The organism is Streptomyces sp. GbtcB6 (assembly GCF_019091475.1).
In the GTDB taxonomy this organism is placed as follows: Bacteria; Actinomycetota; Actinomycetes; order Streptomycetales; family Streptomycetaceae; genus Streptomyces; species Streptomyces hyaluromycini.
This window is the reverse complement of the sequence record NZ_JAGXJL010000047.1, coordinates 1-56,929: the sequence shown is the minus strand read 5'-3', so window position 1 is coordinate 56,929 and position 56,929 is coordinate 1. Positions and strand designations below refer to the sequence as shown.

General features: G+C 69.9%; 49 protein-coding genes and 3 pseudogenes (1 of these 52 cut by a window edge). 28 read left to right on the top strand and 24 right to left on the bottom strand.

Annotation, left to right across the window (positions count from 1 at the left end; genetic code table 11):
• Both KVT45_RS44075 and KVT45_RS44070 read right to left on the bottom strand, forming a co-directional pair.
• Nucleotides 1-954, bottom strand: partial view of a cellulose binding domain-containing protein gene (locus KVT45_RS44075; RefSeq protein WP_217555191.1) — the beginning only. 1,710 nt of this gene lie to the left of the window's left edge; only the first 954 of its 2,664 coding nucleotides appear in the window; its start codon is at nt 952-954; its stop codon lies beyond the left edge, outside the window.
• A gap of 139 nt (nt 955-1,093) precedes the next feature.
• Entirely contained in the window at nt 1,094-4,012 is a 2,919-nt protein-coding gene (locus tag KVT45_RS44070) for a glycoside hydrolase family 48 protein (protein ID WP_217555204.1), read from the bottom strand.
• A gap of 279 nt (nt 4,013-4,291) precedes the next feature.
• Between KVT45_RS44070 and KVT45_RS44065 the strand changes: the two genes are divergently transcribed.
• Both KVT45_RS44065 and KVT45_RS44060 read left to right on the top strand, forming a co-directional pair.
• On the top strand, nt 4,292-5,779 hold the full coding sequence (locus KVT45_RS44065) for a cellulase family glycosylhydrolase (RefSeq protein ID WP_217555189.1): 1,488 nt from the start codon (nt 4,292-4,294) through the stop codon (nt 5,777-5,779).
• A gap of 33 nt (nt 5,780-5,812) precedes the next feature.
• Nucleotides 5,813-7,528 (top strand): glycoside hydrolase family 6 protein, encoded by a 1,716-nt coding sequence (locus tag KVT45_RS44060; protein ID WP_217555187.1) that lies wholly within the window; start codon nt 5,813-5,815, stop codon nt 7,526-7,528.
• 117 nt (nt 7,529-7,645) lie between these two features.
• On the opposite strand, the gene KVT45_RS44055 is transcribed toward KVT45_RS44060, so the two are convergent.
• Nucleotides 7,646-8,458 carry a phytanoyl-CoA dioxygenase family protein gene (locus KVT45_RS44055; protein WP_217555186.1) on the bottom strand — a complete coding sequence of 271 codons (813 nt, stop codon included), beginning with the start codon at nt 8,456-8,458 and terminating at the stop codon, nt 7,646-7,648.
• 87 nt (nt 8,459-8,545) lie between these two features.
• On the opposite strand from KVT45_RS44055, the gene KVT45_RS44050 reads away from it, so the two are divergent.
• Nucleotides 8,546-9,451, top strand: coding sequence for a trans-aconitate 2-methyltransferase (locus KVT45_RS44050; RefSeq protein ID WP_217555185.1), 906 nt, complete (start codon nt 8,546-8,548; stop codon nt 9,449-9,451).
• 119 nt (nt 9,452-9,570) lie between these two features.
• On the opposite strand, the gene KVT45_RS44045 is transcribed toward KVT45_RS44050, so the two are convergent.
• Nucleotides 9,571-10,845 carry a glycosyltransferase family 39 protein gene (locus tag KVT45_RS44045; protein ID WP_217555184.1) on the bottom strand — a complete coding sequence of 425 codons (1,275 nt, stop codon included), beginning with the start codon at nt 10,843-10,845 and terminating at the stop codon, nt 9,571-9,573.
• Nucleotides 10,846-11,167: 322 nt separating this feature from the next.
• Between KVT45_RS44045 and KVT45_RS44040 the strand changes: the two genes are divergently transcribed.
• Complete coding sequence (locus KVT45_RS44040) at nt 11,168-14,548, top strand: WD40 repeat domain-containing protein (RefSeq protein ID WP_217555183.1); 3,381 nt, start codon at nt 11,168-11,170, stop codon at nt 14,546-14,548.
• Nucleotides 14,549-14,651: 103 nt separating this feature from the next.
• On the opposite strand, the gene KVT45_RS44035 is transcribed toward KVT45_RS44040, so the two are convergent.
• Nucleotides 14,652-15,347, bottom strand: coding sequence for a glycoside hydrolase family 75 protein (locus tag KVT45_RS44035; protein WP_217555181.1), 696 nt, complete (start codon nt 15,345-15,347; stop codon nt 14,652-14,654).
• A gap of 227 nt (nt 15,348-15,574) precedes the next feature.
• Between KVT45_RS44035 and KVT45_RS44030 the strand changes: the two genes are divergently transcribed.
• Nucleotides 15,575-16,186 (top strand): hypothetical protein, encoded by a 612-nt coding sequence (locus tag KVT45_RS44030; protein WP_217555179.1) that lies wholly within the window; start codon nt 15,575-15,577, stop codon nt 16,184-16,186.
• Between the two features lie 126 nt (nt 16,187-16,312).
• Here KVT45_RS44030 and KVT45_RS44025 read toward each other — a convergent pair whose 3' ends face one another.
• Nucleotides 16,313-17,149 carry an aldo/keto reductase gene (locus KVT45_RS44025; RefSeq protein WP_308311045.1) on the bottom strand — a complete coding sequence of 279 codons (837 nt, stop codon included), beginning with the start codon at nt 17,147-17,149 and terminating at the stop codon, nt 16,313-16,315.
• A gap of 332 nt (nt 17,150-17,481) precedes the next feature.
• Between KVT45_RS44025 and KVT45_RS44020 the strand changes: the two genes are divergently transcribed.
• The 5 genes from KVT45_RS44020 to KVT45_RS44000 all read left to right on the top strand — a co-directional run bounded on the left by KVT45_RS44020 (nt 17,482) and on the right by KVT45_RS44000 (nt 25,718).
• Nucleotides 17,482-17,622 carry a pyrroloquinoline quinone precursor peptide PqqA gene (locus KVT45_RS44020; protein WP_217555177.1) on the top strand — a complete coding sequence of 47 codons (141 nt, stop codon included), beginning with the start codon at nt 17,482-17,484 and terminating at the stop codon, nt 17,620-17,622.
• 243 nt (nt 17,623-17,865) lie between these two features.
• Nucleotides 17,866-19,074 carry a glycoside hydrolase family 105 protein gene (locus KVT45_RS44015; RefSeq protein ID WP_217555175.1) on the top strand — a complete coding sequence of 403 codons (1,209 nt, stop codon included), beginning with the start codon at nt 17,866-17,868 and terminating at the stop codon, nt 19,072-19,074.
• A gap of 25 nt (nt 19,075-19,099) precedes the next feature.
• Nucleotides 19,100-22,336 (top strand): glycosyl hydrolase family 28 protein, encoded by a 3,237-nt coding sequence (locus KVT45_RS44010; RefSeq protein ID WP_217555173.1) that lies wholly within the window; start codon nt 19,100-19,102, stop codon nt 22,334-22,336.
• Complete coding sequence (locus KVT45_RS44005; protein ID WP_217555171.1) at nt 22,333-23,676, top strand: glycoside hydrolase family 27 protein; 1,344 nt, start codon at nt 22,333-22,335, stop codon at nt 23,674-23,676. Before KVT45_RS44010 ends, KVT45_RS44005 begins: the two co-directional genes overlap by 4 nt.
• An 11-nt stretch (nt 23,677-23,687) precedes the next feature.
• Nucleotides 23,688-25,718, top strand: a complete 2,031-nt coding sequence (locus tag KVT45_RS44000; protein ID WP_217555170.1) for a PQQ-dependent sugar dehydrogenase — start codon at nt 23,688-23,690, stop codon at nt 25,716-25,718.
• Between the two features lie 7 nt (nt 25,719-25,725).
• Here the strand turns inward: KVT45_RS44000 and KVT45_RS43995 are convergent, their stop codons facing one another.
• Entirely contained in the window at nt 25,726-27,552 is a 1,827-nt protein-coding gene (locus KVT45_RS43995; protein WP_217555168.1) for a long-chain fatty acid--CoA ligase, read from the bottom strand.
• 354 nt (nt 27,553-27,906) lie between these two features.
• On the opposite strand from KVT45_RS43995, the gene KVT45_RS43990 reads away from it, so the two are divergent.
• Complete coding sequence (locus KVT45_RS43990) at nt 27,907-28,887, top strand: Lrp/AsnC family transcriptional regulator (RefSeq protein WP_217555166.1); 981 nt, start codon at nt 27,907-27,909, stop codon at nt 28,885-28,887.
• Between the two features lie 89 nt (nt 28,888-28,976).
• On the opposite strand, the gene KVT45_RS43985 is transcribed toward KVT45_RS43990, so the two are convergent.
• Complete coding sequence (locus tag KVT45_RS43985) at nt 28,977-29,840, bottom strand: LysR substrate-binding domain-containing protein (RefSeq protein ID WP_089104052.1); 864 nt, start codon at nt 29,838-29,840, stop codon at nt 28,977-28,979.
• A gap of 186 nt (nt 29,841-30,026) precedes the next feature.
• On the opposite strand from KVT45_RS43985, the gene KVT45_RS43980 reads away from it, so the two are divergent.
• Together KVT45_RS43980 and KVT45_RS43975 are read left to right on the top strand one after the other, a co-directional pair.
• Entirely contained in the window at nt 30,027-31,049 is a 1,023-nt protein-coding gene (locus tag KVT45_RS43980; protein WP_217555201.1) for a bile acid:sodium symporter family protein, read from the top strand.
• 92 nt (nt 31,050-31,141) lie between these two features.
• The gene (locus tag KVT45_RS43975; protein WP_217555164.1) at nt 31,142-31,669 is read left to right on the top strand and encodes an isochorismatase family protein; all 528 of its coding nucleotides are present in this window, start codon (nt 31,142-31,144) and stop codon (nt 31,667-31,669) included.
• 12 nt (nt 31,670-31,681) lie between these two features.
• Here the strand turns inward: KVT45_RS43975 and KVT45_RS43970 are convergent, their stop codons facing one another.
• The gene (locus KVT45_RS43970) at nt 31,682-32,401 is read right to left on the bottom strand and encodes an SDR family oxidoreductase (RefSeq protein WP_217555162.1); all 720 of its coding nucleotides are present in this window, start codon (nt 32,399-32,401) and stop codon (nt 31,682-31,684) included.
• Between the two features lie 138 nt (nt 32,402-32,539).
• Here KVT45_RS43970 and KVT45_RS43965 point away from each other — a divergent pair, with 138 nt between their 5' ends.
• Nucleotides 32,540-33,370 (top strand): LysR family transcriptional regulator, encoded by an 831-nt coding sequence (locus tag KVT45_RS43965; protein WP_217555161.1) that lies wholly within the window; start codon nt 32,540-32,542, stop codon nt 33,368-33,370.
• A gap of 71 nt (nt 33,371-33,441) precedes the next feature.
• Here the strand turns inward: KVT45_RS43965 and fdhD are convergent, their stop codons facing one another.
• From fdhD to KVT45_RS43940, 5 genes are read right to left on the bottom strand one after another with little or no spacing between them, the layout of a single operon-like run.
• On the bottom strand, nt 33,442-34,290 hold the full coding sequence (gene fdhD / locus KVT45_RS43960; protein WP_217555159.1) for a formate dehydrogenase accessory sulfurtransferase FdhD: 849 nt from the start codon (nt 34,288-34,290) through the stop codon (nt 33,442-33,444).
• Nucleotides 34,291-34,297: 7 nt separating this feature from the next.
• Complete coding sequence (locus KVT45_RS43955; protein ID WP_217555157.1) at nt 34,298-35,158, bottom strand: 2Fe-2S iron-sulfur cluster-binding protein; 861 nt, start codon at nt 35,156-35,158, stop codon at nt 34,298-34,300.
• Nucleotides 35,155-36,972 carry an NADH-ubiquinone oxidoreductase-F iron-sulfur binding region domain-containing protein gene (locus KVT45_RS43950; RefSeq protein WP_217555199.1) on the bottom strand — a complete coding sequence of 606 codons (1,818 nt, stop codon included), beginning with the start codon at nt 36,970-36,972 and terminating at the stop codon, nt 35,155-35,157. The genes KVT45_RS43955 and KVT45_RS43950 overlap by 4 nt, the downstream gene beginning before the upstream one ends.
• Nucleotides 36,973-36,977: 5 nt before the next feature.
• Nucleotides 36,978-38,897 (bottom strand): molybdopterin oxidoreductase family protein, encoded by a 1,920-nt coding sequence (locus KVT45_RS43945; protein ID WP_217555156.1) that lies wholly within the window; start codon nt 38,895-38,897, stop codon nt 36,978-36,980.
• On the bottom strand, nt 38,894-39,865 hold the full coding sequence (locus tag KVT45_RS43940) for a 2-dehydropantoate 2-reductase (RefSeq protein WP_217555154.1): 972 nt from the start codon (nt 39,863-39,865) through the stop codon (nt 38,894-38,896). The genes KVT45_RS43945 and KVT45_RS43940 overlap by 4 nt, the downstream gene beginning before the upstream one ends.
• A 198-nt stretch (nt 39,866-40,063) precedes the next feature.
• On the opposite strand from KVT45_RS43940, the gene KVT45_RS43935 reads away from it, so the two are divergent.
• From KVT45_RS43935 to KVT45_RS43925, 4 genes are all read left to right on the top strand, one after another.
• The gene (locus KVT45_RS43935) at nt 40,064-41,392 is read left to right on the top strand and encodes an OFA family MFS transporter (RefSeq protein ID WP_217555152.1); all 1,329 of its coding nucleotides are present in this window, start codon (nt 40,064-40,066) and stop codon (nt 41,390-41,392) included.
• Nucleotides 41,367-41,501: a hypothetical protein gene (locus KVT45_RS57875; RefSeq protein ID WP_302832638.1), complete on the top strand. Its 135-nt coding sequence runs from the start codon at nt 41,367-41,369 to the stop codon at nt 41,499-41,501. Before KVT45_RS43935 ends, KVT45_RS57875 begins: the two co-directional genes overlap by 26 nt.
• Nucleotides 41,502-41,648: 147 nt before the next feature.
• Entirely contained in the window at nt 41,649-42,596 is a 948-nt protein-coding gene (locus KVT45_RS43930; protein ID WP_217555150.1) for a beta-ketoacyl-ACP synthase III, read from the top strand.
• 128 nt (nt 42,597-42,724) lie between these two features.
• Entirely contained in the window at nt 42,725-43,402 is a 678-nt protein-coding gene (locus tag KVT45_RS43925) for a GntR family transcriptional regulator (protein ID WP_217555148.1), read from the top strand.
• A 52-nt stretch (nt 43,403-43,454) separates the two neighbouring features.
• Here KVT45_RS43925 and KVT45_RS43920 read toward each other — a convergent pair whose 3' ends face one another.
• Entirely contained in the window at nt 43,455-44,441 is a 987-nt protein-coding gene (locus tag KVT45_RS43920) for a hypothetical protein (RefSeq protein WP_217555146.1), read from the bottom strand.
• A 98-nt stretch (nt 44,442-44,539) separates the two neighbouring features.
• On the bottom strand, nt 44,540-44,923 hold the full coding sequence (locus tag KVT45_RS43915; RefSeq protein WP_254648233.1) for a VOC family protein: 384 nt from the start codon (nt 44,921-44,923) through the stop codon (nt 44,540-44,542).
• Between the two features lie 242 nt (nt 44,924-45,165).
• On the opposite strand from KVT45_RS43915, the gene KVT45_RS43910 reads away from it, so the two are divergent.
• Together KVT45_RS43910 and KVT45_RS56975 are read left to right on the top strand one after the other, a co-directional pair.
• On the top strand, nt 45,166-45,663 hold the full coding sequence (locus KVT45_RS43910) for a VOC family protein (protein WP_217555144.1): 498 nt from the start codon (nt 45,166-45,168) through the stop codon (nt 45,661-45,663).
• Between the two features lie 57 nt (nt 45,664-45,720).
• Nucleotides 45,721-45,942: pseudogene (locus KVT45_RS56975) on the top strand (IS982 family transposase); the annotation flags it as partial.
• Between the two features lie 223 nt (nt 45,943-46,165).
• Here KVT45_RS56975 and KVT45_RS43900 read toward each other — a convergent pair.
• A complete protein-coding gene (locus KVT45_RS43900) occupies nt 46,166-46,348 on the bottom strand; it encodes a hypothetical protein (protein WP_217555142.1) in 183 nt (60 codons plus the stop codon).
• A gap of 338 nt (nt 46,349-46,686) precedes the next feature.
• The gene (locus KVT45_RS43895) at nt 46,687-47,100 is read right to left on the bottom strand and encodes a hypothetical protein (RefSeq protein ID WP_368857566.1); all 414 of its coding nucleotides are present in this window, start codon (nt 47,098-47,100) and stop codon (nt 46,687-46,689) included.
• A 258-nt stretch (nt 47,101-47,358) separates the two neighbouring features.
• On the opposite strand from KVT45_RS43895, the gene KVT45_RS56970 reads away from it, so the two are divergent.
• The 4 genes and pseudogenes from KVT45_RS56970 (at nt 47,359) to KVT45_RS56960 (ending at nt 50,123) form a co-directional block, all read left to right on the top strand.
• Entirely contained in the window at nt 47,359-47,757 is a 399-nt protein-coding gene (locus KVT45_RS56970) for a hypothetical protein (protein ID WP_254648231.1), read from the top strand.
• Nucleotides 47,654-48,022, top strand: a pseudogene (locus KVT45_RS58535) (recombinase family protein); the annotation flags it as partial. The gene KVT45_RS56970 and the pseudogene KVT45_RS58535, both read left to right, overlap by 104 nt.
• Nucleotides 48,023-48,890: 868 nt before the next feature.
• Nucleotides 48,891-48,965, top strand: a pseudogene (locus KVT45_RS58530) (transposase); the annotation flags it as partial.
• 429 nt (nt 48,966-49,394) lie between these two features.
• The gene (locus KVT45_RS56960) at nt 49,395-50,123 is read left to right on the top strand and encodes a hypothetical protein (protein ID WP_254648230.1); all 729 of its coding nucleotides are present in this window, start codon (nt 49,395-49,397) and stop codon (nt 50,121-50,123) included.
• A 128-nt stretch (nt 50,124-50,251) separates the two neighbouring features.
• Here the strand turns inward: KVT45_RS56960 and KVT45_RS43880 are convergent, their stop codons facing one another.
• The 4 genes from KVT45_RS43880 to KVT45_RS43865 form a co-directional block, all read right to left on the bottom strand.
• Complete coding sequence (locus tag KVT45_RS43880; protein WP_217555136.1) at nt 50,252-50,494, bottom strand: hypothetical protein; 243 nt, start codon at nt 50,492-50,494, stop codon at nt 50,252-50,254.
• 388 nt (nt 50,495-50,882) lie between these two features.
• Nucleotides 50,883-51,068, bottom strand: a complete 186-nt coding sequence (locus tag KVT45_RS43875) for a hypothetical protein (protein ID WP_217555206.1) — start codon at nt 51,066-51,068, stop codon at nt 50,883-50,885.
• Nucleotides 51,065-51,298, bottom strand: a complete 234-nt coding sequence (locus KVT45_RS43870) for a hypothetical protein (protein ID WP_217555134.1) — start codon at nt 51,296-51,298, stop codon at nt 51,065-51,067. The genes KVT45_RS43875 and KVT45_RS43870 overlap by 4 nt, the downstream gene beginning before the upstream one ends.
• Nucleotides 51,291-51,497, bottom strand: coding sequence for a hypothetical protein (locus KVT45_RS43865; RefSeq protein ID WP_217555132.1), 207 nt, complete (start codon nt 51,495-51,497; stop codon nt 51,291-51,293). Before KVT45_RS43865 ends, KVT45_RS43870 begins: the two co-directional genes overlap by 8 nt.
• Nucleotides 51,498-51,670: 173 nt before the next feature.
• Here KVT45_RS43865 and KVT45_RS43860 point away from each other — a divergent pair, with 173 nt between their 5' ends.
• Both KVT45_RS43860 and KVT45_RS43855 read left to right on the top strand, forming a co-directional pair.
• The gene (locus KVT45_RS43860) at nt 51,671-52,423 is read left to right on the top strand and encodes a DUF6879 family protein (protein ID WP_217555130.1); all 753 of its coding nucleotides are present in this window, start codon (nt 51,671-51,673) and stop codon (nt 52,421-52,423) included.
• 15 nt (nt 52,424-52,438) lie between these two features.
• A complete protein-coding gene (locus KVT45_RS43855; protein WP_217555128.1) occupies nt 52,439-53,296 on the top strand; it encodes a helix-turn-helix transcriptional regulator in 858 nt (285 codons plus the stop codon).
• Nucleotides 53,297-53,727: 431 nt separating this feature from the next.
• Here KVT45_RS43855 and KVT45_RS43850 read toward each other — a convergent pair whose 3' ends face one another.
• Complete coding sequence (locus tag KVT45_RS43850; RefSeq protein WP_217555127.1) at nt 53,728-53,940, bottom strand: hypothetical protein; 213 nt, start codon at nt 53,938-53,940, stop codon at nt 53,728-53,730.
• A gap of 821 nt (nt 53,941-54,761) precedes the next feature.
• Between KVT45_RS43850 and KVT45_RS43845 the strand changes: the two genes are divergently transcribed.
• A complete protein-coding gene (locus tag KVT45_RS43845; RefSeq protein ID WP_217555126.1) occupies nt 54,762-54,986 on the top strand; it encodes a helix-turn-helix domain-containing protein in 225 nt (74 codons plus the stop codon).
• A 344-nt stretch (nt 54,987-55,330) separates the two neighbouring features.
• Nucleotides 55,331-56,554 carry a bifunctional DNA primase/polymerase gene (locus KVT45_RS43840; protein ID WP_217555125.1) on the top strand — a complete coding sequence of 408 codons (1,224 nt, stop codon included), beginning with the start codon at nt 55,331-55,333 and terminating at the stop codon, nt 56,552-56,554.
• Here the strand turns inward: KVT45_RS43840 and KVT45_RS43835 are convergent.
• Nucleotides 56,544-56,929 (bottom strand): transposase (locus KVT45_RS43835; RefSeq protein ID WP_217555124.1); only part of this gene is annotated, 386 nt, incomplete at its 5' end. The two genes, KVT45_RS43840 and KVT45_RS43835, sit on opposite strands and share 11 nt — an antisense overlap.

Genomic DNA, 56,929 nt, shown 5'->3' with positions numbered 1-56,929 from the left:
GTCCGTCCAGGTACCGGTCGCCGTCGCGTACCGCCACAGCCGGCCCTTGCCGCCGTCGTACGGACCGCCCTTGTCGCTGTAGGCGAGGTAGAGATAGCCGTTCTTCGCGTCGAGTACGCCCTTGTGGGCGAGGTACCCGGTCGGCTGGCCGGCGAGCCTCGTCCAGGTCGCGCCCGCGTCCGTCGAGCGGTACACCGCGTTGTCCTTGTCGGCGACCCCGACGTAGACCGTCTTCGTCGCCGTACCGGCCGTGCCGGTCGACTCGTCGAAGGTGACCCACACGATGCCCTGGTTGTCCGAGGTGTAGCCGGTGGTGTCGGTCGGGTCCTGCACGTAGTTGCCGACGTCGGGGAAGTTCGTCACCTGTGACCAGGTCACGCCCGAGTCAGTCGACCGCCACAACCCCTTGCCGCTGGGCGCGCCCAGATACAGCACGCTGTCCTTGTTCGGGTCGACGGCCAGCCGCTCGCCCATGCCCCGGCCGGGCATGTTGCCGCCCAGCTTGAACGGCAGGTCGGTCTTCTGCCAGCTGGCGCCCCGGTCGGCGGAGCGCAGCACGGCACCGTTGGTCGGGTCCCAGCTGTTGGTGTACGTCCCGACGGCCGCGTACACCTTGTCCGGGTCGACGGAGTCGGAGGCCAGGCTGACCACGCCCGTGTGCCCCCACTCGTCCCAGCCGACCGAGTCCAGCAACGGCGTCCAGGTCTGCGTCGACTCCGACCAGCGGTAGGCACCGCCGATGTCGGTACGGGCGTAGGCGAGGTTCTTCTCGGTACGGTTGAAGACGATCCCGGGGACGAAGCCGCCGCCGTCGATCCGGGCGTTGTGCCAGGTGTACGTGTCGGCGGCGAGCGTGACTTTCGCGGCCTCGTGGGCGGCGAGCGCGGGCGGGGTACCTGCGAGCAGGCCGGCGGCGAGGGCCATGACGGCGGTGAGGATGCGGGTTCTTCGCACGGGAGAAGTCCTCTCCAGAGGGGGGAAGGGCGGCCCCTAGTGCGGGTAGGGGCCGCCCACTGGAGCGCCCCGTAAGGGGCGCGGGGAACTGCGCGACCAGCCACGACGAACCCGCAGCCGACCACCGCAATCACCGGAGCTACTCAAGAAGCTCCGCATACGACCCCATGGCCAGCGCGATGTCCGCCTGAGCCCAGAACCGGTGATACGTGAACACGGGCGCGGCCCCGCCCGCCAGATAGCTCTGGATCTTCGACCACGCCGGGTCGTTCTGGTAGAAGGACCGCAGCGAGGCGAACGTCGACGACGAGTTGACCGCGTCGCCGTTCGGCATCTTCCCGCTCCACCCGCTCGGGACGTACACGCCGTCGTCGAAGCGGTTGTAGTCGGCCCGCGTCTCCGGCACCGCGATCCCCAGGCTGTCCTGGTAGTTGCTCCACATGCCGTCGAGCAGCGCCTTGGCCGTGGACTTCGCCGTCGCGTCACCGGACTTGGCGGCGTAGTACGTCAACGTCTTGGCGAACGCGGCGGCCACGCCCACGTCGTTCGTGTAGTCGGCGACCGTGACGTGAAGTCCGCTGTTGGAGCCAGGACTCGACGCGTTCCAGGTGTCGGGCTGCCCCGACCACTGGAGGGTCGACGGGATCAGGTACGTGCCGTCCGGGTTGATCGTGGTCTTGGACAGCGCCCACGCCACCCACTTGTCGAGGATCGTCTTCGCGGTGGCGTTGCCGGTCTGCTGGTAGTACTCGGCGACCCGCTCCATCGACCAGGCCTGGAAGCCGAACCACTGGTTGGACGGCGGGTCGTGGTAGACCGGCTCCCAGTCGTAGTACATGCCGTAGAAGGTCGACGTACCGGACGGCGGACTCGCGTACCGCCCCTGCCAGCTGTTGGTCGCACCGCCCGCGATGGCACCCTCGGACGACTGCAGCCAGCGGTAGAACTCCAGTTGCCGGGTCAGGGACGTGCCCCAGTCCGTCGCGCCCGTGGCCGACTTGGGCTTCAGATCGGCGTACGAACTCAACGCGTAGGCGGCCAGCGGGTTCTGATAGCCGCCGTGCACATGGCTGGAGCCGATCCGCCACGCCCATCCGGCACTGCTGTCGGTCGCCCCGCCCCACGCGTAGTACCAGGAGAGCAGGTAGTCCGAGGCGTCCTTGCCGGTGCCGGCCGCACAGGTCGTCGGGCCCACGCAGTTGCCGATCTTCTTGAAGTACTTGTCGTACATCGCGTAGCGCAGGTAGTCGCCCATCTTCGCCGCCTTGCCCACGGTGGCGGAGACGTCACTGCCCTTGCCCTGCTCCTTCGCCCACACGTCCGCCCAGTACGCGGCCTGCACCGCACGCGCGTCGGCGTCCGGGGCGTCCGTGTACTTCCACTGCTTGGCGTAGGACGAGTCGCCGGTGAAGAGGTCCAGGTAGCCGTTGGTGCCGCCGTACTTGAAGGCGTCACAGGTCGGCTGCGGAACCGTCTCCCACACCGACTCCTGCGGACCGCGCTGGAAGGTGTTGATGTACGACGGCCCGTCCGCGGTCGGACCCGCCTCGCACCCGCCGCCCGGCGTGTCACCGTAGCCGTAGACGTTGTCGACGTCCTCCAGCCAGTGCATGCCGTACACGTCGTCGGTGCCGTAGGCGGTCTTCAGCTCACCGGCGATCGGATCCGTGCCCACCGACACCGAGGTGTCCAGCTTCGCCGGGTACTCGTTCGGGGTGTCCAGCTCGGGCGCGTACGTCGCCGGTTTCGACGCGTTGTAGAAGGAGTTGGTCGGCTGGTCGGCGTGGGTCGGGATCATGTACTTCTCCATGAGGGCCCACGCGCCGTTGAACTTGGACCAGTCACCGGTGACCTTGCCGTACATGGCCTGCAGCCAGAGAAGGTAGCTGTACGCCTCCGACGTGGTCTCGTGCCCCTGGTCGGGGGCCTCGACGATCAGCGTCTCGACCGAGTGGTAGGGGATGCCCTCGGGGGAGAAGTAGCCGTTCGCCGGGTTGGTGATCTTCCCGTAGAGGTCCAGGAAGCGCGCGTCGTACGCCTTCGACGCGGCCAGTTCGGTCACGGTGACCGTGGCGCCCGTGTAGCCGGTCGCCGAGGCCGTGAAGGTCGCGGTGCCGGTGCCGGCGGAGTCCGCGGCCACCGTCACGTTCTGCGCGGTGCTCCAGTTGGACGGCGTGAACGTGAGCGACGATCCGGCGCTCACCGACAGCCCGGTGTTGCCGGCCGTGCGGGCCACGGACACCGTCACACTGGCGCTCGGCTGCTTCGAGAGGCTCACCCCGAACTTGCCCGTCGCGCCCTGCTGGATGCCCAGCTGGGTCGGCGAGACCACGACCGCGGGGCCCGAGGCGACCGTGATGCCGACCGGCGTCGAGGACGCGGACGCGCCCAGACTGTCGTACGCCTTCGCCACCAGAGAATGGCTGCCCACGGTCAGACTTGAGACGGAGAGCGAGTACGGCGCCGACGTGTCGGTCCCCAGCAGCGTGGTGTCGTCGTAGAACTCCATCTTGCTGATCGTCGCGCCGTCGGCCGCCGCCGCGGTCGCCGCCAGCGGGATCGCGTCGCCCTGCGTGTAGACCGCGCCCGCGCTCGGGCTGGTCAGCACGGCGACCGGCGGCTGGTGCGCGCCGGCGCAGGTGGTGCCGTTGACCGCGAAGGCGGTCGGCGCCGCGTTGGTCCCGGTGTACGAGAACTGGGCGCCCGTCGACACCGCCGCGCCCGCCGCGATCGTGCCGTTGTACGACGCGTTCTGCACGGTGACCGAGGTGCCCGACTGGGACCAGGTGCCGTTCCAGCCGCTCACCAGCTTCTGGTTGCCGGCGTACGCGTAGGTCAGCGTCCAGCCGTTGATCGCGTCGGTGCCGCGGTTGGTGAGGGTCAGGGCCGCGGTGAAGCCGGAGCCCCAGTCGTTGGTCGTGTAGTCGACGCTGCACTGGACCGTCGCCGCCTGTGCGGGAGTCGTGCCGGTCGCGAGCATCGACAGCGGCAGGGCGAGGGCCGCGACGACGGCCGTCCACAACCGTCGCACGGCTCTGCGCCTCCGCCCGGGGTGCATGGTATATCCGGGTCGCATGTGCTGGTTCCTCCTTGCGCTTGCGGCTCGGGGAGAAGTCAAGGCTTGAACCAGTGGGAGCGCTCCCATAGTGGAGACGTGGCATGGTGCGGTCAAGGCCGTTGAAGAGTCGAAAAGATTCGACGGACGCCACTGCGGAAAAGTCAAGCAACTCCCCTGTTCTTTGCCCGCACTTGGCGCTACCTTCCTTCGCACCAGTGGGAGCGATTCCGTTCAGTCGACGCGTCCGTCACGACGCGCCCGAGCTGCAAGGAGTCGCTCATGCGACACCCCCCGCGTTCAGTTCTTTTAGCCGTCGCCGGTGCGGCCGCCCTCATAGGGTCCGCACTGGTGCCGGTCGTGTCGGCGTCCGGGGCGGCGCCGGCCTGCACGGTGGTGTATGCGGTCACCAGCCAGTGGGACACCGGTTTCCAGGGCTCCGTGACCGTCACCAACAACATGGCTGCCATGAGCAGTTGGAGCCTGGGCTTCGACTTCGCCAGTGGCCAGAAGGTCACCCAGGGCTGGAGCGCCAAGTGGTCCCAGTCCGGTACGACGGTCACCGCGGTCAACGAGAGCTGGAACGGCTCCCTCGGCACCGGCGCGAGCGTCAGCGCCGGGTTCCTCGGCTCCTGGTCGGGGAGCAACGCCGTACCGACGGCGTTCAGGCTCAACGGCACCACGTGCAACGTCGATGCGCAGCCCACGCCGACACCGACACCCACTCCGACGCCGACCGAGCCGCCGGCCGGCGGGACCGCACCGGCCCTGCACGTCTCCGGCACCAAGCTCGTGGACGCGGGCGGCACGGCCCGCCGCCTGCTCGGGGTGAACCGCTCCGGCGGCGAGTTCATGTGCGTGCAGGGCTACGGCATCTGGGACGGCCCGGTCGACGACGCGGCGATCAAGGCGATCGCCGACTGGAAGGCCAACGCCGTCCGCATCCCGCTCAACGAGGAGTGCTGGCTCGGCCTGTCCAACGTCAAACCCGAGTACGCGGGCGCCAATTACATCAACGCCGTCAAGGAGCTGGTGGCGCGCGTCGAGTCGTACGGTCTGACGCCGATCCTCGAACTCCACTGGTCCTACGGCCAGTACACCGGCAACTCGGCCGGCTGCTCCGACGTGCACGCCACCTGCCAGAAGCCGATGCCGGACGCCCAGTACACCCCGTCCTTCTGGTCGTCGGTGGCCGGCACCTTCAAGGACGACCAGGCGGCCGTCTTCGACCTGTTCAACGAGCCCTACCCGGACCGGGCGACCTCGACGGTCACCCAGGCCTGGCAGTGCTGGCGGGACGGCGGCACCTGCCCGGGGATCGGTTATGAAGTCGCCGGAATGCAGGACCTGGTCGACAGCATCCGGGGCGCCGGTGCCCGCAACGTCATCATGATCGGCGGGCTCGCCTACTCCAACGACCTCAGCCAGTGGCTGACGTACAAGCCCACCGACCCGGCCGGCAATCTCGTCGCCGCCTACCACGTCTACAACTTCAACACCTGCGCCAGTGAGAGCTGCTGGAACTCCACCCTGGCACCGGTCGCGGCCCAGGTGCCGCTGGTCGCCGGGGAGATCGGCGAGAACACCTGCTCGCACGCCTTCGTCGACCAGGTCATGAAGTGGTTCGACGACCGCGGCCTCTCCTACCTGGGCTGGACCTGGAACACCTGGGACTGCTCCGCCGGCCCGTCCCTGATCTCCGACTACAGCGGTACGCCCACGGCGTACGGCGTCGGGCTGCGCGACCACCTACAGGCCATCAACCCCTAAGCACGCCCACCGAAGAAGAAGGAACCCGCACTCATGAGTCGTACCAGAACAGCGGTGTTCGCCGCCCTGGCGCTCGTCGCCGGGGTATCGGGTCCGGCGGTCGCCGCGACCCCCTCCTCCCAGGCGGCGATCTCCGCGATTCCCTGTACCGTCGACTACAAGATCCAGAGCGACTGGGGCGCCGGCTTCACCGCCGCCGTCACCGTCACCAACAACTCGGCGGCGAAGTCGAGTTGGTCGGTGAAGTGGTCGTACGCCGGGAACCAGCAGGTGACCAGCTACTGGAACACCAAGCTCACCCAGAGCGGCACCGCCGTCACCGCCAACAACGAGACCTACAACGGCACACTGGCGACCGGTGGTTCGGTCAGCTTCGGGTTCAACGGGTCCTACAGCGGGGCGAACGCGATCCCGACCTCGTTCACCCTCGACGGCGTCACCTGCAACGTCGACGACGGCAGCAGCGGTGGCGGGGGCGGCGGTGGCGGGGGCGGCGGCACCCGCGTCGACAACCCGTACTCCGGCGCCAAGGTGTACGTGAACCCGGAGTGGTCCGCCAAGGCCGCCGCCGAACCGGGCGGCACCCGCGTCTCCAACCAGCCCACCGGCGTCTGGCTCGACCGCATCGCCGCGATCAACGGAACCAGCACCAGCATGGGTCTGCGCGCCCACCTCGACGCGGCGCTCGCCCAGAAGGGCAGCGGCGAGGAAGTCGTCCAGCTGGTCGTCTACGACCTGCCCGGACGCGACTGCGCGGCCCTCGCCTCCAACGGCGAGCTCGGCCCGACGGAGATCGACAAGTACAAGACGCAGTTCATCGACCCGATCGCGGCGATCCTCTCCGACAGCAAGTACGCCTCGCTGCGGATCGTCACCACCATCGAGATCGACTCGCTGCCCAACCTGGTCACCAACACCGGCAGCCGGGCCACCGCCACGGCCAACTGCAACACCATGCTCGCCAACGGCAACTACGTGAAGGGCGTCGGCTACGCCCTCGCCAAGCTCGGCGCGATCCCCAACGTCTACAACTACCTCGACGCCGGTCACCACGGCTGGCTCGGCTGGGACGACAACTTCGCCCCCGCCGCCCAGCTCTTCTACCAGGCCGCCAACGCCGAGGGCGCGACCGTCGCCGACGTCCAGGGCTTCATCACCAACACGGCCAACTACAGTGCCCTGAAGGAGAACAACTTCACCATCAACGACACGGTGAACGGCACCTCCGTCCGCCTGTCGAAGTGGGTCGACTACAACCGCTACGTCGACGAGCTGTCCTTCGCCCAGGCCTTCCGCACCGAGCTGGTCTCGGTCGGCTTCAACTCGGGCATCGGCATGCTGATCGACACCTCCCGCAACGGCTGGGGCGGCAGCGCACGGCCGGCCGGCCCCGGCCCGACGACCAGCGTGGACGCGTACGTCGACGGCGGCCGCTACGACCGCCGGATCCACGTCGGCAACTGGTGCAACCAGGCCGGAGCCGGCCTCGGTGAGCGTCCGCAGGCCAGCCCGGCCGCCGGGATCGACGCCTACGTCTGGATGAAGCCGCCGGGCGAGTCCGACGGCTCCAGCACCGCCATCCCGAACGACGAGGGCAAGGGCTTCGACCAGATGTGCGACCCGACGTACACGGGCAACGCCCGCAACGGCAACAACATGTCCGGCGCCCTGGCGAACGCGCCGCTGTCCGGGCACTGGTTCTCCGCCCAGTTCCAGCAGCTGATGGCCAACGCGTACCCGCCGCTGTAGTCCCGTCGGCTGAGCCGGGATCGAGGCTGCGGGCCGTGTGTGGCTGGTCGCGCCCGCGCGGCGGAGCCGCATATTGAAACAGTCCCGCGCCCCTTGGGGCGCGGGGGTTCGCCGGGGTCAGTCCGTGCGGGACAGACCCCGGCGGATCGCTTGCTCCACCGCCGAGTAGTCGCCGTCGGGGCGGTCCAGCTCGTAGGGGACGGCCGGCATCAAGGGTGGCTGTGCCATGAAGCGGGGGCGGGTGCCGTGGTGTGGCTGGGCCGCGTGCACCAGGAACGGGTGGCAGAGGTAGACGTCGCCGGGGCGGCCGGTGGCGTACGCGAGGGGGCGGTGCGCGGAGGCCTCGACGACCTCCGGGGCGATCTCCAGCATCGAGACGCCCTCCTCGCCGTACGGCTCCAGGACCGCCGGGATGTCCAGGTGCGAGCCGACGCGGATCCGGGTGGGCGCATCCTGCTCGGTCACCTCGGAGAAGAGGAAGAGCATCAGCAGCGCGCGGTCGCGGGAGCGCAGGTTCGTGAAGTACCAGCGGGTCTCGACGCCGTCCGGGAGGTAGCTGCCTTCTATGTGCCAACCGGCGTCGTCCGGCTCCTCCGGGTGCGGGAACCGCAGCGGAAAACTTCCCAGCGAATACCGGGGGACCCAACGGCCCTCGCCCACCAGCAGATCGAACGCCCGGTGCAGTGCGGGGGAGTTGACGGCGGCCGCGAACGGGCCCTGGGCCATCCCCGCCACCCACACCACCGGGTCCTTCCAGGTGCCGCGATCCTCAGGATCGTACTCCGTCTCGCGCCACAGCAGCCGGGCGCAGTCCTCGGCGACGCGCGGCGGGAACGCGCCCTCGATCTTCACGAAACCGTCGGTCAGGAAGCGGTTCAGCAGCTCGTCGTCCACCGGGTCATCGTGGACCGTCCGCCTTGCCGTCCGCATCCGGTTTTTTGCCGCACCGGCAACAGGACTGGCCCCCGGACGGTGCGTCGGCGCACCCTGGCGGCACCCGGACGAGAGGCTGACCCCATGGCGCACGACCACCACCACACGGACACCCCCAAGCACACCCACACGCACTCCCACTCGAACACCGACATCGACTGGGCCGAGATGGCCGGTCATCTGGAGTCCCAGGCGGAGCTCTTCGCGCCCCTCTACGAGAGCGCGCTGAGCTGGCTCGGCAAGGAGGTCACCGAGCCGGGGCTGATCGTCGACGTCGGCAGCGGGCCGGGGGTGGTGTCCTGTCTGTTCGCCGAGGTGTTCCCGGGCGCGCGGGTGCTGGCCGTGGACGGCAGCGAACCGCTCCTCGACCGGGCCCGGGCCCGTGCCTTGCGGCAGGGCGTGGCCGACCGCTTCGGTGTGCTCGCCGGAGAACTCCCGGGTGTGCTGGACGAGTTGGACTACCCGGCGGACCTCCTGTGGGCCGGACACAGCCTGCACCACCTCGGCGACCAGCGGGCCGCGCTCACCGCGTTCGGCGAGCGGCTGGCCCCCGGCGGCACCCTGGCCATCCTCGAAGGGGGCCTGCCCAGCCGCTTCCTGCCCCGCGACTTCGGCATCGGCCGCCCCGGCCTCCAGGCACGGCTCGACGCACTCCAGGAGAAGTGGTTCGAGCAGATGCGCACCGAACTCCCCGGCTCGGTCACGGAGGCCGAGGACTGGCCGGCGCTGCTGTCCTCCGCCGGCCTCAAGTACGCCCGCACCCGCAGCTTCCTCCTGGACCTGCCCGCCCCGGTCTCCGACCGGGCCCGCGCCTACGCCGCCGAGATCTTCTCCCGGCTGCGGGACTCGGTCGCGGACGACCTCGACACCGACGACCGCGCCGCCCTGGACCGCCTCCTCGACCCCGCCGACCCGGCGAGCGTGCACCGCAGGCCCGACCTGTTCGTCCTCGGCGCCCGCACCGTGCACACGGCGGTACGGCCCGCCTGAGCGGGGCCCCGTGAGGGGCGCGGGGCCGTGCCGATATGCGGCTCCGCCGCGTGGGCGCGACCAGCCACGACGGCGCCGCAGTCGGCAGACGGCATGCCGTGGCACTTCCCGCGGAGCGCTCAGCAGCGGCGCGCGTACACGCTCACCCGCGCCCCGTGCACCGTACGAGTGCCGCACTCCTCGAAGCCCTCGGCGAGTGTCCTGCGCTTCGTCACCTCGCCGGACGTCGCGTCCAGCGGCTGCCCCGCCGGATCCCGCAGGACGACGATCCGACGGGCGGCGAGCAGCCGGGCGCGGATCACGGACGGGTCGGCCTCCGTGCCGTACAGCGTGCCGGAGGCCGCCGGGGTGCGGTCCAGGGCGAGGTCGCGCAGGCCACGTACGGCGTCCGGGTCGGCGAGCGCCCAGATCCGGCGGCGCGCGGGCAGATAGAGGATGCCGTCGGCGTCCGCGCCGGCCGCGCGTACGGCCGCGTCGACGGCGGTGGCGTCGTCCAGGCGGCTGTCCGGGGTGCGCAGGTACACGGCGACGGGCACCAGTGTGGCGAGCGCGGCCCCGACGGCGAGCAGCGCCGCCGCCCGCCGGGCACCCCCGGCGCGCGTCAGCCGGTCCAGGGCAGCGCCGATCAGCAGGGCGGTGCCCGCCTGGCCGTAGAGGACGTACCGGTCGACGTACAGCGGCTTGACCAGCGACACCAGCATCAGCAGACCGGCCGGGAGCACGGTCAGCGGCAGTGCGAACCGGACCAGGGCCCTCGGCAGCCGCACCGCACAGGCGCACCCGAGCAGCGCCATCGCACCGAAGCTGAGCAGCGCCCCGGCCCCGAGCCCGCCGATCCACGCCACCTGCGCCGACTGCCGCTTGCTGAGCACGGCGAGGGGTGCCACGGCGACGACGACCGCGCCGGCCGCCTTCAGCCATGCCCGCCGGGCCTCGCGAGGTACGGCCACGGCATGCGCTGCGAGCACCAGCACCGCGAACTCGTGGAGCAGGCAGGCGGCCAGCAGGACAGCGCCGTAGCCGGCCCAGGCGCGGGTGGTGCGGGGGGCGGCGGTGTCCAGGGTCCGTTCGAGGAGGTACGTCGCTCCGACCACCAGCGTGCAGACCAGCGCGTACGACCTGCCCTCCTGGGTGTACCGCTGCACCGGCGGCAGTACCGCGAACGTCAGCCCGGCGAGCGTCCCGGCGCGCGGTCCCGCCAGCCGGGTGCCGAGCAGCGTGAGCAGGCCGGCCGTGACGGTGGTCGCCAGTACCGAGGGGAGCCGGAGCACGAGCAGCGGGTCGGCGTCCCGGAAGAGGCGGAACAGGGCGTGGGCGAGGAGGTAGTAGAGGCCGTGTACGGCGTCGGCGTGCGCCAGGGTGCGGGTGAGGTCGGGTGGAGTGCGGTGTGCCATGTCATATGTCACCGCCTCGTCCCGCCACAGGCTGCCGTCCCGCCGCACGCCCCACAGGCCGAGCGCCAGGGCGAGGGCGACGGGGGCGAGGGCGGTGCCGGGGCCGAGGGCGTGGACCGGCCCGCGCCGGGCGGGAGCCGCGGCGGCCGGGGGTGCGGTGCGTGTCGTGTGCAGGGTGGCGATGGCGTGCTCCGGTGCAGGTAGGGGAGGGCGGGTGCACCGGCGAGTCCAGCGGCCGACGGATTGATGGGCAGCCCCGAACCGGGTCTCCTGTCAATTCCGGTTAGGTTGGGGAGGGTTGCTGTCGACGGGGGAGACGTGGATGGGGCGCCGGGAGAAACCGCTGGATCCCGCGGCGGGGGCGGTACAGCGGTTCGCCTTGGAGTTGCGCAAGCTGCGGGACGAGGCGGGCACGCCGGCCTACCGGGCGATGGGGCTGCGGGCCGGGTACTCCGGGCCGACGCTGTCGGCGGCCGCCGCCGGTGAGCGGCTGCCCACCCTGCCCGTGGTCACCGCGTACGTCGTCGCGTGCGGCGGTGACCCCGGGGAGTGGGAGCTGCGCTGGCGGGCGGCCGCCGCCGAGGCCGCGGGTACGCCGGCCGCCGAGGACGACGGACCCGGTCCGTATCCGGGGCTCGCCCGGTTCGAGGTCGCCGACCGGGACCACTTCCACGGCCGTGACGACCTGATCGCCGAACTGGCTGCGCACACGCGCCGTTTCCGGTTCGGTGCGGTGGTCGGCGCCTCGGGCAGCGGCAAGTCCTCACTGCTGAGGGCCGGGCTGATCCCCGCCCTGCGGGAGGCCGAGGACACGGAGCAGAGGCCCGCCGCGATCCGGATCCTCACCCCGGGTGCGCATCCCGCCCGCACCCATACGGCCGTTCTCACTCCGCACGACGCCCCCGGGGACACGCTGCTCGTCGTCGATCAGTTCGAGGAGGTCTTCGCGCTCTGCGCCGACCCGGCCGAACGCGAGCTGTTCATCGGCCGGTTGCTGGCCGCCGACACCCGGCTGCGCGTACTGCTCGCCGTGCGCGCCGACTTCTACCCGCACTGTGCCGAACACCCGCTGCTCGCCGAGGCGTTGCGGGACTCCACGCTCCTGGTCGGCCCCCTGCAGGCCCAGCGGCTCCGGGAGGCCGTGGTCCGGCCCGCCGCCGCTCGCCGGCATGTCGTCGAGCGTGCCCTGACCGACCGGATCGTCGCCGATGTCGCGGGTGAACCGGGCGGACTGCCGCTGATGGCCCACGCGTTGCGGGAGGTCTGGCGCCGCCGCACCGCCAAGACCCTCGCCCTCGCCGCCTACGAGGCCATCGGCGGTGTCCGGGGTGCCGTCGCCCACACCGCCGAGGAGCTGTACGCCGGCTGCACGCCTGCCGAGGCCATCGCCGTACGCGCCCTGCTGCTGCGCCTGGTCAATCCCGGCGACGGCACCGGCGACACCCGCCGCCCGGTCCACCGCGCCGAACTCGGCACCGACCCCACCACCGCCCGTGTCCTCGAACGCCTGGTCAGGGCACGGCTGTTGACCGTCGACGGCGACACGGTCGACCTCGCCCACGAGGTTCTCCTCGGCGCCTGGCCCCGGCTGCGCGGCTGGATCGACGCCGACCGCGATCGCCTGCGCGTCCACCGTCGGCTCACCGAGGCGGCCGGTGCCTGGGCGGAGCTGGAGCGGGACGCGGGAGCGCTGTACCGGGGCGTGCGGCTCACCGAGGCCCGCGAGGCGTTCGCCGAAGAGGGGCCATATCAGGGGGAGTTGAGCCCGCTGGAGCGGGAGTTCCTGGCGGCGGGCGTCGAGTCGTACGAACGCGGGCGGCGGGCCGCCGTGCGGGCCGGGCGCAGACTGCGGGCGCTGACCGGCGCACTGGTCGTCCTGCTGAGCCTGGCCCTGGTCGCGGGTGCCGTCGCCTGGCGGCAGAGCGGGATCAACGCGCGGCAGCGGGACCAGGCAGAGGCCCGCAGAGTGGCGGCTCTCGTCGACGGCCTCCGCGGCTCGGAACCGCGCACCGCGATGCGCCTCGCCCTGGCCGCCTGGCGCACTGCCGACCTGCCCGAGACCCGGCAGGCGCTGCGCACCGCGGCTGCGCAGAGCGAACTCGACGTGTTCGTGCAGCCCGAGGAGGGCGGCCGGGCGCTGAACGCACCGTCCTGGCTCAGTTCGGACGGCCGGATCCTGACCGCGGTGGCACACGACCGGGCCGTGCAGTGGGACGTCCGCACCCACCGGCGCAGCCACTCCGTGATCCAACCCGGCCTGTCCGAGGGCGTGATCGCGGTCAGCGACGACGGCCGGCTGATCGCCTACCGGGCCCCCGGCGGTACCGGTACGGTGATCCGCTCGCTCGCCGACGGCCGCACCCGGCGACTGCCGACCGGCACCTGGCAGGACGCCGACGGGGTGTTCGGGCCGGACGGGCACACCTTCCTGGTACGGCGCCGCACCCCCGGCCCCGACGGCGACCGCGCCACCCTGGACCTGTGGGACGTGGACCGGCAACGCCTCCGCCATCAGTACGCGAAGGGCGAGGACGACGGCCCGCTGCCCACGCCGGGACCGGACGAGCGGTACCTCGCCTGGTGCGGTCAGGAGGGCGCCAGGCTGCGCGTCCTCGACCTCGCGTCAGGCCGCATGCTCACCACCCGCCCGCCGCGTGCCACCGAGCGGCTCCTCTGCCAGGGGCAGGAACTCGTCTTCACCCCGGACGGCCGTGCGATTGCCGCCGCCACCCCCGAGGGTGTCGTGACCTGGGACTTCCACACCGCCCGGGAACGCCCGCGGCTACCCATGGCGGGCGGCGCCGACGCCGTCGTCTTCCACGGCTCCTACGCCCTGACCTGGACCCCCGGGTCTCTCGCCCTGTGGCGCACGGACCTGCCGGCCCCCGCCGACGACGGCCCGCGCACGCCCCTGTTCACCTACCCGGTGGCAGGCTCGGCCGTCGGCCACCTCCGGCTGGACGCGGCGGCGGGCGTCCTGCGTTACCGCGAGGGCGGCCGGACCGGTGTCGTGCACACCCTGTCGCTGCACGGGCTGACCGGTCCGGACTGGCACGGGGAACCGGCGGCGCGCGCCGCGTTCGACAGCCGCGGCCGACCCGTCCCGGCCGAGGAACCACCAGTCGTCAAGGGGGAGAACACCGTCGCGGCCGATGCCACCGGCCTCATCGCGCTCACCTACGAGGGCACGCTCGTGGACGTGGCCACCGGCAGGCGACGCGCGGGCGGAGTGACGGGGGAGGACTTCCTGCGCACCGCCGTCTTCAGCCCCGACGCCCGATATCTCGCCGCCGAGGACGCGAACGGCCGTTTCACGCTGTGGGACGCGCACACCTGGCGCAGGCTCGCCGTGCTCAGACCGGCCGGTGCCACCGTGGTCGAGTCGGCCCTGGGGTTCTCCGCGGACGGGATGCTGCTCGCGGCGAGCACCGCCGACGGCTCGGTGCAGGTGTGGGAGACGGCCCGAATCCGGTCGGCCCCGGCGACCGTACCGGCCGGAGACGGCCCGGTCCTCGCCCTCGGATTCACCGCCGGTGCAGGGGAGTTGCACATCGCCACGGCTCATCTCGCCGACCGGAGCGTCCCGTTGGGGCCGCAGGAGGGGGCGGCCGAGCTGTGTGCCAGGGCGGGCGGCGGTGCCACGCGGGCGCAGTGGCGGGAGTACCTGCCCTCCGTGCCGTACCGCGTCACCTGCGGCACCTGACATCGAGGGCGTCCGAAGCGACGCGCCGGAGCGGCCCGGTACCGGGTGGTACCGGGCCGCCCGCCCTCCCCGGGCCGGGGGCGGCGCGGAAAGCGCCCCGGGGTCAGTTGTTGGCGAGGAACTGCTTGGCCAGCTGGTCACCGAGGGACACCGCCGCGCTGTGGCTCTCGATGGGGGAGACCTTGGAGTTCTTGAACAGGATGTACGTCACGCCGGAGTCGGCGCCGCCGGTCGCCGGGTCGGGGTCGATGCCGAGTGCGTTGGCGGTGGCGTACGAGGCCTCACCGATGATGTTCGTGGGGCCGGTGTCGCCGACCACCGCGTACTCGACCTTGTTGTTGTAGATCACGGCGACGACTCCGCCGCCCTTGATGCCGGCGCTGGAGTAGTTCCATATGCTGCTGGAGCTGGGGACCACGATGTACGGCAGCGACTCGGCCTTGAGCGGCTGGCCGTCGGACTGGTGGAACGCGGTGTCGTCCTGGTACCAGGGGTCGCGGTTCTCGTTGCAGTTGGTGGTGCGCTGCCCGTCGCAGTCGATGTCCATGTCGGCCTTCCAGAAGACCGCGCCGTTCTTGCCGCAGACGGGGATCGTGGCCGACGTCTCGTCGTCGGTCCGGTACTTGCCGCTGGAGATCTGGGAGCAGGACGTCACCTTGGCGAGCAGGCTCGCCGCGCTGACCGAACCCTCCTGGGCGGACTTCGGGACGGAGGCGCCGGACGCGCTCGCGGGAAGCACTCCGGCGGCGAGCAGTGCGGCCCCGGAGGCCGCGGCAAGGGTCAGTGTTCGGATGCGCACTGTGGGGGGTCCCCTTCTGTTAGGAAAGTTTCCTGACCGGGTGTCGTACAAGGTGGACCCGGCTGCATGTCCGCGTCAACCCCTGGATGTCAACTCGGCTGTTTGTTGCACATTGCGGTGTTATGTACCCGGGGGAACACTGGTGGGGCAGGGCATTTCGGATATATACGCAGGAGCCGTGCGGACGTTGAGCCGTGGCTCCGATGGCTCCTGGGAGGCGAGGGGTCATGTTCGTACGCGCGGTGTACGTCACCGGCGATCCGGCGAAGGTCGAAGCGGCCATCAGGGGCCTGAACAGCGAGGGGCGTGAACTGCTGGAGGAGCGTCCCGACTACCGGGGTGCGGACGTCCTCGTCGACCGGGACCTGGGCAAACTGCTCGCGGTGAGCTGGTGGGGCTCCGAGGGGGCCCGGCGCAACAGCGACCAGGTGATGCGCGAGCGGCGCGGGCCGATGCTGGAGCCGTTCGCGGGCACCGTCGCCGTCGAGAACTACGAGGTGACCGTCTTCCACTCGGTGCAGCTGCCGAGGGCGGGCGGCGGTATGCGGTCCACCTGGGTGGAGTTCGACCCGGCCGACACGGACCTGTTCGCCGAGACGTTCCGCTCCTCGGCGATACCCCGGCTGGAAGCGCTGCCCGGCTTCGCCCGGTGCGCCGTGCTCGTCGACCGGGAGCGGGGCCGGGGCATGGTCGGCTCGATCTTCGTCGACCGTGCCTCGATGGCCGCCTCGCGCGCCGGGCAGGCGGAGGCCCGGCGCGCGGACGCCGCCAAGGCGCACGTGACCGTGATCGGCCTGGAGGAGTTCGAGGTCGTCCACGCGGACGTACGCCCCGACTGAAGCGCCCCACGCGGGAGTCGGCGAAGGCGAACGGAGTCGGCGAACGCGAACGGCCGCCCCACCGTGCGTACGGCGGGACGGCCGGGGTGGACGAAGCTCTCGCTCGGTCCTTGTCGCGGTGCTCGCTCAGCCCATGTCGAAGGTCGCCGGGTCCGGACCGATGCGCCGGTCCTCGTTGAGCGCGCTGATCGCCGCGAGGTCCTCGGTGTCCAGGCTGAAGTCGAACACCGCGATGTTCTCCTTGATCCGGGACGGCGTCACGGACTTCGGGATCACCACGTTGCCCAGCTGGATGTGCCAGCGGAGCACGACCTGGGCCGGGGTGCGGTTGTGCTTCTGTGCGATCGCGACGATCGCCGGTACCTCCAGCAGCCCCTTGCCCTGGCCGAGCGGCGACCAGGCCTCGGTGGCGATGCCCTGCTCGCCGTGGAACTCCCGGGACGCGCGCTGCTGCAGATGCGGGTGCAGCTCGATCTGATTGACCGCCGGGATGACCGAGGTCTCCGCGATCAGCCGCTCCAGGTGCTCGGGGAGGAAGTTGGAGACGCCGATCGCCTTGACGCGGCCGTCGGCGTGCAGCTTCTCGAACGCCTTGTACGAGTCGATGTACTTGCCCCGGGCCGGCAGCGGCCAGTGGATGAGGTACAGGTCCAGGTAGTCCAGACCCAGCTTCGCCAGCGACGCGTCGAAGGCGCGCAGCGTGGCGTCGTACCCGTGGTCGGCGTTCCAGAGCTTGGTGGTGACGAAGATGTCCTCACGCGGAACGCCGGAGGCGGCGATCGCCTTGCCGGTGCCCGCTTCGTTGCCGTAGATCGCCGCTGTGTCGATGCTGCGGTACCCGGCCTCCAGTGCCGTGACGACGGCCCGCTCGGCCTCGTCGTCCGGCACCTGCCACACGCCGAAGCCCAGCTGGGGCATCTCGACACCGTTGTTGAGGATTTTCGGGGGGACCTTGCTGCTCACGAGCTCTCGATCCTTAGGTTGTCGACAGGTGGTACATCCATCGTCAACGATCACCGGCCCCGATGCATTCCTGACCGCGGAATCTGCCGGAACTGTCCGGCGGGTCAGCCGCTGCGGGCGGAGAATGGCCGGAAATGCATCCGACGTTACGGGTCCGGACCATTGACCGAAGCCGGTTTCTGCGGAGACTCTGGTGCGCATCGTCGGACGTATCACTGAACCCGGTCCAGGGATGTGAACATCCCTGTGGGTTTTCCGGCGGATCCCTGTGAAGGGAAAGCCTCTCTCTGCGCTCTGAGACCCCCCAACCTCAGGAAAGCAGGTACCCACCCATGAACGAGATCGCCTCCGAGGATCGCCGGCCGGAACCCGTCGCCGCGCAGACATCGGATGAAAAGGTCTGGCGCAGCCCTGGTTACCAGGTCGTGGAGACCGCCCTGGATGTGACCGGCCACGCCCTCGGCGACCGCTGACCCGCCCGGGCGCCCCGGTCGAGGCGGAGGTCCCGGAGTTCCTGACCGCGTTACGGAAGGAGGGGGCTGCGATGACCACCGCGAGGTCGGTCCGACTGATCGGTCGGTCAGTGGAGTTCACGTTCGGACAGTGGGCGGAGGTGTTCCGGCAGGCCGGTGAGCTGGGCGTCGTCCAGGCCATGTACCCCTGCGGCGGACCCCCGCTGCCGCCGCCCACAGAGAAGCCCTCGGCGAAGGAGGACCATGAAACGCCTGCGAGCCGCCGTCGCGGCCGTCGCGCTCACCACCGCCACCCTGGCCGCGCTCCCCGCGGCCGCACCCCCGCCCGCCGTCGCTGCGGTCGCCCCGGCCGCGGCCGCCGCCCCGGTCAGGCCGGCCGCCGCCACCGACTGGTCCACCGCGGTCGTCGAGTCCACCATGGCCCGCTACACCCCGAGCACCGTCGGAGGCTGGTCCTACCCGGTCGGCCTCTACCTCTACGGCCAGTACCTCACCTACCGGCGCACCCAAGACGCCCGCTACCTCGCCTACATCAAGGACTACGTCGACCGGTTCGTGAAGAGCGACGGTTCGATCGACCAGTCCTTCAACAGCCTGGACAGCATGCAGGCGGGCCGTCTCCTGGTGATCCTGCACCACGAGACGGGCCAGGACCGCTACCGCAAGGCGGCACAGAAGATCCGCGACCGTCTGAACACCTACCCGCGCACGAGCGACGGCGGCTTCTGGCACGCCGACGCCAGCAGCCGGGCCCATCAACTCTGGTCGGACGGCGTCTACATGGTGAACCCGTTCCTCGTCGAGTACGGCAAGGAGTTCGGCGACAGCGCGTACACCGACGACGAGGCGGCCAGGCAGCTCGCCGTCTACGGCGGCCACCTCCAGGTCGCAAGCGGCCTGCTCAGGCACGCCTACGACGAGTCGAGGAGCGCGAGTTGGGCGGATCCGGTGACCGGGCTGGCGCCCGAGCACTGGTGCCGGGCCGTCGGCTGGTACGCGATGGCGGTCGTCAACGTGCTGGACGCGATCCCGGTGAACCAGCCCCGGCGCCCGCAACTCCTCACCATCTTCGGCAGGTTGGCGGCCGCCCTGGAGAAGTACCAGGACCCGGCGACCGGACGCTGGTTCCAGGTGATCGACAAGGGCGGGCGCGGCGACAACTGGACCGAGACCTCCTGCTCCAGCATGTTCACCTACGCCCTCTCGCGTGGCGCCCAGCAGCACTACCTCGACCCGCACTACACGGACGTCGCCCGCCGCGGCTACCGGGGCGTCCTCGCCGAGCTGTCGGTCGGCTCGGACGGCCGTACCGACCTCGCGGGCATCTCCGTCGGCACCAACGTCGGCGACTTCGCGTACTACGTCGCCCGCACCCGGGCCACCGACGACTTCCACGGCCTCGGGGCCTTCCTGATCATGAACGAGCAACTGCGAGGTGAATCAGTGTCATGAGCACGACATTCAGAAGGGCGGTTCCATGAAACCCCCCACCGCTGCACGGCACAGTGCCGCCGCGATCGTCCTCTTCGTCCTCGCCGTCGTTCTCGGGCTCTCCCACCCGGCGGCCCTCGCCTCCCCGCAGCCCGCCGCACCACGTGCCGGCGCCGTCTACGACGTACGCGACTACGGCGCCAAGGGCGACGGCTCCGCCAACGACACCCCCGCCATCGACAAGGCCGTCACGGCCGCGAACTCGGCGGGCGGCGGCACCGTCCGCTTCACCGCCGGCACCTACAAGTCCAAGAACACCATCCACATGAAGAGCCATGTGACGCTCCAGCTCGACAAGGGCGCCACTCTCCAGGGCTCCAGCGCGGACACCTACGACAAGGCCGAGTCCAACCCGTACGACGCCTACCAGGACTACGGTCACAGCCACTTCCACGACGCGATGATCTACGGCGACAGGCTCACCGACATCGGCTTCACCGGCCAGGGCGTCATCGACGGCGCGGGCAACCTGATCACCGGCAACCCGAAGACCGGCGAGGCAGACAAGATCATCTCGCTGACCCGGTGCGGCGGCCTCCGGATCGGCGACGGCCTCACCCTCCGCCGCGGCGGCCACTTCGCGGCCCTGATCGACGGCTGCAAGAACGTGACGTCCGACCACCTGACCATCGACACCGCGAGCGACCGCGACGGCTGGAACGTCATCTCCACCACCGACGTCACGATCACCAATGCCCACATCGAGGCCAACGACGACGCCCTGGTCTTCAAGAGCGACTACGCACTCGGCGCCAAGCTCCCCAACGGCCATGTCCGGGTGAGCGATTCGTACCTGTCGGCCAAGTGCTGCAACGCCCTGATGTTCGGCTCCGAGACCTGCGGCGACTTCTCGGACTACCAGTTCGGGAACATCCGCATCGACGGTGCGGGCAAGTCCGGCCTCGGCATGGTCTCCATGGACGGCGCGAAGATCTCCGACGTCCACTACCGCGACATCACGATGACGAACGTCCACTCGCCGATCATGGAGAAGATCGGCACGCGGAAACGCTGCGGGAACAGCCCCGGCGTCGGATCGATCAGCGACGTCACCTACGACGACATCACGGCCACCGGCAACAGCCCCTCCTTCAGCCCGACCCTGTGGGGCGAGAACGGCCACCGCATCAGCGGGGTCACCTTCGACAACGTCGACATCACCGTCCCCGGCGGCAACGGCACCATGTCCACCGGCGTGCCCGGCAACGACCCGAACGACTACAACCCCAAGGCCATCGGCACCCGGCCGGCCTACGGCTGGTACCTGCACAACGCCGACCACGTGCAATTCACGGACAGCAGCGTGAAGTTCGCCGCGAACGACGGGCGGCCGGCGGTCATCGCCAGCGCGGCCGGCGACATCCGTCTCACCCGCTTCACGGCGCAGCAGGGCGCCGACTCCCCGTACGACGTCGGCCTCCAGGACGTCACCGGAGCCTGTCTGACGGACAGCCACAACACCTCCGGCGGCGCGCTCCGCGTCTCCGGCGGCCAGGACTGCACTGCGGCCGTGCGGCCGCTCGACCTGGAGAACCCCCGGCAGGACTTCCTCCGCGACTCCGTCGGCGGCCTCTTCCTGCACTGGGGCCTGCGCACCGCCCCCGCCCACACCAGCTGCACCGCTTGGGAGAACGACGTCACGAACGGCGGCTGGACCCCCGGCTACTGGGTGAACGAGGCCCAGAAGCTGCACACCCGGTACCTGGTCCTCGCCACCTTCCACAGCCGCCTCGGCTACGCTCGCCCCTGGCCGTCGAAGATCCCCGGCTCCTGCTCCACCCGGCGGGACTTCCTCGGCGAGCTGATCACCGCCGCCAAGGCCAAGGGCATGAAGGTCATCCTCTACATGACCAACGACCCCCAGTGGCACGACGAGGGCGGCCACGAGTGGCTCGACTCCGCCGCCTACTCCGCCTACAAGGGCAAGAACATCGACCTGACCACCAACGACGGCTTCGGGCAGTTCAGTTACGACAACTTCTTCGAGGTCATGGACCGCTACCCCGACCTCGGAGGCTTCTGGATCGACAACGACAACGCGTACTGGGAGAGCCACGACCTCTACCGGCAGATCTACGAGAAGCGCCCGGACTACACGCTCAGCAACAACAACGAGGACACGCCGATCATGGACATGATCAGCAATGAGCAGAAGACGGGGATGACCCCGGCCTACGACTACCCGCAGGCCGTCTACACCGCACAGCCCCGCCTGACCGAGGCCGACTTCAAACTGCCCTCGACCGGTGCCTGGTGGTACGACGGCTCCGACCCGGCCGTCGACCGGAAGCTCACCCTCGGCCGCCTCGTCACCAACGCGGGCTCCTCCGTGAAGGCCCTGATGGCGGAGACCGCCCAGGTCAACGGCAAGTTCCCGGCCAACCAGGCCGCCTTCAACAACTTCGCCGACTCCTACCTGGACCCCGTCTGGGAGTCCCTGCACGGCACCGAGGGCGGCGGCTACCTGTACGGCGGCCTCAAGCCCGGCTTCTGGAACGACGGCGCCCACGGCGTCACGACGATCGCCAAGGACGACCCGGACCGCCAGTACGTCCACGTCCTGACCCCGCCGTCGACCAGCACCCTGCGCATCCGCGACAACGGCTACCGCATCGCCTCCGTCACCGACCTCCGTACCGGCAAGGCGGTCTCCTGGTCGCAGTCCGGCGGTGTGCTGACCCTGACCGGACTCGGCGACTGGGACCCGTACGACACCGTCTTCAAGGTCACCACCGCCGGCCGCCAGGGCATCCTCACCGGCGTCAAGGTGACCGCGAGCGCGTCGGCGAGCGGGCACGCCGGCCCGGCCGCCGGTGACGGCGACTACCTCACCTACTGGGACAACGACAAGACTCTGCCCGTCAGCCTCACCTTCGACCTCGGCTCGGCGAAGAAGGTGCAGTACCTCGGGCTCAACCAGCGCGAGGACTCGGTCGCCTACGCCCGCTCGGACACCGAGCAGTCGGCGCGGATCAAGGACTACAAGGTGTACGTCAGCAACGACGGCACCAGCTGGGGGAGCGCGGTCAGGTCCGGGCAGCTGCCCAGCCGGCGCGGCATCCAGGGCATCGACCTCACCGCCGCCACTGCCCGCTACGTCCGCCTGGAGGTGGACTCCACCTGGGCCGCCGCCACCGACACCACCCGATACCAGCGACTGCGGATCGACGAGGCGTGGATCGGCACGGCCTACGCGACACCCGTGACCGGAGGACGCCCGTGACCAGGACCAGAACCCTCACCGTGGCGGCCGCGGCGCTGCTGGCCGCGGCAGCGGTGCCGCTCCTGAGCCCCGACCACCCGGCCCCCGCCTCCGACAACGGCCAGGCCGTGCGGCCCGCGATGGGCTGGAGCAGCTGGAGCTATGTGCGTCGGTGGCCCACCCAGGCCAAGATCGAGGCCCAGGCCGACGCGCTCGCCGCGAGCGGCCTGAAGGACCACGGCTTCGTCCAGGTCAACCTCGACGACTTCTGGCAGAAGTGCGACGCGAACGGCTTCACCGTCGACTCCTACGGCCGCTGGGCCGTCGACACCGCCAAGTTCCCCGACGGCATCAAGGCCCTCGCGGACTACGTACACGCCAGGGGCCTGAAGTTCGGCTTCTACGTCACGCCCGGCATCGCCAAGAACGCCGTCACCCGCAACACACCGATCGAGGGCACCTCGTACCACGCGCAGGACATCGCGGACACCTCGAAGACCGAGAAGAACTACAACTGCAAGAACATGTACTACATCGACTACTCCAAGCCGGGCGCGCAGGAGTTCGTGAACTCCTGGGCGAAGCAGTTCGCCTCCTGGGGAGTCGACTACCTGAAGATCGACGGGGTGGGCAGCCAGGACATCCCCGATGTCCAGGCCTGGTCCAAGGCCCTGCGGGTCACCGGCCGCCCCATCACCTTCGCGCTCTCCAACAACCTCGCGATCGCCGACGCCCCGACCTGGAGGTCCCTGGCCAACAGCTGGCGCACCCAGGGCGACGTCGAGTGCTACTGCGGGCCCGGCGACAACGGCAGCGGCTATCCGCTCACCGACTGGTCGCACGTCTCCGCCCGGTTCAACACGGCCGCGAACTGGCAGCAGTACGCCGGTCCCGGCGGCTGGAACGACCTGGACTCGCTGGAGATCGGCAACGGCGACGAGGTGGGCCTCACCGCCGACCAGCGGCGCTCCCACTTCACCCTCTGGGCGATGGCCGCCGCCCCGCTGCTCCTCGGCACCGACCTCACCCACCTCGACTCTGTCGACAACGCCATGCTCACCAACGACCGGCTCATCGGCGTCGACCAGGACGGGGTCGCCGCGAAGCGGATCGTGAACAGCGGGGTCAGGCAGGTCTGGAGCAAGAAGGAGAGCGACGGCCAGTACGTCGTGGCCCTCTTCAACACCGGCACCTCCGGCAGCTCCACGGTGAGCGTGGACTGGTCCCAGGTCGGCTTCACCGGCTCCGGGGACGTCACCGACCTGTGGTCCGGCTCCCACAAGGGCACCGTCGCCACCACCTACAGCGCGACCCTGCGCCCGGGCGAGACCCGGCTGATCCGCGTCCGGCCGCTCGGCTGAGGAGGACCGTCATGACACCCAGAACCCTGCTGGCCCGCGCCCTGCCACTGGCCCTCGCGGTCCCGTTGGCCACCCTGCTGCCGGGGACCGCGCGGGCGGCCACCGACTACCAGGCCGAGGACGCGACGATCTCCCAGGGCACCGTCGCCACCAACCACACCGGCTACACGGGCACCGGCTTCGTCGACTACACCAACATCAAGGGCTCGTACGTGGAGTTCACGGTGAGCGCCGCCACCGCCGGCGCCTCCGCGCTCGCCCTGCGCTTCGCCAACGGCACCGCTGCCGACCGGCCGTTGGACATCTCGGTCAACGGCACGGTCGTCGCCGCCGGCGTCTCCTTCCCGGCCACCGCCGACTGGAACACCTGGGCGACGAAGACGGTGAACGTCCAGCTGACCGCGGGCAGCAACAAGATCCGCGCCACCGCCACCACCGCGAACGGCGGCCCCAACCTGGACAAGGTCAGCATCGGTACGGCTGCCGACACCCAGGCCCCCACCCGGCCCGGCCAGCCGTCCTGCTCGGACATCGGCGAGGACGCGCTCACCCTCGCCTGGGGCGCCGCCACGGACGACGTGGGCGTGACGGCGTACGACCTCTACGAGCACGGCAACAAGATCGGTGAGGCGCCCGGGAGTTCGACCTCGAAGACCCTCTCCGGGCTCGCTCCGAACACCACCTACGACCTCACAGTCATCGCCCGCGACGCGGCCGGCAACACCTCGCCGGCCAGCCCCGTCGTCGACTGCACCACCGAGCCGAGCAGCGACAGCACACCGCCCACCGCTCCCGGCACCCTGTCCGCGGCCGGCATCACCGCCAACACCGCCGACCTCGGCTGGGGTGCGTCCACCGACGACCGGGCGGTGACCGCGTACGACATCCGCAGCGGGACCACCGTCTACAAGACGGTCACCGGCGGCACGACCACCACCCTCACCGGTCTCGCCTGCGACAGTCCGTACACGCTGGACGTCGTCGCCCGCGACGCGGCCGGGAACGTCTCCCAGCCGAGCAACAGCGTCACCTTCACCACCAAGGCCTGCGCCACCGACGGCGGGGTGCCTTCCTCCGTCGCCACACTCTCCAGCGGCTGGACCATCCCCTGGGGCACCTACTGGATGCCCGACGGCAGGACCGCGCTGGTCACCGAGCGGGACGACTTCCGGGTCTGGAAGGTGACCAAGGACGGCACGCGGACCCAGGTCGGGACCGTCCCGAACGCCGTCACCACCAACGGGGAGGGCGGACTGCTAGGCGTCGCCGTCGACCCGAAGTGGGAGACCAACCACTACGTCTACTTCATGCACACCGCGGACGAGGGCAACCGGGTCGTCCGCATGACCTACGACGGCACCGGGCTCAGCGACTACAAGATCCTCCTCCAGGGCATCAAGAAGAACCGCTACCACAACGGCGGCCGGCTCCTCTTCGGCCCCGACGGCTACCTCTACGTCTCGACAGGGGAGGCCCAGACACCGGACCTGGCGCAGGACAAGAACTCCCTGAACGGCAAGATCCTCCGGATGACGACGGACGGCAAGCCGGCCCCCGGCAACCCCTTCGGCAACTACGTCTACAGCCTCGGCCACCGCAACCCGCAGGGCCTCGCCTTCGACCGGGGCGGACGGCTGTGGGAAGCCGAGTTCGGCAACAGCTCCAAGGACGAGCTCAACCTCATCAAGCCGGGCGCGAACTACGGCTGGCCGACCTGCGAGGGCACCTGCTCGGTCGCGGGCATGACCAACCCCAAGGCCACCTGGAACGTCTCCGAGGCCTCCCCGAGCGGTATCGCCATCGTCCGCAACGTCGTCTACATGGCCTCGCTGCGCGGCGAACGACTGTGGCGCATCCCGATCAACGGTGACGCGGAGAGTGTCGGCACGCCGACGGCGTACTACGTGGGCACCTACGGCCGCCTGCGGACCGTGACCAAGGTGCCGGGCGCCGACCAGCTGTGGCTGTCCACCACCAACTGCGACAACAACGGCAACGAGCCGGACGGATCCGACAAGATCTTCCGGGTCAGCATCAGTTGACGGCGCGTCAGGCCCGGTACAGGGCCTCGACCTCGTTGGCGTAGGCGTTCTCGATCGCCTTGCGCTTCAGCTTCAACGACGGGGTCAGCAGGCCGTGTTCCTCGGTGAACGGCTGGGCGAGGATACGGAACGTACGGATCGACTCGGCCTGCGAGACCAGGGTGTTGGCGGCCACCACCGCGCGCCGCACCTCGGTCTCCAGGTCGGCGTCCCGCACCAGCTGGGCCGCGGACATCTGGGGCTTGCCGCGCATCTGCAACCAGTGCTCGACGGCCTCGGTGTCGAGGGTGACCAGGGCGGCGATGTAGGGCCGGTCGTTGCCGACGACGATGCACTGGCTGACCAGCGGATGGTCGCGGACCCGCTCCTCCAGGACACCGGGGGAGACGCTCTTGCCGCCGGAGGTCACCAGGATCTCCTTCTTGCGGCCGGTGATGGTCAGATAGCCGTCCTCGTCCAGGGAGCCCAGGTCGCCGGTGGCCAGCCAGCCGTCGTGCAGGGTGGCGTCGGTGGCCTTCTGGTTGTTGAGGTAGCCCTGGAAGACGTTGCCGCCGTGCAGCCAGATCTCCCCGTCGTCCGCGATGTGCACGGTGGTACCGGGGATGGCCTGGCCGACCGTGCCGTAGCGGGTCTGTTCGGGCGGGTTGGCGGTCGCCGCCGCCGTCGACTCGGTCAGACCGTAGCCCTCGTAGATCTGCACGCCCGCGCCGGCGAAGAACAGGCCGAGCCGGCGGTCCATGGCCGAGCCGCCGGACATGGCGTTGCGGATCCTGCCGCCCATCGCCGTCCGCACCTTGGCGTAGACGAGCTTGTCGAAGAGCTGGTGCTGCATGCGCAGCGACGCCGACGGGCCGGGCCCGGTGCCCCACGCCTTCGCCTCGACGGCGTCCGCGTACTTCACCGCGATCTCGACCGCCTTCTCGAACGGCCCGCCCTTGCCGTCCTTCTCCGCCTTCCGCCGCGCCGCGTTGAACACCTTCTCGAAGATGTACGGCACGGCCAGGATGAACGTCGGCCGGAACGCGGCCAGGTCGGGCAGCAGTGCGGCCGCGTGCAGCTGCGGCTGGTGGCCGAAGCGGACTCCGTGCCGGATCGCCGCCACCTCCACCATGCGGCCGAAGACGTGCGCCAGCGGCAGGAAGAGCAGGGTGGAGACCTCCTCGCCCTTCTTCGCGCGGAACACCGACTCCCAGCGGGCCACGACCGTGTCCGCCTCGTACATGAAGTTCCCGTGCGACAGGACACAGCCCTTGGGGCGGCCCGTGGTGCCCGAGGTGTAGATGATCGTGGCGGTCGAGTCGGGGGTGACCGCCTGCCGGTGCCGGTGCACGACCTCGTCCTCGAGGTGCGCGCCCGCGTCGTACAGCTCCTGCACCGCGCCCGAGTCCAGCTGCCACAGCTGGCGCAGCTGCGGCAGCCGGTCGATGACGGTGGCGATCGTCATCGCGTGGTCCTCGTGCTCCACGATCGCGGCCGTGCACTCGGCGTCGTACAGCATCCAGAAGCACTGCTCCGCCGACGAGGTCGGGTAGACCGGCACCACCTGGGCGCCGATCGTCCACAGCGCGAAGTCGAACAGCGTCCACTCGTAGCGGGTGCGGGACATGATCGCGACCCGGTCGCCGAACCGGATGCCACGCGCGAGGAGCCCCTTGGCCAGGGCGAGGACCTCGTCGCGGAACTCGGCGGAGGTCACATCACGCCACTGCCCGAGCTCGTCCTTGCGGCCCAGGGCGACGTGCAGCGGGTCCGTCTGGGCATGCTCGAACACGCAGTCGGCCAGACCGCCGACCGGCGGTGCCGACGCCAACGGCGGGTTGGTGAACTCGCGCAAACCCCGCTCCCCGCTCCTCGCTCCACAGTGACGACAGTGACGCTCCGCACAGCGCCGTGAAAGCTACCCCACCGGAAGACCGTTCGGGAGGGGGTGAGAAAACGAGCATTGCTCTCGTATGACCGCGCTCACGTAGGGAAAATACGCCCACATGGGGAAGGGCCGGACAGAATCCCTACGGTTCGGTAAGTTCCGGCTCCGTAATCTCCACGGAATCTGTACGTCCCGATTACGGCCCCCGGCCGGTTACCCGTCGGTCGGGCGCGAGGCGCCGCGGCCCCCTCTGAAGACAGCGCCGACCCGGCCGATTCCGTCACTCCGCCCGCCGCTCCCTCGCTCCGTAGGATGGCCGCCATGCTGGAGCTGGAGTCCGACACGCTGGATCCGCTGGACGTGCAACTGCTCAGCGCGCTGGAGGTCGACGGCCGCGCCTCCTTCAGCCGGATCGGGGCCGTGCTCGGCGTCTCCGACCAGACGATCGCCCGCCGCTACCGACGGCTGTGCGCCGAGGCCGGGCTGCGGGTCGTCGCGGTCCGCGACGCCGAGCGGCTGGGCCAGGACCAGTGGATGCTCCGGCTGCGCTGCGCGCCCGACGGCGCCACCGTCATCGCCGACGCGCTCGCCAAACGCCCCGACACCGCCTGGATCGGGCTGGCCTCCGGCGGCACGGAGATCGCCTGCATGACCCGGCCGCGCCACCCCGGCGACCATGACGACCTGCTCCTCGGCAAGCTGCCGCGCACCCCGAGCGTGGTGGAGATCCGTGCGCAGCAGCTGCTGCACCGGTTCTACGGGGGACCGACCGGTTGGGTGCGGAAGTTCCGGGCGCTGTCGGAGGAACAGGCGGCGGCGCTGCTGCCGGCGCCGCCGGAGGCCGACGGGCCCGCGCGGCTGGAGCCCGAGGACGCGCCGCTGCTCGCCGCGCTGGAGCGGGACGGGCGGGCGACGTATCCGGAGTTGCAGCGGGCAACGGGACGGTCCGAGTCGTCGGTGAAACGGCGGCTGGCCGCGCTGCTCGCCTCCGGGGCGGTGTACATCGATGTCGAGTACCGGTCCGAGGTGCTGGGATTCTCGAAGTCCGCGGTGTTGTGGATCACCACCACGCCGGCCGCGATGCACTCCGTGGGGGAGGCGCTGGCTGGGCATGACGAGGTGGCGTTTGCTGCGGCTACCGCCGGGCCGTCGCATGTCGTCGTGACGGCGGTGCTGCGCGACACGGCCCACCTGTACGCGTACCTGAGCGGGCCGGTGGGGCGTTTGGAGGGGGTGCAGCATGTGGAGGCCATGCCGTTTTTGCGGAGGGTGAAGCAGTTGACGTATCAGGTGGTGTGGTGAGTCTGCGGGTGGGTGGGGGCTGGTCGCGCCCACGCGGCGGCAGCCGCAAATCGAATGCTGCCCCGCGCCCCTGACGGGGGCGCCTGCAGCTAGGGGCGTCTCAAGCGTGCTCCGCTTGTCAGGATCGCGGCCGCCAGCGCGTCTGCCGCCGTCTGTGCCGGTGTGCGTCTCGGGCCGTGTACGAGTACGAAGTCGACCTTGCCCAGTTCCGGTAGCCCTGCCCGGTCCGGGACTCGGAACAGGCCCGGGGGGATCAGGCCTCTCGAATGGGCCATCACGCCCAGGCCCGCCCTCGCCGCCGCGATCAGGCCGTTGAGGCTGCCGCTCGTGCAGACGATGCGCCAGTCGCGGCCCTCGCGCTCCAGTGCCTCCAGGGCCAGGGCGCGAGTGATGCCCGGCGGGGGGTAGACGATCAGCGGGACCGGACGGGCGGGGTCCAGGCGGAGCCGCTCCGCGCCGATCCACACCAGGTCGTCGTGCCAGACCAGCTCGCCCAGCGGATCCTCGGCGCGCCGCTTGGCCAGTACCAGGTCCAGCTTCCCGGCGGCCAGCTGCTCGTGCAGGGTGCCCGAGAGCTCCACCGTCAGTTCGAGGTCGACCTCGGGGTGGTCGTGGCGGAAGCCCTCCAGGATCTCCGGCAGCCGGGTGAGGACGAAGTCCTCCGACGCGCCGAAGCGGAGCCGGCCGCGCAGCCGGGTGCCGGTGAAGAAGGCCGCCGCCTGCTCGTGCACCTCCAGGATCCGGCGGGCGAACCCGAGCATCGCCTCGCCGTCCTCGGTCAGCTCCACGGAGTGGGTGTCCCGGGAGAACAGCTGGCGGCCGGCCGCGTCCTCCAGGCGGCGCACATGCTGGCTCACTGTGGACTGGCGCAGCCCGAGCCGCCGGGCGGCCTGGGTGAAGCTGAGCGTCTGGGCCACCGCCAGGAAGGTGCGCAGCTGCGAAGGGTCATACACTCGAACATGTTATCGCGGAACGCGATGGCAGTCAGAGCGGTATAACGGATTCCCGATCACCTGCCGGAGGAGGACGATGGAGAGGGGCCTTCCGGCCCCGGCGAGAACCCGGCCGATCACGCCGGCACGACACCCTGACCGACCCGCAAGTGGAGCACCGTGAAACGCCTGAGCTGGCCCAGTCGGATGCCGATCGACCCGTACGTCCTGCTGTTGCTCGGGACGGTATGCCTCGCCGCGCTCCTTCCGGCCCGGGACACGGCCGCCGACGTGGCCTCCGGTGCCTCCACGGCCGCGATCGCCTTCCTGTTCTTCCTCTACGGCGCCCGCCTGTCCACCCGCGAGGCCGTCGACGGGCTGCGCCACTGGCGGCTCCATGCCACGGTCCTGGTCTGCACCTTCGTGATCTTCCCGGTGCTCGGCCTGGCGGCCCGCGGACTGGTGCCGGTCCTGCTCACCCATCCGCTCTACCAGGGCTTCCTCTTCCTGACCCTGGTGCCCTCCACCATCCAGTCGTCGATCGCCTTCACCTCCATCGCGCGCGGCAACGTGCCCGCCGCGATCTGCGCCGGTTCCTTCTCCTCGCTGGTCGGCATCGTCCTCACGCCGTTGCTCGCCGCCGCGCTGCTCGGCAACAGCGGGGGCGGGTTCTCCGCCGACTCGATCGTGAAGATCGTGCTCCAGCTGCTGGTGCCGTTCGTCGCCGGGCAGCTGCTGCGGCCGTGGATCGGCGGCTTCGTCGCCCGGCACAAGAAGATCCTCGGCCTGGTCGACCGCGGCTCCATCCTGCTCGTCGTCTACACCGCGTTCAGCGAGGGCATGGTCCGGGGCATCTGGCACCAGGTCAGCGCCGTGCGGCTGGCCGGACTTCTCGCCGTCGAGGCCGTACTGCTCGCCGTGATGCTCCTGCTGACCTGGTACGGCGCCAAGGCGCTCGGCTTCGGCCGCGGGGACCGCATCGCCATCCAGTTCGCCGGGTCGAAGAAGTCCCTCGCCTCCGGGCTGCCCATGGCCAGCGTCCTGTTCGGCGCCCACGCCTCGCTGGCCGTGCTGCCGCTGATGCTCTTCCACCAGATGCAGCTCATGGTGTGTGCGGTCATCGCCAAGCGCCGTGCCCACGACCCCGAGGCCCAGGAGACGGCCGAGCCCCCGGCCGCCCCCGCGGCGGAGTCAAGGCCCGCGGTCGGCACCGGGACACTCCGCCGCTGAACCGTGGCGCCCGGGCACCGAACGCGACCAGTTCACGGGCCTGTTGATCCGGATTTCCGGTACGGACGGCTCATGAAGGCTAACGTTCCGTCATGACCGCACCCCTGGCGCTCGATCCGGCGCGCACCGCCCTCGTCCTCGTCGACCTGATGGACCGCATCGTCGCGCTGCCCCTGGAGCCCCGCAAGGGCACCGAAGTCCTGCACGCCGCCGAGGAACTGGCCCACTCCTTCCGCGCCGCCGGCGCGCCCGTGGTGCTCGTCCGCGTCGAACGGCCCTCCCTGGCGGAGCAGCCGCCGGGCAGCGGACTCGTGGCCGGACTCAGGAAGGAAGGGGACGTGGAGATCGTCAAGCGGACGATCGGCGGCTTCCAGGGCACGGAACTCGACGCCCGGCTGCGTAGGCTCGGCGTCACCCGGCTGGTGTTCGGCGGCATCGCCACCAACCTCGGCGTCGAGTCCACCGCCCGCGCCGCCGCCGACCTCGGCTACGACCTGGTCTTCGTCGAGGACGCCATGGCCGCCCTCACCGGCCCCGAGCACGAGGCGTCCGTGCGGCTCGACTTCCCGCGCCTCGGCACGGTCGTGACCGCCGCCGACGTCCGCCTCACCCCCGCCTGACCGCCCGACCGCTCAGACCAGCGTCCCGCCGCCGTCCACGACCACCACCGACCCGGTGCTGTACCCCCCACGCATCAGGTACAGGTACGCCTCCGCCACATCCGCCGGCTCACCGACCCGCCCCACCGGCAGCGACTCGGCGGACGACCGGAACAGCCCCTCCCGGTCCGCCTCCGGCAGCTCCCGCCACAGCTCGGTCCGCACCACCCCCGGCGAGACCACGTTGACCCGCACCGGCGCCAGCTCCACGGCCAGCGCCCGGGTCAGCGACTCCATCGCCCCGCACAGCGCCGACGCGACGCTCGAACCGGGCAGCGGCCGGCTCCCCGCCGTCCCCGTGGTCAGCACCACCGACCCGCCCGGGCGGATCGACCCGGCGCCGTACTTCACCGCCGCGTACGCACCCCACAGCCGGGTGTCCAGGAAGTTCCGGGCCGCCGCGATGTCCGTCCCGGCCACGGACTCCAGCAGGAGCGAGTCACCGGCCGTGTACACCAGGTGGTCGTAGGCTCCGAGCCGCGTGAAGAAGCCGCGCACCGCGTCCTCGTCCGTCGCGTCCAGCACCTGCCCCTCGGTGTCCTCCGGCAGCACCTTCAGCGCCGCGTCGACACTCTCCTGCCGACGCGAGGCGACGACCACCCGCGCGCCCTCCCGTGCCGCGCCCTCGGCGACCGCGAGCCCGATACCCCCGGTACCCCCGATGACGACGACACGCTGTCCCTGCAGACCCATGGCAGTTCCCTCTCCAAGCCGGTGTTCCGTCCCGTTCGGACATCTCCAGCCTGCGGTCCCGCTGCATCCGCCGTCCAAGACCTCTTGCGGCGGTGGCGATACCCTGAAGACATCGCCACCCGGGAAGGAGCCGCGGTCATGGACCTGGATCTGCGCAAGGTCCGCTACTTCGCGGCGGTCGCCGAACTCCTCCACTTCGGCCGGGCGGCGGAGCAGCTGCACATCGCCCAGCCCGTGCTGAGCCGTCAGATCCGGGCACTGGAGAAGGACTTGGGCGCCGAGCTGTTCGTACGGGACAGCCACGGCGTGACCCTGACCGACGCAGGGCGCCAACTCCTCGAAGACGCACGGCAGTTGCTGGCCCTCGCCGACGGAACCCGGCGCCGGGTCGGGCAGGCGGCACACGGCCGGCGCCGGCTGGTCGTCGGCTTCCGCGCCGGTGTCGTCGTCACCCGGGCGCTGCGCGCCTTCACCGCGGCACACCCGGACGTCGAGGCCAACGCCCGCCGGGTCGAGTGGGACGACCAGGAGCAGCTGATCCTCGACGGCACCGTGGACATCGCCTACGTACGGCTGCCCGTCCGCGAGGAGGGACTCGAACTGCGGCCCCTGTACAGCGAGCCCCGCGTCGCCATGCTCCCGGACCGGCACCGGCTCGCCGGGAAGCAGGAGATCTCGCTCGCCGACCTCGACGGCGAGCAGTGGCTGCGCTACAACGACCCCCGGCCCGGCGACCTGCCGCTGCGCACCATCGAGGAGAAGTTCGAGTGCGTGGCCGCCGGCACCGCCATCACGATGGTGCCCCGCTCGGCCGCCGAGCAGTACTCCCGCCCGGACATCGTCTACGTCCCGGTCGTCGACGCCGAACCCGACCGGGTGCTCCTCGCCTGGGCGGCCGGCCGCCGCTCCCCGCTGGTCGCCGCGTTCGCCGAGGCCGCCGCGGGTGTCGGGGCGCCGGGCTCCGACTGAGACGGGGCCCCTGCGGCGCAGGGGGCGCTCCCCGCCGGTCGGGGCCCCGCCGCCGTGACGCGGGGAACCGGTCAGCCCTGGGCGGCCGCGGCCCGCAGAGCGATGCGGTCCTCGCCCGCGTACACGTTCATGTTGCTGCCCCGCAGGAAACCGACCAGGGTCAGCCCGGTCTCCGCCGCCAGGTCCACCGCCAGCGAGGACGGCGCGGAGACCGCCGCGAGCACCGGGAGGCCCGCCATCACCGCCTTCTGCGCCAGCTCGAAGGAGGCCCGCCCGGAGACCAGCAGGATCGTCCGGGACAGCGGCAGGTCGCCGTTCTGCAGGGCCCGGCCGACCAGCTTGTCCACCGCGTTGTGCCGGCCCACGTCCTCCCGGACGTCCAGCAGCTCGCCGTCCTCCGTGAACAGGGCCGCCGCGTGCAGCCCCCCGGTCCGGTCGAACACGCGCTGGGCCGCGCGGAGCCGGTCGGGGAGGCTCGCGAGCAGCTCGGGTCCGACCCGGACCGGGGGAGTGTCGGCTATCGGCCAGCGAGCCGTCGTACGCACCGCGTCGAGGCTCGCCTTGCCGCACAGCCCGCAGGACGAGGACGTGTAGACGTTCCGCTCCAGGGTGAAGTCGGGGAGCTTGACGCCCGGCGAGGTCCGCACGTCGACCACGTTGTAGGTGTTGGAGCCGTCGACCGTGGCGCCCGCGCAGTAGACGATGTTCTGGAGGTCGTCGGCGGCGGCCAGCACCCCCTCGCTCACCAGGAAACCGGCCGCCAGCGCGAAGTCGTCGCCGGGCGTGCGCATGGTGATGGCGAGGGGTTTCCCGTTGAGCCTGATCTCCAGCGGTTCCTCGGCGACGAGCGTGTCCGGCCGGGCGGAGACCGCTCCGTCGCGGATGCGGATGACCTTGCGTCGTTCCGTGACTCGTCCCATGGTCTGATCAGCCCCGGTTCTGTACGTGCTGGTAGCCGAAACGGCCCTTGATGCAGAGATTGCCGTGGGTCACCGGGTTGTCGTGCGGCGAGGTGACCTTGACTATCTCATTGTCCTGCACGCGGAGCGTGAGGTTGCAGCCCACACCGCAGTACGCGCACACGGTGGTCGTCTCCGTCTGCCGTGACTCGTCCCAGGTGCCCGCGGCCCGCATGTCGAACTCCGACTTGAACGACAGCGCCCCGGTGGGACACACCTCCACACAGTTCCCGCAGTACACGCAGGCCGAGTCGGTCAGCGGGGCGTCGTGCTCGACGGCGATCCGGGCGTCGAAGCCGCGCCCGGAGACCGAGATCGCGAAACTGTTCTGCCACTGGTCGCCGCAGGCGTCCACGCACTTGTAGCAGAGGATGCACTTGCCGTAGTCGCGCACGTACAGATCGTTGTCGACCCTGGGCTCCTCGTCCAGACGGGCCGCATCGGGGCCGAAGCGGGCCGGCTTCGCCTCGTACTCCTTGATCCACTCGGTGGCGCGCGGGGTCGTGGACAGGTCCACGGAGGAGGCCAGCAGCTCCAGGACGATCCTGCGGCTGTGCCGGACGCGTTCGCCGCCGGTCCGCACCACCATCCCCGGCTCGGCCTTCCGGGAGCAGGCGGGCACCAGGGTCCGCGACCCCTCCACCTCCACCACGCACACCCGGCAGGCGTTCTTCGGGCGCAGGGTGTCGCCCTCGCACAGGGTCGGCACGTCCTTCCCGGCCGCCCGGCAGGCGTCCAGGATCGTCGAGCCCTCCGGTACCCGGGCTTCCTGGCCGTCGATCGTGAACTCCAGCAGCCGGCGCGGGATCCCCAGCGGTGTGACGGTCATTCGTACGCCCCCAGACGGTCGATGGCGGATTCCACGGCGTTCCACGCGGTCTGGCCGAGACCGCAGATCGAGGCGTCCCGCATCGCCCGCCCGACCTCGCGCAGCAGCGCGACGTCCCCGGCCGCGTCGGCGCCGGTGCGCGCGACGATCCGGGTCAGCGCCTCCTCCTGGCGGACCGTCCCGACCCGGCAGGGCACGCACTGCCCGCAGGACTCGTCCCGGAAGAACCGGGCTATCCGCAGGAGGAGCCGAGGCAGGGGCACGGTGTCGTCGAAGGCCATCACCACACCCGAGCCGAGCGTGGTGCCCGCCTCCCGGGTGCCCTCGAAGGTGAGCGGGATACCGAGTTCGTCCGGCCGTACGAAGCCGCCCGCGGCGCCGCCGAGCAGGACCGCCCGCAAGTTGTCGCGAACTCCGGCCAGTTGGAGCAGCTCGCCGAGCGTGGCGCCGAAGGGGAGTTCGTAGACGCCGGGGCGGGCCACGCTCCCCGACACGCAGAACAGCTTGGGTCCGGTGGACTTGGCGGTCCCGATCGCCGCGTACGCCGGGGCGCCCATGGTCAGGATCGGCAGGACGTTGACCAGCGTCTCCACGTTGTTCTCGACCGTCGGCCTGCCGAACAGCCCCTTCTCCACCGGGAACGGCGGCTTCGAGCGCGGCTCGCCCCGGTACCCCTCGATGGAGTTGAACAGGGCGGTCTCCTCACCGCAGATGTACGCCCCGGCGCCGCGCCGGATCTCGATGTCGAAGGCGAAGCCCTGGCCGAGGATGTCGTCGCCGAGCAGGCCACGGGAGCGGGCCTGGTCGACCGCGTGCCGGACACGGCGAGCCGCTCGCGGATACTCGCCACGGAGGTAGACGAAGCCCCGGTGCGCGCCGATCGCGTACGCCGCGATCGTCATCGCCTCCACGAGGGAGTACGGATCGCCCTCCATGATCACGCGGTCCTTGAAGGTGCCCGGCTCCGATTCGTCGGCGTTGCAGACCAGGTAGTGCGGGTGGCCGGGCTGGGACGCCGTGGCCTGCCACTTGCGGCCGGTGGGGAAGGCGGCGCCACCGCGCCCGACCAGGCCCGCGTCGGTCACCTCGCGGATGACCCCGGCGGGTCCGAGCCCGAAGGCGTGCCGCAGGGCGGTGTAGCCGCCGTGCGCCCGGTAGTCGTCGAGCGACGACGGGTCGACCACACCCACCCGCCGCAACAGGGTCAGGCCTTCCTGTCCCGCCTGGGGCACGGCCAGCGCCGCCGGCGGCTCCTCCGGCGCCGAGTCAGGCGCGGTGGCCGCGAGGACGGCCGTGTCCACGGTCGCCGGCGCCGCCACCGCCGTACGCACCGGATCCCCGGCCCGGATCGCGAGGGCGGCCGGGGCGCGCTCGCACAGGCCCAGACAGGGGCTGCGCTCGACGTGCACCCCGGGACCGGCACCCTCCTCCACACCGGCGCACAGTGCGGACGCTCCGGCGGCCGTGCACGCCAGGTCCGTGCAGACGTGCAGGACGGTCGCCGGGCGGGGCTTGACGGAGAACATCGCGTAGAAGGTGGCGACCCCGTAGGCCTCCGCCGGGGGAACCGTCAGACGGCGGCACAGGTAGCCGAGGGCGCCCTCGCTGATCCAGCCGATCCGGTCGTTGATCGCGTGCAGCCCCGGCAGCAGCAGGTCGCGGCGGTCCCGGGCCTCGCGGCCGCCGCGCGCCCACCTCAGATCGGCGTCGGAACGGTCGGCGCCCTCCCAGGAGGACTCCGGAGGGCCCAACAGGGCGTCGACGGCGGCCCGTTCCTCGTCCGTCGGCTTGCTGTCGCCGAAGTGCAGGTCCACTTGCGTCACCTCACGATGGTCGCGACCGGGAGCTTCTCGATACGGATCGCCGACGCCTTGAACTCCGCCGTCCCGGCGATCGGGCAGTTGGCCTCGATCGTCAGCTGGTTGGTGTCCACCTCGTCGGGAAAGTGCATGGTCATGAAGGCGAGGCCGGGACGCAGCGCCGTGTCGATCCAGACCGGCGCCACCACCGCGCCCCGCCGCGAGGACACCCGGACCTCCTCGCCGACGACCACCCCGTACCGCTCGGCGTCCTCCGGGCACAGCTCGATGTACTCGCCGCGCCGCAGCGGGGAGGCGTAACCGCCGCTCTGCACGCCGGTGTTGTAGGAGTCGAGCCGACGTCCGGTGGTGAGCCGGACGGGGTACTCCTCGTCGGTGAGGTCGACCGGCGGATCGTGCCGGACCAGCCCGAACGGTGCCGGCGTCCCGCGCTTCGCCGGGTCCGTCTCCCACAACCGGCCGTGCAGGTACGCCGGTTCGAGGCGCTCGGTGCTCGGGCACGGCCACTGGATGCCCTGGTGCTCGACGAGACGGTCGTACGTCATCCCGTAGTGGTCCGGGGAGACCGAGCGCAGTTCGTTCCAGACGGCCTCCGCGTCCTGGTACTTCCAGTCGTGGCCGAGCCGGGCCGCCAACGCGCAGAGGATGTCGATGTCCTCACGTGCCTCGCCGGGCGGGGTGACCGCACGCCGTACCCGCTGCACCCGGCGCTCGCTGTTGGTGGTGGTGCCCTCGGTCTCCGCCCAGCCGGCGGTCGCGGGCAGCACCACGTCGGCCAGCTCCGCCGTCTTCGTGAGGAAGATGTCCTGGACGACGAGGAAGTCGAGGGCGCTCAGCCTTCGTACCGCCTGCTCGCTGTCGGCCTCCGACTGGGCCGGGTTCTCGCCGATGCAGTAGACCGCCCTGAGCGTGCCCTCCTCCATCGCCTCGAACATCTCGGTGAGGTTCAGCCCGTAGTGCGGCTGGATCACCGTGTCCCAGGCCGACTCGAACTTCAGCCGGGCGTCCGGGTCGAGGATGTCCTGGAAGCCGGGCAGGCGGTTGGGGATCGCGCCCATGTCGCCGCCGCCCTGCACGTTGTTCTGGCCGCGCAGCGGCTGCAACCCGGCGCCCCACCGGCCGACCTGACCGGTGAGGAGGGAGAGGTTGATCAGGGCGCGGACGTTGTCGGTGCCGTTGTGGTGCTCGGTGATGCCGAGGGTCCAGCACAACTGGGCGCGCTCGGCACGGGCGTAGGCGTGCGCCAGCTCCCGTATCGCACGCGCCGGTACGCCCGTCACCTTCTCGGCGAGGGACAGCGTCCAGGGCTCGACGAGCGCCTTGTACTCCGCGAAGCCGGTGGTCGCCCGCCCGATGAACGCCTCGTTGGTCAGCCCCGCGTGGATGATCTCCCGGCCGATCGCGTGCGCCATCGGGATGTCCGTACCGACGTTCAGCCCGAGCCAGCTCTCCGCCCACTCAGCGGTCGACGTGCGGCGCGGGTCGACGGCGTACATCCGGGCGCCGCCCCGTATCCCCTTCAGCACGTGCTGGAAGAAGATCGGGTGCGCGAAGCGGGCGTTGGAGCCCCACATCACGATGACGTCGGTGTGCTCGATCTCCTCGTACGAGGACGTGCCGCCGCCGGAGCCGAAGGCGGCCGTCAGACCGGCGACGCTCGGCGCGTGACACGTCCGGTTGCAGGAGTCGACGTTGTTGGTGCCCATCACCACCCGGGCGAACTTCTGGGCGACGTAGTTCATCTCGTTGGTGGCGCGGGCGCAGGAGAACATCCCGAACGCGTCCCGGTTGCGCTCCAGGCCGCGGGCCGCGCGGTCCAGGGCTTCCTCCCAACTGGCCTGCCGGAAAGGCTCGTTGCGTGAGTCCCTGACCAGCGGACGGGTGAGACGGGTGTAGGTCTTCGGTTCGCGCTTCCTCATGCGGCGCTCCTCAGCGCGAGCAGGTCCGAGATGGCGTGCACGGTGCGCAGGGTGGGCACCTCCACACCGGTGATGTCCGCCAGTTCGACGACGGCCGAGAGGAGCACGTCGAGTTCCAGCGGCTTGCCGCGTTCGAGGTCCTGGAGCGTGGAGGTGCGGTGGTCGCCGACCTTCTCGGCGCCCGCAAGCCGGCGTTCGATGGAGACACCGACCTCACAGCCGAGCGCCTCGGCGACGTCGAGCGTCTCGCGCATCATGATCTCGATGACCCGGCGGGTACCGCCGTGCAGGCACATCTGCCGCATGGTGGCGCGGGCCAGCGCGCTGATCGGGTTGAAGGAGATGTTGCCGAGCAGCTTGAGCCAGATGTCGTTGCGCAGGTCCGGCTCCACCGGGCACTTCAGTCCGCCGGTCTGCATGGCCTCGCTGAACCGCAGGCAGCGCCTGGACACGCTGCGGTCGGGCTCGCCGACCGAGAACCTGGTGCCCTCCAAGTGCCGTACCACGCCCGGCGCTTCGAGTTCGGTGGCCGCGTAGACCACGCAGCCCAGGGCGCGTTCGGGGGCGAGTACGGCGCTGACGGCACCGCCCGGGTCGACGCTCTCGACGCGGTGGCCGTCATAGGGGCCGCCGTGCCGGTGGAAGTACCACCAGGGGATGCCGTTCTGGGCGGCGACCACCGCCGTCCGCTCGTGCAGCAGCGGCTCGACCAGCGGCCCGCACGCCGCGTACGAGTTGGCCTTCAGGCCCAGGAAGACATAGTCGACCGGGCCGACCTCGGCCGGGTCGTCGGTGGCGTGGGCGTGCGCGGTGAAGTCGCCGCGCGGGCTCAGCACCCGTACTCCGTACTGCCTCATGGCCGCCAGATGGGGTCCACGGGCGATGAGGTGCACATCGGCGCCCGCGCGGTGGAGCGCGGCACCGACGTAGGCGCCGATCGCACCGGCGCCGAGGACTGCGACTTTCACGGAACACTCCGTTCGGTTTGAGGGATACCGCGGAGACGTCGGCCGAATCATGTCGACGAAATATTGTCTACAGTATGGAGTCGGGGTGGACAAGGGTTCGGGCAGCGACCGTTCGGCGCATTCTGGATACCGCTCAACGCACACGATCGAGTCGTCGGGTTCTCAACCACCCTGACGTGGCCCTACCGTTCGGGACTCATGAGCAGCCCCCCTGTAGCACCGCCGGGCTGGAGCCGCTGGCTCGTCCCGCCCGCCGCCCTCTCCGTCCATCTCTCCATCGGCCAGGCCTATGCCTGGAGCGTGTTCAAGCCGCCGCTCGAATCCGCGCTGAACCTGAGCGGCACCCAGAGCGCGCTGCCCTTCCAGCTCGCGATCGTGATGCTCGGTCTGTCGGCCGCGTTCGGCGGCACCCTCGTCGAGCGCAACGGGCCGCGCTGGGCCATGACCGTCGCCCTGGTCTGCTTCTCCACCGGCTTCCTGATCTCCGCGCTCGGCGCCGAGACCAAGCAGTTCTGGCTGATCGTCCTCGGCTACGGCTTCGTCGGCGGCATCGGCCTCGGCATCGGCTACATCTCGCCGGTCTCCACGCTGATCAAGTGGTTCCCGGACCGGCCCGGCATGGCCACCGGCATCGCCATCATGGGCTTCGGCGGCGGCGCGCTGATCGCCTCGCCCTGGTCCGCGCAGATGCTCTCCTCCTTCGGCAGTGACAACGATGGCATCGCGCTCGCCTTCCTGGTGCACGGGCTGTCGTACGCCGTCTTCATGACCCTCGGCGTGCTGCTGATCCGTGTCCCGCGGACCGAGAAGCCGGTCGTGGACGTGCCGAGCGCCTTCGAGGGCGTGCAGGTCTCCGCGAACAGCGCGATCCGCACCCCGCAGTTCTGGTGCCTGTGGGTCGTGCTCTGCATGAACGTGACCGCGGGCATCGGCATCCTGGAGAAGGCCGCCCCGATGATCACGGACTTCTTCGCCGACAGCTCCACCCCGGTGACGGTGTCCGCGGCGGCCGGGTTCGTCGCCCTGCTGTCCGCCGCCAACATGGCGGGCCGCATCGGCTGGTCGTCCACCTCCGACCTGATCGGCCGCAAGAACATCTACCGCGTCTACCTCGGCGTCGGCGCCCTGATGTACCTGCTCATCGCCCTCTTCGGCGACTCCTCCAAGCCGCTGTTCATCCTCTGCGCACTGGTGATCCTCTCCTTCTACGGCGGCGGCTTCGCGACCGTCCCCGCCTACCTGAAGGACCTCTTCGGCACCTACCAGGTCGGCGCCATCCACGGCCGGCTGCTCACCGCCTGGTCCCTCGCCGGGGTGCTCGGGCCGCTGATCGTCAACTGGATCGCCGACCACCAGAAGGACGCGGGCAAGCACGGCTCCGACCTGTACACCCTGTCCTTCGGCATCATGATCGGCCTGCTCGTCGTCGGGTTCATCGCCAACGAGCTGGTCCGGCCCGTCCACGTCCGCCACCACATCCCCGCCCCGAGGGAGGCCGTCGATGTCGAACGAGAGCAGCCGGCCTGAGCCGGACCGCCGCTGGCTGATCGCCGTCGCCTGGCTCTGGGTCGGCGCGCCGTTCGCCTACGGGGTGTACGAACTCGTACAGAAGGCGACACAACTGTTCAACGGGTGACCGCCGGGAATGCTCGGGCGTCCGAGGGTCTGCAAGAAGCCGACAACTCGGGCGCCCGTTTCCTGTGGCCTTACGTGCCGTCGTACCCGTGAGTCACTGAACAGACTGGTGGGCCCACACCGAGGCAACGAGGGGGACCCACCACCCATGAACGGCTCGCGCATCGCCGCCGTCGGCCACTACCAGCCCGCAAAGGTACTCACCAACGAGGACCTGGCGGGCATGGTCGACACCAGTGACGAGTGGATCCGCAGCCGGGTGGGCATCAACACCCGGCACATCGCCGGACCCGACGAACCCGTCGACGAGCTGGCCGCGCACGCCGCGGCCAAGGCCCTCGCCGCGGCCGGCCTCACCCCCGCGGACATCGACCTGGTCCTGGTCGCCACCTCCACGGCGATCGACCGCTCCCCGAACACCGCCGCGCGCGTCGCCGCCCGGCTCGGCATCCCGCAGCCCGCCGCGATAGACGTCAACGTCGTGTGCGCCGGCTTCACCCACGCGCTCGCCACCGCCGACCACACCGTCCGGGCCGGCGCCGCCACCCGTGCGCTCGTCATCGGCGCCGACAAGATGTCCGAGGTCACGGACTGGACCGACCGTACGACGTGTGTCCTGGTCGGCGACGGGGCGGGCGCGGCCGTGGTCGAGGCGTGCGGACCGGGCGAGGAGCCCGGGATCGGACCGGTGCTGTGGGGCTCCGTCCCCGAGATGAGCCACGCCGTACGGATCGAGGGCACCCCGCCCCGGTTCGCGCAGGAGGGGCAGAGCGTCTACCGCTGGGCCACCACCCAGCTGCCGCCCATCGCCCGGCGCGCCTGCGAGAAGGCCGGGGTGGACCCCGTGGACCTCGCGGCGGTGGTGCTGCACCAGGCCAACCTGCGGATCATCGAACCCCTCGCCGCGAAGATCGGCGCCGTCAACGCGGTCGTCGCCCGCGACGTAACCGAATCGGGCAACACCTCCGCCGCCAGCATCCCCCTGGCCCTCTCCAAGCTGGTCGAACAGGGGCGCGTCTCCGGCGGCGACCCGATCCTGCTGTTCGGCTTCGGCGGCAACCTGTCGTACGCGGGCCAGGTCGTGCGCTGTCCGTGAGAGCGCGTTCTGCGGTGTGACGTGGTCAACTCCCGCTTCCCCTGGCAGTTGTGCGCCGTAGACTGTAGACGAAAGACAATCGATACTGAGTGTTCGCTCGTAACGGGTGTCTGCCGAAGGGGGACCCGATGTTGTCAGCCGGACTGCCGCAGGGCGCGGTACCCAAGCTCGAACGCCCCGGACCGCTCCGCGACCGCGTCTACGAGGCGCTGCTGGAACTCATCACCACCCGCTCCCTGCAGCCCGGCCAGCACCTGGTCGAGAGCGAACTCGCCGGCCACCTCGGTGTCTCCCGGCAGCCGGTGCGCGAGGCGCTCCAGCGGCTGAACACCGAGGGCTGGGTCGACCTGCGGCCCGCCCAGGGTGCGTTCGTCCACGAGCCCACGGAAGACGAGGCCGACCAACTCCTCACCGTCCGCACCCTGTTGGAGGCGGAGGCGGCCCGGCTGGCGGCGGCCAACGCGGGCAGTGCGGGAGTGGCCGCCCTCGAATCCCTCTGCGCCGAGGGCGAGAAGGCGGTCGCCGCGGACGACGTGGACGGGGCCGTCGCCCTGAACGCCGCGTTCCACACCAAGATCATGGACCTCGCGGGCAACACGGTCCTCGCCGAACTCGCCGCCCAGGTCGACCGCCGGGTCCGCTGGTACTACACCCCGGTGGCCCGCCAGCGCGGCCACCAGTCCTGGATCGAACACCGCGGCCTGATCGCGGCGATCACGGCCCGGGACGAGCAGCTGGCGACCACCCTCATGCGCGAACACACGGAGCACACCCGGCGGTCGTACCACGAGCGGGCGACGTCCTGACCGGGGCTCCTGACCGGGGCGACGACGGAACGCCGTCCGCACGGCCGACCGGTCACGGCAGCGTGATGAGGGCGATGCGCTCCGCCTGCGCGACGGCCAGCTGTGTGCCGTCGGGGTGGAGGGCGGCGACGGGGGTCGGTACCCGGCTGTAGCCGAAGCAGGTGCATTTGACGGGTACGCCGACCTCGGGCCACTCCGCGACGACGCGCCCGGTAGCCGTGTCGAGCAGTCGCGGGTGGCCGGGGAACGAGATCACCTGATCGCTGCGGGGCAGGAGCAGGACACCCGGTTCGGCATCGCCGGCGGGGCTGCGGTGGAGCCAGCGTCCCTCGGACACCGACCACACGCCGAGGTGGCGTGGCGGAAGCCCGGCTCTCTCCTCCTCGTCCCACTCCTCCGCGCCCGTCGCCAGCACCAGCCGGTCGCCGTCGAGCCAACAGCCCGCCGTCACCTCCCCGTTCGTGACCGCCGCTGTCGGCAGCACGCCCTCGCCGTCCAGGGTGCCGGGGTCGCTGAGCGCGAGCGCCGTGTCGTAGACCAGGGCCGTCCCGAAGGGCTGCCAGAACCACCCGATCGAGAGCAGATAGCGGCCGTCCGGGCTCAGGTCGAGCCTGGAGTGAAAGACGTCCTTCGGCTCGCGCCCGCCCGCGGTCAGCCGTTCGCCGTTCGCCGCGTCCTCGATCTGGACGTTGTATTCGTCGGGGCAGTGCACGACGACCTCCCGCCCGTCGCCCAGTCTGCCCAGGGCGAGCGGGTAGTCGTAGGCCGGCGCACGGTAGTAGCTGCGGTTCAGCTCTCGCACGACCCGTTCGCCTTCGAGCAACACCCCCTTGGTGCCACGCTCCTGGTACACCGCGGAGTAGGGCCCCGAGACCGAGGCGGTCCCGGCGTCGAACGGAAAGCTCCACGCGAAGGACTCCTCCCGTGTCTCCCCGTCGCGGCCCCAGCGCCGACCGCCCCCGACCCCGGAGACCAGCTCGTCGCCGTCCCACACCAGCGACTTCGGCGCCGCCTTCACCGGTATCGACTCCACGGTCATCGACGCCCCCTCAGATCCGGAGCACCTCGGGCAGGCCCCCGCCGGGAATCTACGGGACCCCGCGCAGCCAACGCGTACGAATTTCGCGGGTCCTGTTCCTACCCGTCGTCGCGGCACAGGCAGAAGGGGTGACCGGCGGGATCGAACAGCACGCGTACGTGGTCCTGCGGCTGATCCGGGGCGAGTACCGCTCCCATGGCGACGGCCTCGGCCACCGCCGCGTCCAGGTCGGCCACCTGGAAGTCGAGGTGCATCATCGTGCGCTGCTCACCGTCGACCGGCGGCCAGGCGGGCGGCCGATAACCGACGGCCTCCTGGAAGACGATGTAGACGGCTCCCTGGGGTGGGGCGACGACAGCCGTCCCGGGCTCCTCGTGCACGATCGGCCACTCCAGCAGTCCCGCGTAGAAGCGGGCCAGGAGTCCCGGGTCCGGTGCCTCGACGGCCGTACCCCACCACATGCCGTTCGTTCGAGATCGCATGGTTGAACCTATCGCGGTGCCGCGGGACCTGTGTTGAGCAGACCGACGAGCCCTAGACGATCAAGTCCTATGTCTGGCTGGCCTGTCTGGCGAGATCCTGTTTGTGAGCGGTGCACTCATCCCGGACGACTCTGGTGGGTGACGTGCGTCGTCATCCATCGGGCACCTCTGGGACAGCAATTGACCTAGAGCGGAACTAGCGTCATCACCACGTCGAGGCACTCGCCCCAGGAGGCAGTCAGATGTCCGTCAAGCCGGTTCGCCAGGGCTACAACACCGTGACGCCGTGGATCATCTCGCGCGACACAGTGCAGCTCATCGACTTCATGAAGAGGGCGTTCGACGCGGAGGAACTCGCGTGCCTGGCCGGCAAGGACGGAAGCATCGAGCATGCGGAGGTGCGGATCGGCGACTCGGTGGTGATGATGTTCGACGCGCGGCCGGAGTGGCCGCCGACCCCCGGCTTCCTCCGTCTCTACGTCGAGGACGCCGACGCCGTGCACCGGCAGGCCGTTGCGGCCGGCGGCACCTCGGTCACTGAGGTCACCCACCTGTTCTTCGGCGACCGGGTCGGGCGGGTGCGCGACCCGCTGGGCAACCTGTACTGGATCCAGACCCGCGTGGAAGACCTGAGCCCGCAGGAGATGGAACGCCGCCTCGGCGATCCGGAGTTCACCAAAGCGATGGAGTACGTCCAAAGCGCCGACTTCTTTCCAGACCGAGCCTCTGACCTCGACTGAGTAGCCACCGTGCTGCCTGCCGCCCCGGGGTGAGAAGAGGGTGCCCAAGATCGTTGTGTGACGAACGAGAACGTGGACACCCTGCTGACCGCACTGTACGTGAAGATCGATGACGGGCTGGAGACCCATCGCGGGATGGGCAGGCCGCCGCGGCTGAGCGACTCCGAGCTGGTCACCCTCGCGGTCGCGCAGGCTCTGCTCGGCTTCCACTCCGAGACACGCTGGCTGCGTTACGCGAACGTGCACCTGGTGTCGATGTTCCCGTATCTGCCGCAGCAGTGCACGGCGGCCGCACCGCTGAGGGCGTCGCGGTCCGCGTCGCCCAGCGCGTCCTCGCCCTGGCCGCAGCCATCTGGCGTAACCACAAGACCGGCCAGCCTGTCACGCGGTCCCTGATCGCATTCGATCACTGAACACATCGGACTTACTCGTCTAGGTCTCAGCGGCCCAGCTCGTACCCCACGTGCCCGGAAGACGAGGGCGACTAGCCCGCGCTGGCCGCTCAGGAGAAGTGGCCTTTCACACCCTCGAAGATGACCAAGAACGGAGCGATGAACCCGGTGGCTTCTGTAGGCGTTGCGCTGCCAGTCACGACCAGCGTGACGCCAGCGACGAGCGCGCAGATGTACATCACGGCGCTGATGATCGGGGTGATCTGCTTCGGCGGTTCGGAGTTGTCGGCCATGACTAGCTGAGCTCCCGTCCCTGCGTAGAAAGGCTGTCCTTGAGGGCCTTGAGCGGACCAGTTGTTCCGCAGCCCGGCTCGGTCCGGGAATAGTACGTATCGCTCTCAGCCAGAGGTTCCCGCTCGGCATGAAAATCGGGTAACTGCCAAGGCGGACACGCGTCCTGTTCGGTGCGTGCAGTACGGCGCGATCGAGGTGAGACCCACATCCTGAACACGAAGGTGAAAGGGTCGAACGTCCCGCTGGAGGGCCACGGGGGTGTGCGCGGCCGGTGGCGTACGCTCCGACGAGGCCTTCGTCTTCTGCAACCGTCCCCGCTCTTGGGCCTCTGAGAGGGCTAGTTGGCCGCCCCGTTCCCCTCGGGCTTGGGCGCGTTGCCCCCGGCGTCAGGTGTGGCGCCGGGGCGCACGACGATCGCCCTGGCCAACTCCGCGGTTATCTCGGCCCGCTGCTCCTGGGTCATTCCGGAGTCGGCGACCAGCCGTTCGGCCGCCAGGAACCGCGAGAACTCCAGCGGCTGCTCAAAGTACGCCTTCAAGTGACCGGCAGCCGTCTCCTGCGACCTGACGAGCGTCTTGCTGATGAACCCGGCCAGGGCTGCCGACACCGCGCCCAAACCGCCAGCGACGACCGCCCCCGCTGTCGTGCTCGCGTTGTACGCCACCACGACGAACAGGCCTAGCAGCCCGAACCCCAGGATCATCGCGAGCCGGGCGCTCCAGAAAGACGTACGAGCCTGCCTCGTGGCGATCTTGTGATACAGCTCAAGCTGGCTGTGGGGCAGCGCACACCACAGAGCCCGACCCCCGGGGCGGTGCCCTGGCCGGTTCGGTGAGCTGCAACCAGGGGTCCGCGGACATCCAGCCTCTCGACCTGCGCCACGGCAAGAGCCCCCAGCGCGTCAGCGTCGACCCCGGCCGGCACCCCTTCACGACCGCCCCGACGGGTGTCGTCCCGCCCCAGCCGCGCGGCTCCGGCCCGCTGCCCTCGCTCCTCCCGGAGCCCGCTCATGACCACCAACCCGCTGGACGCGATTCCCGCTGAGCTGCGGGCTCAGTTCCCTGAGGCTTTGCGCGGCCACGACGTGCAGGCCCTCACACTGCGCGGCGAAGCCATCAGCCTCCAGGCCAAGGCCACCGTGCTGCTCGACCAGGCCGACGCCATCGAGGCGACAGCCCCGCTTCAGCAGGGCGTTGCCGAACTGAAGCAGCCGCTGGACGACGCCCGGACCGAGGAACAGCGTCTCGTCGAAGCGGTGGCTGCGGCGGTCCAGCCCGAGCGCGCGGCCGACGACCGCGCCCGAGCTGCCGCCGAGAACGCCCGCCTGGCCGCCGACGCCGAACGCCGAGCAGCCAAGGACCACGCCGTACGTCACGCGCCGAGGCTGGGTCGTCTACGACGTCTATAAGGACGAGGGCGTCTCGGGCTCGCTGACCAGCCGCCCCCAGCTGAACCGCCTGCTGGCCGACGCCAAGGCCGGGAAGTTCGACGGTGTCCTAGTCCACAAGTTCAACCGCATCGGCCGGCCCGGCAAAGCGTTCTGGAACATCATCTGGGCCTTGGAAGCCATGGAGGTCGGCTTCATCTCGGCGACTCAGGAGATCGTCGACACGACCACCACTGGCGGCCTGGCACAGCTTCAGATGTACGCGATGTTCGCCGAGATGGACTACAACACCATCCGGGAGCAGTTCCAGGACGGCATCCAGGCGAAGGCTGTCCGGGGTGGCTGGCCGGGTGGTGAGCCCCCGTACAGCTACCGGATCGAGGGCAAGGGCAAGAAGGGCTCGTTCCTGGTCAAGGACGCTCGCGAGGTCCGCATCCTCAAGGTGATGTGGCGGATGGTGGTGCGTCGGGCCATGAACACCCGCGAGGTCGCCGCGCGCCTAAACGCGACGGGCATCTTCACCAGGTCGGGCAAGCCCTGGTCCGCCGGGAACGTGCGGGCAAAGCTCGTGTCCGACTCGACGCTCAAGGCCGTCTCTGTCTTCCGCGACCCTGCCCGCACACACGCCGGACACGGCGCCAGGCTCACCAAGGACGGCGCGGCGAAGCACGGTGACACGACCGAGCTGGACACCCAGATCAGCAAACTTGAGCAGGCCATCACCACTACCGCAGTCGACTACGCCAAGGCGGGGCTGCCCGCAGTCGCGGTGAAGGCGGCCACGCAGCAGCTGAACGAGGAGCTTGGCCAACTGCGCACCATGCGGGACGAGGCCGCCGCCTGGGCCCAGGAGACCGAGGCTGCCGAGCAGCGCGCCAGTGACCTCGTCGCCCTGGCCACCCGAGCCCGTGAGCGGCTGGCCGACATGACCTCGGCCAAGCAAATGGAGGTGCTGGCGCTGCTGGACGTGAAGGTCACCATCACGGGCGAGGTCCCCAAACCGAGGGTCGGCCTGGTCTGCTCGATGGCCGAGTGGTTCAAAGCCCACGGGCGGCTGGTTCCGGACGAGCTGAGCGACGAGACGTGGGCGCTGGCCGAGCCGATCTTCAAGGCGTGGGACCCCCCCCAACCACAGGTGCCGGCCAGGGCGCACCATGCTCGACGCGATGTTCTACAAGGCCCGCACCGGTTGCCTCTGGGAACAGCTCCCCGAGCGGTTCGGTCCCTGGAAGGGCATCCACTCCCGTTACAAGAGGTGGCGCAACTGCGGGGTCTGGGACCAGGTCATGTCTGCCCTGCCCGACGCTGGCCAGCCGGTGTGGGTCCCCGACCTCGTACCGGCATTGCGCATCGAGGGCAGGGTTGACCCTCGCCTCCTGGCCCAGGAAGAAGCGGTACCCCCGGAAATGGGCGTGCCCGGCCCAATGACGGGGGGGTACCGCTTCTTCCTCGATCCCCTTCCGCCTGGCCATCGCCGCCTGAGCCCACAGACGGCCCTCTCGCCGCACAGAGACGCCCCGCCGGGCCGAGGGACCGGCGGGGCGCTCTCATGCCCGGGGACGCCCACGCAGAGCCCGCCACGGGGCTGCGCCGCCCTAAGGCTGGGCAGATGGGAAATTCCGGTGCGCACGGGGCGCGGCACGCGGGACGATCTACGTATGACGGTAGATCTCGCAGAGCTGAACAGGCGGGCAGTGCCTGGCCTGAAGGCTCTGACTGCGCTGCTGGACGGCGGTGCTGCCGATCATGCTCCGGCCCCTGAGGACTGCCGTCCTTTCCAGGTCGGCTGGGGCATGGTGGCAGCCCTTCACCGACAGGCCGCCGCCGTGGTCGTCCTGCACGATCGGGGCCTTGGCCACGAAGCCGCGCCGAACCGGCGGTTGATGGTGGAGTACGTTGCGCACCTCCAGTGGCTTGTCAGGGACGGCGAGGACGCCGTGGACTCCATGAACAAGGCGCACCAGCACAAGCATGGTGGCCCGCGCAAAGCTGCGGATGACGGCGGGTATCAGTACGACGCCGAGGCGGCCGACGCCGTACGCGACGCGGTGATCCCGGGCAACCCGGCCAACACGTACATCAACACCAGCAACCTCCTTGGCCGTCTGGGTGGTGGGCTGCTCCAGTCCTGGCTCGCTGAGACCCAGCTCTCGCACGCCACCCTCGTGGCGGCCGGAGCCTTTTACCGTGAGTCGGGCGAGCATCTGGAGCTGTTGCTCACGCCGACGTACAGCATCGAGGGCGACCCGATGGAGGCGTCGCCCTACGTCGCCTTCTTCTTCCTGTTCTTCGGTATGGTCGCCTTCAACGAGTTGATGGTCGGGGCACCGTGGACAGATGCACTGAAGGCCATCGGCGACGCAGCCGGTCTCGCCGGGGCGGTCTGACGCGGGTACGACGTTCCGCAGCACGAGGCCACGGGCGGTGTCTCCCGTGGCCTCTCGTGTGCCTAATGGGCCCCGGTGTCCCGGAGCGGGATCTCGTGCGTCGAGACCTCACGGAAGCCCGGGACTTCTTACGCGGCAGCGGGCGGCTCCTCGTCCGCAGAGGGGATGACCGGGGGCGGCTGCTCCTCGGTTTCGTCCGGCCGCGGGGCCTCGTCGTTCTTCTTGGTCAGCTGCTCCCAGGCCTCGCGCGCCTTACGCGCGGACTCAAAGAGGTCGGGGAGCTGATCGAGTACGCCCTTCAGGACGAAGATCAGCAAGGTGACCACGCCAGCGATGGCGAGAATGATGATGGTGATGGCGGTGCCGTCCACCGATCCTTACCTTCCCTGTCATGGGTCGGATCGGGTGCGCAGGCAGCCTCGATCCGAACCCTACGGTTCGGACCGAGACACCCGCGCTGACGCGTGCGCAAATGTTCTCGGGTGTGCTGATGTCGCCCAGCACAAGCGTCTAACCGTTGGCCCCCCACGGCACCATGCTTTCACCGTCGAACCCGCGTCTACTCGGCTCACGGCCGAGGGGTCGACTCCAGCATGGCTGTCTACCGAGTGCCTTATTCATATTCAGCAGCTCGGATGTACATAGCGTAGCGCATGCGGACAGAGTCTTCGGCGAGATGCAACTGAGCCCCACCCCGGTCGAATTGGGGCGAGGCTCAGTTGCTGGTCGGGCGGAGTCTGGGGCGTTGGTGAGGGGGCGTCACCTGGGCGAGCTGTAGCGGTGGTGGGGGCAGGTGCAGCGGGGTATGAGCAGGATCCCCCGGCCGTGGGGGAGGGGGATGTCCCTGGTCTGGCGGCACTCGCTGTGCAGCTTGGAGTAACCCGGCTGCTGGGCCAGCGCGCACTCCGCGGACATGGTCGAGGGGTCCTCGGTTGGGGCGGTCACGGGAAGGCTCCGCCGTTGCTGCTGAAGAAGTTCATGGCGCGGGTTCGGACGCGCACGGCTTCGAGACGCTCATCCTGGGTGGCCGGGCGGACGTGAGCGGGGTCGGCGTCCCACTCTCGCCCGCCCGCGACCGGCCGTAGCTGGACGTATGGACCTTCGTGCCCCATCACGTAGCCCAGCTCGTCCCGGCCCGTGTCGAAGACCAGAGCGCCCTCCGGCTGCTCACTCACGGGTTTCCGGCTGGAGTGCCTTGGCGAGGCGGACGGCAACGTCGGCGCGCACCCGTCCCAGCTCGACCAGCTGCAACCCGGGCGAAGCCGGGTCGACCCTCAGCGACGGGAGCACGATCCCCGCGCCGTCCAGGGCGGCTCTGAGAGCCTCTACCGCTGCTTGAGTGTCAGTGACGTCCTGCGTCTTCTTCGGTGCCATGAACCGGACGCTAGAAACCGGCCACCGCTGATCGCTACGGGAGTTTCTCGAAGTTTCTTGATACCGGGGCGGAGTTACGCGATGTTATCCACGAAGGGCAACCGAACCCCGTGAACCGGGCGTTGGTCTTCGTGATGCTTGGGAGATCAGTCCCCAGAGGGAAGGAACTGGTCATGGCGCGACGACTGCGCTTCAACGGCACTGGTAGCGGCGGCGGTTCCTGCCCCGCGATCCATGAGGACCTCGACTCCGGCGAGATCATCGTGCACGGCCCTCGCCTCACCGACCCGGCTTCCATCGCCCAGCTCCAGCACCTGGACGAGGACGAGATTCCGATCGTGGTCCCGCGCAACACCCTGATCGACTTCGGCCCCAAAGACCGCGACACCGAACCGCGCATCCTCGACCCGGCCACCTTCGCCCGGCTCTTCGAGAACTTCCAGCACTCCGCCTGGCACCTGGAGATGCGCAAGGGCTACGCCGTCGACCAGCAGGAGGAGACCTACGCCCAGTTCGTGAGGGGCGAGGAGCCGAAGTGGGACATGGACGCCCCGTGGGCCCGCACCATCCTCCCCAAGACACAGGGCGGGGCGTACGTCGGTCGGGTGCGGATCCTGGACAACCCGCCGACCGAGGGACAGCTGTATCTGCTGGCGCACGCCGAGTACAACGCGGCCCTGGGCGAAGAGGTCCGGAACATGTGGCGCGACGACGCCAAGCGCGTCAACCTCCCCGATGAGGACTTCTGGATCTTCGACTCCCACATCGTCGCCTTGTGCATCTTCGATGACGCGGACGTCCTCCAGGGCGCGGAACTCATCACCGAGCCGGCACGTGTGAACCAGTACAACCGGCTGCGCGACGTGGCCCAGCACTACGCCGTCCCGTCCAGGGAGTTCGCGGCGCGCCTGAACACGAACGGGTAAGGCAGGTGAGTACCGGTGAGCACGGACTACCAGCAGGCTCGTGAGGCACTTGGCGCCCGGCTCCGAGAGCTGCGGTTCACGTGCCCGGACGGCCGTCTCACCGGTACTCAGCTCGCCGAACGCCTCGGCGCGGGCTGGACCAAGGTCAAGGTCAGCAAGCTGGAGAACGGCAGGCAGACGGCCACCGCCGAGGACCTGCGCGCCTGGGCCGACGGCACCGGCCAGCCCGAATCGTACGACGACCTCTTGGCCAGGCTCCGGGGGTTCGAGTCGCACATCCGCTCCTGGCGTCGGCAGCTCGCCGCCGGACACCGGGCCGTCCAGGACGCCGCCACCGTGGAGCACGAGCGCTCCCGTGTCCTCACGATCTGGGAGAACGTCCTCATCCCCGGCATGCTCCAGACGCCGGACTACGCCCGGCACACCTTCAACCGGCACGCCGACCTGATGCGCTCCCCACGGGACACCGAGGACGCCGTTCGCGCCCGGATCCAGCGCCAGGAGGGGCTTTACCGCCCCGGCCGTAAGTACCGGATCATGGTCTGGGAGGGGGCGCTGCACTCCCTGATCTGCCCGCCGTCCGTCCTCGCGACGCAGCTTCACCACCTGGCCAGCGCCATCGGGCTGGACACCGTCGAACTCGGCATCATCCCCTTCACGGCCTCCCTCAAGATCTGGCCGGGCAACTCGTTCTGGGTCTATGACGAACGTCTGGCGGTCGTCGAGGACTGGCACGCCGAACTCTGGATCGATGACGCCGACAGCGTGGCCACCTACCTCCGTGTCTGGCGCACGCTGAGCGAGTCCGCCGTCTACGGCGCTGACGCCCACAACGTCATCAACTCGGCCCGCCGCGCCCTCAAACCCCATTGAGGCACTTGCCCTCATGAAAATGAAGAAGGGCCCACCGCGTTCGGTGGACCCTCTTTCTGTTATGCCGTTTACGGGGCTTCAGCCACATGTACCGCTGCGTTGGCCACGCTCGCGGTCGACATGAACAATTTGAATCTACTCATACCGACCACCGCCCTTCTCTTCTTCTTTGAACTCGCTCTTCTTGCAGTTGACTTCTTGCGGTATTCTCTGATGCGTTCGGACAGGTCAAACAGGTCCCACAGCATAAAGATGACCGCGAGGATAGCCCCCGCCGGAATTGAACCGTGCATGTGAGCTGTAGCTCGGTAAACGGACCAACTCTTAAGAGTATAGCGCAAATTTAGATCTGACACAGAGTCAGGCCTGCCGTGCGCCGACCTGCGGCGAAGTCCCGAGGTACCGGGCCGTACCCCGGGGCCTCCGCACGTTCACGCGGTTCCGCCGGAAAGCACCCCAACCGCACCCAGCACGGTCAGGCACAGCGTGAGAGTGCCTCCGAACGCGACTCCGCCGAAGAGGACTGCGTCCCGCCTACGGGCTCCGGGGCTGTGATGGAGCCAGCCCGCTCCGATGCCGACGAGGGCGGAGAACAGCGTGCAGGTGACGACCACGAGCACCTTGACACCGAGAGAGAGGTTCAACGGTCCGACTTACCTTCCTGGCGGTCGGACTGTGGCACGCAGCTCTCAGCCGACCACCACGTGATGTACGTGAGGTCTTGCTGAGGCCGTGCCGACGTGTCTTGGCTCTCGGTGCCTGGCCGGGGCGGGTGCGGCTGTGATCCCTCATAACGGGGGTAGCAGGGGTAAGCGAGATGCACCCCCAAGGCTCGACAGAACGGGGGGCGCGTTCCTTATGGGCACGCGACCGGCGAACACGGCCCCCATCGCGGGGGCTGCGCATACAACCCAAGTGCTGCCACCGGGGTGGGGTGGTCTGTCACGAGGGCGGCCTACCCGACTACGTCGGTTACGGGCTCGCGATGAAACCAACTCTAGCGGAATGAAGACCTGTTGGTCCTGCTGCCTGGCCACGAGAGGCCGCCGGAGACCCCACGGAAGACCGGGACGGGCCCACCGTTGGCCGGGGCCCGTGCGTACGAGGACGGTCAGCTCCTGGGCACCCGCCGGCACTCACCTCTCGTGGGTGTCCTCGACACTTCCTGTGACAGCCGCGGAGGTCGCTGAGGGGCCTCACCAGGGGGTCGTCACAGCCCGTGAGCTTGCGGTGCGCGCATGGTGCCTACGGGGCTTGTGGCAAGTAGCCGGGTGCTGGTTTCGTAGGAGATGCAGCAGGCCACAGCCGCCCGGCCGTCCGTTGGGACGAGAGACCGGAACAGCGGGGAGAGACCGGGGCGGGAAGAGCATCAGGCTCGAAGACCGCGTGGTTGGACCGACGTTTGGTCGGGGCCAGTACCGGCACCCTCGATGGTGCGAATCTTCCCCTCTAGGGAACGCTCACCATGCCTGCCCTGTTGCAGTTCAACCCCGCCGCCCTGCGCCGCGTTCGCGCCGACCAACAGCTCACCCTGCGCCAGCTGGCGGACCAAGTCGGGTGCGTCTACACAACGATCATCAAGTACGAGCGTGGTCGGTGCATCCCCAGCAGCCCGGCCATGGCTTCCCTCGCCGCTGCGCTCGGCGCCCCCATGGAGACCTTCTTTGAGCGGGTCGAGGTGTCGGAATGACCGCCCCGCCTCAGCCTGAAGCGCCCAAGCCGAAGCCCACCGTCCGCTGGGACGCCACCGAACTGCGTGACGCCGAACGGATAAGGCTTCTCATTCTTCTCTTCGGCCCACGAGCGGCTGAGCGCCTTGACCCCGGAAACGGCTGAGTCCCGGACGGCCAAATCCGGGACTCATACCGCATCACCTGAATCAGCTGCTCAGCAGGAGCACCACCAACTATCTGAGCGGCCAACGCACCATCAAATCACGAGCTAGGAGGCTCATCACCCATGGAATCACGCGGCTTGGCGCGCTTGCAATTCGCTATTGGCGGGTCACCACTCGACATTTACGCAGGTCCCGGAATGGTCCCGATCGAAGACACCCGGCGAGTGCTCGAAAACGCACTGGCTCTCGCGACTGCGGGTCATCCGATTTTGCCTTGCTACACCGTCGACAAGGACGGCCGGTGCACCTGCCACGGAAAGGATCGCAAGACCGGTGAGGATTGCCGAAGTGGTAAGCACCCCCACGGCGCGCTAGCCCCGAACGGCCTGGACGACGCCACCACGGACCCCGATGTCATCACGGGGTGGTTCCACGCGCGCAGCGGCCGTCTCAACTTCGGCTGGCGGCTGGATGGGCTGGGCGTGCCCGACGTCGACACGTACGGCGACAAGAAGGGGGCGGAGACCGCCGAGAGGCTCCAGGCCGAGCACGGTGAGCTGTCCCACACGCTGACCATCCGTACCGGCCGGGGCGGTCTCCAGTACGTGTACCGGCTACCCGAAGGCGTCGACACCGAGCAGTACGCCGACGAGTTGGGCGAGCACGTCGACTTCAAGCGTGGAGCCGGGCACTACGTCATAGTTCCCGGAAGTAAGACCGTGGACGTCTACCGGGTGGAGAGCGGCGCGGCCATTGCGCCCCTCGACTCGTGGGTCAACGACCTTGCGATCAAGCGCGGTGGCCGGAAGACCAGCGACAGGCCCCGGGTGAAGCCCGGCGCGGTGGCTATCCCGTCCGAATTCAAGGAAGGCGCGCCCTGGTACGTCAACGGCATGGTCAAGCCGGACGCTACCAACAGGGGAAACAACGCGAGCCAGTCGGTGACCGGCGGCCTCTCAGCGTTCCTCTTCCAGGTGTACGACACCTGCGGCGGCCGGTTCACCTTGGATCACCTGTACCAGATCGGGGCGGCCATCGCGGTCAGCTACGAACGGGCCTCGGACCACCCGCAGACCGACGAGTTGGTATTGGACCAGTTCGCCCGGAACTGGGCCAGGGACCTGGCCAAGCGAGAGGAACCGCAGGACGCACCCATCGACTTCTCCGAGGCAACCGGCTGGCTCATGGACCGGACGGAGGGGTTCGGCTACAACACACTGACCATCGACTTCAAAGGCCGAGCGCAGACCACACTCTTCAGCGACTTCAAGATCCAGGCCACCAGCGTTCACACGGCGGACGGCAAGACCGTCTGGACGGTCGACCTGACCCGAAGTGACGGCTGGGTGTTCAAGGACGTTGAGCTACCCAGTGACGTCCTCAACAGCTCGGCCGCACTAAGACCGTGTCCTACGTGGTGAGGCGGACGAGCCGCTTGTAGCAGCAGAGTGCTGCGGCGAGTCCGAGAAATGCCAGGTAGTTGCGGGGATTTCGTTCGTAGCGGGGGCTGAGGCGCCGGTAGCCGGACAGCCATGACATGGCGCGTTCGATGACCCATCGGCGGCGCCCTAATCGTTCACTGGACTCGACTCCTTTGCGGGCGATGCGCACGCTGATGCGCTTCCCCCATAGCCATTTCCGCAGGTGGGGAACGTCGTAGGCCTTGTCCGCATGGAGTCGCTGCGGCTTGAAGTGGCGTCCTCGGTGGGGGTCGTGTTTCGTTTGGTGACCCTCGACCATGGGCTTCAGTCCTTCGCTGTCGTGGACGTTGCCGGCGGAGACGCCGACGAGTAGGG

What these genes read in the sequence shown, in the direction of transcription:
- KVT45_RS44070 (WP_217555204.1), bottom strand. Translation starts at nt 4,012, where the DNA reads ATGCACCCCGGGCGGAGGCGCAGAGCCGTGCGACGGTTGTGGACGGCC.
- KVT45_RS44065 (WP_217555189.1), top strand. Translation starts at nt 4,292, where the DNA reads ATGCGACACCCCCCGCGTTCAGTTCTTTTAGCCGTCGCCGGTGCGGCC.
- KVT45_RS44060 (WP_217555187.1), top strand. Translation starts at nt 5,813, where the DNA reads ATGAGTCGTACCAGAACAGCGGTGTTCGCCGCCCTGGCGCTCGTCGCC.
- KVT45_RS44055 (WP_217555186.1), bottom strand. Translation starts at nt 8,458, where the DNA reads ATGCGGACGGCAAGGCGGACGGTCCACGATGACCCGGTGGACGACGAG.
- KVT45_RS44050 (WP_217555185.1), top strand. Translation starts at nt 8,546, where the DNA reads ATGGCGCACGACCACCACCACACGGACACCCCCAAGCACACCCACACG.
- KVT45_RS44045 (WP_217555184.1), bottom strand. Translation starts at nt 10,845, where the DNA reads ATGGCACACCGCACTCCACCCGACCTCACCCGCACCCTGGCGCACGCC.
- KVT45_RS44040 (WP_217555183.1), top strand. Translation starts at nt 11,168, where the DNA reads ATGGGGCGCCGGGAGAAACCGCTGGATCCCGCGGCGGGGGCGGTACAG.
- KVT45_RS44030 (WP_217555179.1), top strand. Translation starts at nt 15,575, where the DNA reads ATGTTCGTACGCGCGGTGTACGTCACCGGCGATCCGGCGAAGGTCGAA.
- KVT45_RS44020 (WP_217555177.1), top strand. Translation starts at nt 17,482, where the DNA reads ATGAACGAGATCGCCTCCGAGGATCGCCGGCCGGAACCCGTCGCCGCG.
- KVT45_RS44015 (WP_217555175.1), top strand. Translation starts at nt 17,866, where the DNA reads ATGAAACGCCTGCGAGCCGCCGTCGCGGCCGTCGCGCTCACCACCGCC.
- KVT45_RS44010 (WP_217555173.1), top strand. Translation starts at nt 19,100, where the DNA reads ATGAAACCCCCCACCGCTGCACGGCACAGTGCCGCCGCGATCGTCCTC.
- KVT45_RS44000 (WP_217555170.1), top strand. Translation starts at nt 23,688, where the DNA reads ATGACACCCAGAACCCTGCTGGCCCGCGCCCTGCCACTGGCCCTCGCG.
- KVT45_RS43990 (WP_217555166.1), top strand. Translation starts at nt 27,907, where the DNA reads ATGCTGGAGCTGGAGTCCGACACGCTGGATCCGCTGGACGTGCAACTG.
- KVT45_RS43980 (WP_217555201.1), top strand. Translation starts at nt 30,027, where the DNA reads ATGCCGATCGACCCGTACGTCCTGCTGTTGCTCGGGACGGTATGCCTC.
- KVT45_RS43975 (WP_217555164.1), top strand. Translation starts at nt 31,142, where the DNA reads ATGACCGCACCCCTGGCGCTCGATCCGGCGCGCACCGCCCTCGTCCTC.
- KVT45_RS43970 (WP_217555162.1), bottom strand. Translation starts at nt 32,401, where the DNA reads ATGGGTCTGCAGGGACAGCGTGTCGTCGTCATCGGGGGTACCGGGGGT.
- KVT45_RS43965 (WP_217555161.1), top strand. Translation starts at nt 32,540, where the DNA reads ATGGACCTGGATCTGCGCAAGGTCCGCTACTTCGCGGCGGTCGCCGAA.
- fdhD (WP_217555159.1), bottom strand. Translation starts at nt 34,290, where the DNA reads ATGGGACGAGTCACGGAACGACGCAAGGTCATCCGCATCCGCGACGGA.
- KVT45_RS43955 (WP_217555157.1), bottom strand. Translation starts at nt 35,158, where the DNA reads ATGACCGTCACACCGCTGGGGATCCCGCGCCGGCTGCTGGAGTTCACG.
- KVT45_RS43945 (WP_217555156.1), bottom strand. Translation starts at nt 38,897, where the DNA reads ATGAGGAAGCGCGAACCGAAGACCTACACCCGTCTCACCCGTCCGCTG.
- KVT45_RS43935 (WP_217555152.1), top strand. Translation starts at nt 40,064, where the DNA reads ATGAGCAGCCCCCCTGTAGCACCGCCGGGCTGGAGCCGCTGGCTCGTC.
- KVT45_RS57875 (WP_302832638.1), top strand. Translation starts at nt 41,367, where the DNA reads ATGTCGAACGAGAGCAGCCGGCCTGAGCCGGACCGCCGCTGGCTGATC.
- KVT45_RS43930 (WP_217555150.1), top strand. Translation starts at nt 41,649, where the DNA reads ATGAACGGCTCGCGCATCGCCGCCGTCGGCCACTACCAGCCCGCAAAG.
- KVT45_RS43925 (WP_217555148.1), top strand. Translation starts at nt 42,725, where the DNA reads ATGTTGTCAGCCGGACTGCCGCAGGGCGCGGTACCCAAGCTCGAACGC.
- KVT45_RS43920 (WP_217555146.1), bottom strand. Translation starts at nt 44,441, where the DNA reads ATGACCGTGGAGTCGATACCGGTGAAGGCGGCGCCGAAGTCGCTGGTG.
- KVT45_RS43915 (WP_254648233.1), bottom strand. Translation starts at nt 44,923, where the DNA reads ATGCGATCTCGAACGAACGGCATGTGGTGGGGTACGGCCGTCGAGGCA.
- KVT45_RS43910 (WP_217555144.1), top strand. Translation starts at nt 45,166, where the DNA reads ATGTCCGTCAAGCCGGTTCGCCAGGGCTACAACACCGTGACGCCGTGG.
- KVT45_RS43900 (WP_217555142.1), bottom strand. Translation starts at nt 46,348, where the DNA reads ATGGCCGACAACTCCGAACCGCCGAAGCAGATCACCCCGATCATCAGC.
- KVT45_RS56970 (WP_254648231.1), top strand. Translation starts at nt 47,359, where the DNA reads ATGACCACCAACCCGCTGGACGCGATTCCCGCTGAGCTGCGGGCTCAG.
- KVT45_RS56960 (WP_254648230.1), top strand. Translation starts at nt 49,395, where the DNA reads ATGACGGTAGATCTCGCAGAGCTGAACAGGCGGGCAGTGCCTGGCCTG.
- KVT45_RS43865 (WP_217555132.1), bottom strand. Translation starts at nt 51,497, where the DNA reads ATGGCACCGAAGAAGACGCAGGACGTCACTGACACTCAAGCAGCGGTA.
- KVT45_RS43860 (WP_217555130.1), top strand. Translation starts at nt 51,671, where the DNA reads ATGGCGCGACGACTGCGCTTCAACGGCACTGGTAGCGGCGGCGGTTCC.
- KVT45_RS43845 (WP_217555126.1), top strand. Translation starts at nt 54,762, where the DNA reads ATGCCTGCCCTGTTGCAGTTCAACCCCGCCGCCCTGCGCCGCGTTCGC.
- KVT45_RS43840 (WP_217555125.1), top strand. Translation starts at nt 55,331, where the DNA reads ATGGTCCCGATCGAAGACACCCGGCGAGTGCTCGAAAACGCACTGGCT.